Source organism: Pararhizobium sp., assembly GCF_035497515.1.
Lineage (GTDB): Bacteria > Pseudomonadota > Alphaproteobacteria > Rhizobiales > Rhizobiaceae > Pararhizobium.
In genome coordinates, this window is sequence record NZ_DATJDJ010000063.1 from 1 (window position 1) to 43176 (window position 43176).

At 61.6% G+C, this 43176-nt stretch carries 41 protein-coding genes and 3 pseudogenes; 23 read left to right on the plus strand and 21 right to left on the minus strand.

Going from position 1 to position 43176, the window contains the following annotated elements; genetic code table 11:
* The 4 genes from VL202_RS07055 to doeB all read left to right on the plus strand — a co-directional run.
* On the plus strand, nt 1-482 hold a 482-nt coding region (locus VL202_RS07055; protein ID WP_325463422.1), incomplete at its 5' end, for a pyridoxal-phosphate dependent enzyme.
* Nucleotides 479-1468 carry an ectoine utilization protein EutC gene (gene eutC, locus VL202_RS07060; protein ID WP_325463423.1) on the plus strand — a complete coding sequence of 330 codons (990 nt, stop codon included), beginning with the start codon at nt 479-481 and terminating at the stop codon, nt 1466-1468. The genes VL202_RS07055 and eutC, both read left to right, overlap by 4 nt.
* A gap of 32 nt (nt 1469-1500) precedes the next feature.
* Nucleotides 1501-2694: an ectoine hydrolase DoeA gene (doeA, locus tag VL202_RS07065; protein ID WP_325463424.1), complete on the plus strand. Its 1194-nt coding sequence runs from the start codon at nt 1501-1503 to the stop codon at nt 2692-2694.
* A gap of 7 nt (nt 2695-2701) precedes the next feature.
* Nucleotides 2702-3706, plus strand: coding sequence for a N(2)-acetyl-L-2,4-diaminobutanoate deacetylase DoeB (doeB, locus tag VL202_RS07070; protein WP_325463425.1), 1005 nt, complete (start codon nt 2702-2704; stop codon nt 3704-3706).
* Nucleotides 3707-3745: 39 nt separating this feature from the next.
* Here doeB and VL202_RS07075 read toward each other — a convergent pair whose 3' ends face one another.
* Complete coding sequence (locus tag VL202_RS07075; protein WP_325463426.1) at nt 3746-5032, minus strand: glycerate kinase; 1287 nt, start codon at nt 5030-5032, stop codon at nt 3746-3748.
* 14 nt (nt 5033-5046) lie between these two features.
* On the minus strand, nt 5047-6636 hold the full coding sequence (locus tag VL202_RS07080) for a GMC family oxidoreductase (RefSeq protein WP_325463427.1): 1590 nt from the start codon (nt 6634-6636) through the stop codon (nt 5047-5049).
* 227 nt (nt 6637-6863) lie between these two features.
* On the opposite strand from VL202_RS07080, the gene VL202_RS07085 reads away from it, so the two are divergent.
* From VL202_RS07085 to VL202_RS07100, 4 genes are all read left to right on the plus strand, one after another.
* Nucleotides 6864-7946, plus strand: coding sequence for a sugar ABC transporter substrate-binding protein (locus tag VL202_RS07085; protein ID WP_325463428.1), 1083 nt, complete (start codon nt 6864-6866; stop codon nt 7944-7946).
* Between the two features lie 100 nt (nt 7947-8046).
* Nucleotides 8047-9087, plus strand: coding sequence for an ABC transporter permease (locus tag VL202_RS07090; protein WP_325463429.1), 1041 nt, complete (start codon nt 8047-8049; stop codon nt 9085-9087).
* 6 nt (nt 9088-9093) lie between these two features.
* Nucleotides 9094-10596 (plus strand): sugar ABC transporter ATP-binding protein, encoded by a 1503-nt coding sequence (locus VL202_RS07095; RefSeq protein WP_325463430.1) that lies wholly within the window; start codon nt 9094-9096, stop codon nt 10594-10596.
* 10 nt (nt 10597-10606) lie between these two features.
* The gene (locus VL202_RS07100) at nt 10607-11566 is read left to right on the plus strand and encodes an ABC transporter permease (protein WP_325463431.1); all 960 of its coding nucleotides are present in this window, start codon (nt 10607-10609) and stop codon (nt 11564-11566) included.
* Nucleotides 11567-11646: 80 nt separating this feature from the next.
* On the opposite strand, the gene gloA is transcribed toward VL202_RS07100, so the two are convergent.
* Nucleotides 11647-12060, minus strand: a complete 414-nt coding sequence (gene gloA, locus VL202_RS07105) for a lactoylglutathione lyase (RefSeq protein WP_325463432.1) — start codon at nt 12058-12060, stop codon at nt 11647-11649.
* Nucleotides 12061-12221: 161 nt separating this feature from the next.
* Here gloA and VL202_RS07110 point away from each other — a divergent pair, with 161 nt between their 5' ends.
* From VL202_RS07110 to VL202_RS07125, 4 genes are read left to right on the plus strand one after another with little or no spacing between them, the layout of a single operon-like run.
* Nucleotides 12222-13676 carry an FAD-binding oxidoreductase gene (locus VL202_RS07110; protein WP_325463433.1) on the plus strand — a complete coding sequence of 485 codons (1455 nt, stop codon included), beginning with the start codon at nt 12222-12224 and terminating at the stop codon, nt 13674-13676.
* On the plus strand, nt 13673-14455 hold the full coding sequence (locus VL202_RS07115; RefSeq protein WP_325463434.1) for a FadR/GntR family transcriptional regulator: 783 nt from the start codon (nt 13673-13675) through the stop codon (nt 14453-14455). Before VL202_RS07110 ends, VL202_RS07115 begins: the two co-directional genes overlap by 4 nt.
* Entirely contained in the window at nt 14452-15195 is a 744-nt protein-coding gene (locus VL202_RS07120) for an SDR family oxidoreductase (RefSeq protein WP_325463435.1), read from the plus strand. The genes VL202_RS07115 and VL202_RS07120 overlap by 4 nt, the downstream gene beginning before the upstream one ends.
* Before the next feature lie 30 nt (nt 15196-15225).
* Entirely contained in the window at nt 15226-16074 is an 849-nt protein-coding gene (locus tag VL202_RS07125) for a fumarylacetoacetate hydrolase family protein (protein WP_325463436.1), read from the plus strand.
* Nucleotides 16075-16238: 164 nt separating this feature from the next.
* On the opposite strand, the gene larB is transcribed toward VL202_RS07125, so the two are convergent.
* Genes larB through VL202_RS07145 form a run of 4 tightly spaced genes read right to left on the minus strand, consistent with a single transcriptional unit; the run spans nt 16239 to nt 19989 of the window.
* Nucleotides 16239-16916, minus strand: coding sequence for a nickel pincer cofactor biosynthesis protein LarB (gene larB / locus VL202_RS07130; protein ID WP_325463437.1), 678 nt, complete (start codon nt 16914-16916; stop codon nt 16239-16241).
* The gene (locus VL202_RS07135) at nt 16913-17710 is read right to left on the minus strand and encodes an adenine nucleotide alpha hydrolase (protein WP_325463438.1); all 798 of its coding nucleotides are present in this window, start codon (nt 17708-17710) and stop codon (nt 16913-16915) included. The genes larB and VL202_RS07135 overlap by 4 nt, the downstream gene beginning before the upstream one ends.
* Nucleotides 17707-18978: a LarC family nickel insertion protein gene (locus VL202_RS07140; RefSeq protein ID WP_325463439.1), complete on the minus strand. Its 1272-nt coding sequence runs from the start codon at nt 18976-18978 to the stop codon at nt 17707-17709. The genes VL202_RS07135 and VL202_RS07140 overlap by 4 nt, the downstream gene beginning before the upstream one ends.
* Before the next feature lie 15 nt (nt 18979-18993).
* Nucleotides 18994-19989 carry an NAD(P)-dependent oxidoreductase gene (locus VL202_RS07145; protein WP_325463460.1) on the minus strand — a complete coding sequence of 332 codons (996 nt, stop codon included), beginning with the start codon at nt 19987-19989 and terminating at the stop codon, nt 18994-18996.
* Nucleotides 19990-20027: 38 nt separating this feature from the next.
* Here VL202_RS07145 and VL202_RS07150 point away from each other — a divergent pair, with 38 nt between their 5' ends.
* Nucleotides 20028-20780: a FadR/GntR family transcriptional regulator gene (locus VL202_RS07150; RefSeq protein ID WP_325463440.1), complete on the plus strand. Its 753-nt coding sequence runs from the start codon at nt 20028-20030 to the stop codon at nt 20778-20780.
* Between the two features lie 4 nt (nt 20781-20784).
* Here the strand turns inward: VL202_RS07150 and larA are convergent, their stop codons facing one another.
* The 6 genes from larA to VL202_RS07180 form a co-directional block, all read right to left on the minus strand.
* A complete protein-coding gene (gene larA / locus VL202_RS07155) occupies nt 20785-22077 on the minus strand; it encodes a nickel-dependent lactate racemase (protein ID WP_325463441.1) in 1293 nt (430 codons plus the stop codon).
* Nucleotides 22077-22805 (minus strand): ABC transporter ATP-binding protein, encoded by a 729-nt coding sequence (locus VL202_RS07160; RefSeq protein ID WP_325463442.1) that lies wholly within the window; start codon nt 22803-22805, stop codon nt 22077-22079. Before VL202_RS07160 ends, larA begins: the two co-directional genes overlap by 1 nt.
* Nucleotides 22802-23527, minus strand: coding sequence for an ABC transporter ATP-binding protein (locus VL202_RS07165; RefSeq protein WP_325463443.1), 726 nt, complete (start codon nt 23525-23527; stop codon nt 22802-22804). The genes VL202_RS07160 and VL202_RS07165 overlap by 4 nt, the downstream gene beginning before the upstream one ends.
* Nucleotides 23524-24525, minus strand: a complete 1002-nt coding sequence (locus VL202_RS07170) for a branched-chain amino acid ABC transporter permease (protein ID WP_325463444.1) — start codon at nt 24523-24525, stop codon at nt 23524-23526. The genes VL202_RS07165 and VL202_RS07170 overlap by 4 nt, the downstream gene beginning before the upstream one ends.
* A gap of 33 nt (nt 24526-24558) precedes the next feature.
* The gene (locus VL202_RS07175; protein ID WP_325463445.1) at nt 24559-25428 is read right to left on the minus strand and encodes a branched-chain amino acid ABC transporter permease; all 870 of its coding nucleotides are present in this window, start codon (nt 25426-25428) and stop codon (nt 24559-24561) included.
* Between the two features lie 138 nt (nt 25429-25566).
* Nucleotides 25567-26784, minus strand: coding sequence for an ABC transporter substrate-binding protein (locus VL202_RS07180; RefSeq protein WP_414692816.1), 1218 nt, complete (start codon nt 26782-26784; stop codon nt 25567-25569).
* 148 nt (nt 26785-26932) lie between these two features.
* Between VL202_RS07180 and VL202_RS07185 the strand changes: the two genes are divergently transcribed.
* Genes VL202_RS07185 through VL202_RS07195 form a run of 3 tightly spaced genes read left to right on the plus strand, consistent with a single transcriptional unit; the run spans nt 26933 to nt 29816 of the window.
* Nucleotides 26933-27919: an aldo/keto reductase gene (locus VL202_RS07185; RefSeq protein WP_325463447.1), complete on the plus strand. Its 987-nt coding sequence runs from the start codon at nt 26933-26935 to the stop codon at nt 27917-27919.
* 40 nt (nt 27920-27959) lie between these two features.
* Nucleotides 27960-28832, plus strand: coding sequence for an amidohydrolase family protein (locus VL202_RS07190; RefSeq protein ID WP_325463448.1), 873 nt, complete (start codon nt 27960-27962; stop codon nt 28830-28832).
* Nucleotides 28833-28838: 6 nt separating this feature from the next.
* The gene (locus tag VL202_RS07195; protein WP_325463449.1) at nt 28839-29816 is read left to right on the plus strand and encodes an aldo/keto reductase; all 978 of its coding nucleotides are present in this window, start codon (nt 28839-28841) and stop codon (nt 29814-29816) included.
* 58 nt (nt 29817-29874) lie between these two features.
* Here the strand turns inward: VL202_RS07195 and VL202_RS07200 are convergent, their stop codons facing one another.
* Nucleotides 29875-30915 (minus strand): aldo/keto reductase, encoded by a 1041-nt coding sequence (locus tag VL202_RS07200; protein WP_325463450.1) that lies wholly within the window; start codon nt 30913-30915, stop codon nt 29875-29877.
* Between the two features lie 230 nt (nt 30916-31145).
* Here VL202_RS07200 and kduI point away from each other — a divergent pair, with 230 nt between their 5' ends.
* From kduI to denD, 3 genes are all read left to right on the plus strand, one after another.
* Nucleotides 31146-31982: a 5-dehydro-4-deoxy-D-glucuronate isomerase gene (gene kduI / locus VL202_RS07205; RefSeq protein WP_325463451.1), complete on the plus strand. Its 837-nt coding sequence runs from the start codon at nt 31146-31148 to the stop codon at nt 31980-31982.
* Between the two features lie 5 nt (nt 31983-31987).
* On the plus strand, nt 31988-32743 hold the full coding sequence (gene kduD / locus VL202_RS07210; RefSeq protein ID WP_325463452.1) for a 2-dehydro-3-deoxy-D-gluconate 5-dehydrogenase KduD: 756 nt from the start codon (nt 31988-31990) through the stop codon (nt 32741-32743).
* 81 nt (nt 32744-32824) lie between these two features.
* Entirely contained in the window at nt 32825-33805 is a 981-nt protein-coding gene (gene denD, locus VL202_RS07215) for a D-erythronate dehydrogenase (RefSeq protein ID WP_325463453.1), read from the plus strand.
* Nucleotides 33806-33946: 141 nt separating this feature from the next.
* On the opposite strand, the gene VL202_RS07220 is transcribed toward denD, so the two are convergent.
* The 5 genes and pseudogenes from VL202_RS07220 to VL202_RS07240 form a co-directional block, all read right to left on the minus strand.
* A complete protein-coding gene (locus VL202_RS07220) occupies nt 33947-34699 on the minus strand; it encodes an ABC transporter permease (protein ID WP_325463454.1) in 753 nt (250 codons plus the stop codon).
* Entirely contained in the window at nt 34696-35634 is a 939-nt protein-coding gene (locus VL202_RS07225) for an ABC transporter ATP-binding protein (protein ID WP_325463455.1), read from the minus strand. Before VL202_RS07225 ends, VL202_RS07220 begins: the two co-directional genes overlap by 4 nt.
* Entirely contained in the window at nt 35631-36797 is a 1167-nt protein-coding gene (locus VL202_RS07230) for an ABC transporter permease (protein WP_325463456.1), read from the minus strand. Before VL202_RS07230 ends, VL202_RS07225 begins: the two co-directional genes overlap by 4 nt.
* 31 nt (nt 36798-36828) lie before the next feature.
* Nucleotides 36829-37695 carry a glycine betaine ABC transporter substrate-binding protein OsmF gene (gene osmF, locus VL202_RS07235; RefSeq protein WP_325463461.1) on the minus strand — a complete coding sequence of 289 codons (867 nt, stop codon included), beginning with the start codon at nt 37693-37695 and terminating at the stop codon, nt 36829-36831.
* A 269-nt stretch (nt 37696-37964) separates the two neighbouring features.
* A pseudogene (locus tag VL202_RS07240) lies at nt 37965-38396 on the minus strand (pyruvate/2-oxoglutarate dehydrogenase complex dihydrolipoamide dehydrogenase); the annotation flags it as partial.
* A gap of 25 nt (nt 38397-38421) precedes the next feature.
* Here VL202_RS07240 and VL202_RS07245 point away from each other — a divergent pair.
* Complete coding sequence (locus VL202_RS07245) at nt 38422-38604, plus strand: SDR family oxidoreductase (protein WP_325463457.1); 183 nt, start codon at nt 38422-38424, stop codon at nt 38602-38604.
* 189 nt (nt 38605-38793) lie between these two features.
* A pseudogene (locus VL202_RS07250) lies at nt 38794-38889 on the plus strand (IS6 family transposase); the annotation flags it as partial.
* A 161-nt stretch (nt 38890-39050) separates the two neighbouring features.
* Here VL202_RS07250 and VL202_RS07255 read toward each other — a convergent pair.
* Together VL202_RS07255 and VL202_RS07260 are read right to left on the minus strand one after the other, a co-directional pair.
* Entirely contained in the window at nt 39051-39803 is a 753-nt protein-coding gene (locus VL202_RS07255; RefSeq protein ID WP_325463458.1) for an alpha/beta hydrolase, read from the minus strand.
* Between the two features lie 47 nt (nt 39804-39850).
* Nucleotides 39851-41626, minus strand: coding sequence for a cytochrome c biogenesis protein DipZ (locus VL202_RS07260; protein WP_325463459.1), 1776 nt, complete (start codon nt 41624-41626; stop codon nt 39851-39853).
* 322 nt (nt 41627-41948) lie between these two features.
* Here VL202_RS07260 and VL202_RS07265 point away from each other — a divergent pair, with 322 nt between their 5' ends.
* Nucleotides 41949-42986, plus strand: a complete 1038-nt coding sequence (locus VL202_RS07265) for an alpha/beta hydrolase (protein ID WP_325463462.1) — start codon at nt 41949-41951, stop codon at nt 42984-42986.
* 89 nt (nt 42987-43075) lie between these two features.
* A pseudogene (locus VL202_RS07270) lies at nt 43076-43176 on the plus strand (DNA-binding response regulator); the annotation flags it as partial.

Genomic DNA, 43176 nt, shown 5'->3' on the forward strand with positions numbered 1-43176 from the left:
CCGCAACCGTGCTCGTGCCCCTGTCGGGCGGCGGCCTGGCAGCCGGCGTGGCTGCCGCCGTCAAGGGGATGAACCCCGGCACGAAAGTGATCGGCCTGACGATGGAGCGGGGGGCGGCCATGAAGGCGAGCCTCGATGCCGGCCGTCCGGTGCAGGTCGAGGAATTGCCGAGCCTTGCCGATTCGCTCGGAGGCGGCATCGGGCTCGATAACCGGCTGACCTTCGCCATGTGCCGCGACCTGCTCGACGAGGTCGTCCTGCTCTCCGAAGAAGAGATCGCCGCCGGCATGCGCCATGCCTATGCGGTGGAGCGCGAGATCGTCGAAGGTGCCGGTGCCGTGGGCATGGCCGCCCTGCTTTTCGACCGCATCCGACTGCCAGGACCGGTCGTCGTCATCCTGTCCGGCTGCAATGTCGATATGGAATTGCACCGCCGGATCATCAACGGCGCCGTGTCCCTCGCCACGGAGGAGGCCGCATGAGCCGGATGATCATTCTCACAGAAGCCGAGTTGAGAGCCATCGTAACGCTGGACCGCGAGATCGTCGGCTGTATCGAGGACGCGTTTCATGCCTTGGCGACCAAAGCCGTCGCCATGCCGCCGATCCTGCGGCTGGATATTCCAGAACATCGCGGTGAAGTCGATGTAAAGACGGCCTATGTGCCGGGGCTCGACGGTTTTGCCATCAAGATCAGCCCCGGTTTCTTCGACAATCCGAAGATCGGCCTGCCGAGCACCAACGGTATGATGGTACTGCTTTCGGCAAAAACCGGCCTCGTCCAGGCGCTGCTGCTCGACAATGGCTACCTTACCGATATCCGCACCGCCGCCGCCGGCGCGGTCGCGGCCAAGCATCTGTCGCGGGAGGATTCAGGCGTGGCCGCGATCTTCGGTGGGGGTATGCAGGCGCGGCTGCAGCTGCAAGCGCTGATGCTGGTGCGGCCGATCCGTGAAGCGCGGATCTGGGCGCGGGATGGTGCAAAGGCGCGGCTGGTCGCGGCCGAGCTTGCGGCAGCGCTCGGTATTCCAGTCGTCGCCCATGCGGATGCGAAACAGGCCGTCACCGGTGCCGATATCATCGTCACCACCACGCCCTCGGACATCCCGATCCTGAAGGATGAGTGGCTGCAGCCCGGCCAGCACATTACGGCCATGGGGTCGGATGCCGAGCACAAGAACGAGATCGAGCCGGCCACCGTCGTCAACGGCTACTACGTGGCCGACAGCGTCGGGCAGACGCGTCGCCTCGGCGAATTGCACCACGCGATCGCCGCCGGCCTCGCAGAGGCCGAGGTGGATTTCCCCGAACTCGGGCAGATCGTCGCCGGGCAGAGGCCAGGGCGCACCGGCGCAGACCAGATCACCATCGCGGACCTGACCGGAACCGGTATCCAGGACACCGCCATCGCAACGCTTGCCTTTACGCGTGCCGGTTCGGCAGGCGCTGGCACCGCATTTGAAAGTTGAGACCGGCACCTGCCGGAGAATGAGGGAGTGACATGACCCAACCGAATCTCAAATTCTCCTTGGGGGAATATGAAGCGCGCCTGAAAAAGACGCGGCAAGCCATGGAGAAGAAAGGCGTCGATCTTTTGATCGTCAGCGATCCCTCCAACATGGCCTGGCTCACCGGCTATGACGGCTGGTCCTTCTATGTGCACCAGGCGGTCATCGTACCGCCGACCGGCGAGCCGATCTGGTATGGCCGCGGCCAGGATGCCAACGGCGCCAAGCTCACCGCCTATCTGAAGCACGAGAACATCATCGGCTATCCGGATCATTACGTTCAGTCGACCGAGCGGCATCCGATGGACTATCTCGCCGCAAAGCTTGCCGAGCGCGGTCTCGACAAGCTGACGATCGGCGTCGAGATGGACAATTACTGGTTCTCGGCCGCCGCCTTCGCCTCGCTGATGAAACATCTGCCGAATGCGCGCTTCGTCGACGTCACCGCGCTGGTCAACTGGCAGCGTGCGGTGAAAAGCGAGACCGAGATCAAATATATGCGCAATGCCGCCCGCATCGTGGAGGGCATGCACCAGCGCATCTTCGACACGATCGAAGTGGGCATGCGCAAATGCGACCTGGTCGCGGAAATCTACGACGCCGGCATTCGCGGCACGGACGGGCCGGATGGCAAGATCGGCGGTGATTATCCGGCGATCGTTCCGCTCCTGCCATCCGGCGTCGATGCCTCCGCACCGCATCTGACCTGGGACGACCGGCCGATGAAGAGCGGCGAAGGCACGTTCTTCGAGATCGCCGGCTGCTACAACCGCTATCACGTGCCTTTGTCGCGCACCGTCTTCCTCGGCAATCCGACGCAGGAATTCCTCGATGCCGAGAAGGCGACGCTGGAAGGCATGGACGCCGGTCTTGCCGCCGCCAAGCCCGGCAATACCTGCGAGGATATCGCAAACGGCTTCTTCGGCGTCCTGAAGAAATACGGCATCGTCAAGGACAACCGCACCGGCTACGGCATCGGTATCTCCTATCCGCCGGACTGGGGCGAGCGCACGATGAGCCTGCGTCCCGGCGACCGCACCGAGCTGAAGCCCGGCATGACCTTCCATTTCATGACCGGCCTCTGGCTCGAGACCATGGGCCTGGAGATCACCGAAAGCATCCTGATCACCGAGACCGGGGTCGAATGCCTGGCCAATGTGCCGCGCAAGCTGTTCGTCAAGGATTGAGCCTGCCATGAGCGACACCGGACTGCGCGCCTCACCCATCACGCCGACCGTCGATTTTTCGGCTGACGGCATCCAGCATGGTTTTCTCCGGCTGCCCTATAGCCGCGACGATTCCGCCTGGGGCTCTGTGATGATCCCGATCACCGTCGTCAGGAACGGGGAGGGGCCGACGGCCCTTCTCACCGGCGGCAATCACGGCGACGAATACGAGGGGCCGATCGCCCTGTTCGACCTCGCTCGAACCTTGAAGACGGAGGATGTTTCCGGCCGGGTCATCATTATCCCCGCCATGAACTATCCTGCTTTCGTCGCCGGTACCCGCACGTCACCGATCGACAAGGGCAACATGAACCGCAGCTTTCCGGGCAGGCCGGACGGTACGGTGACGCCGAAGATAGCGGACTATTTCCAGCGCGTGCTTCTGCCGCTTGCCGATATCGTTCTTGACTTCCACTCGGGCGGCAAGACGCTCGATTTTTTGCCCTTCTGCGCCGCCCACATCCTGCCGGGCAAGGCGCAGGAGGCGCACGCGTTCGACCTGGTTGAAGCCTTTTCCGCGCCCTATTCGATGAAGATGCTCGAGATCGACGCCGTCGGCATGTACGACACGGCGGCGGAAGAGATGGGCAAGGTGTTCATCACCACCGAGCTCGGCGGCGGCGGCACTTCGACAGCCAAGACGGCAGGGATCGCCAAGCGGGGCGTGATCAACGTGCTGCGCCAGGCGGGCATCGTCAAAGGCAAGGCCGCCGTGTCATCAACGCAATGGCTGGATATGCCGGACGGCGACTGCTTTGCCTTTGCGGAAGAGGGCGGGTTGATCGAGCCGCTCGTCGATTTGGGAGACACTGTCGTCAACGGCCAGGTGATTGCGCGCATCTATCCGATCGGGCGCACCGGTGTCGCGCCCTGCGAGGTTCATGCGAAAATGGACGGCATGCTCAGCGCCCGGCATTTCTCCGGGCTCGTCAAAGCCGGAGATTGCATCGCGGTCCTGGCGATAGCGGTCTGACGCTTCGCCGCTGTAGTTCGAATGACGATACGGAAGACGCTATCCGCGATCCGAACCGGGCTTTCGAACCAGAATCGCCCGAAAATCATTGACGTTGGTCCCGGTCGGGCCGGTGACGAGCAGGTCGCCGGTCGCGTGAAAGGCCGTCCAGGCGTTGTTCTGCATCAGCATCGACTTGGCATCGACGCCGGCTTTGCGCATGCGCTCGACGGTATGACCATCGGCAAAGGCGCCGGCATTGTCCTCGGAACCGTCGATGCCATCCGTATCGGCTGCAAGCGCATGAATGCCGTCGGTGCCGTTGATGCCGAGTGCGAAGGATAGGAGAAACTCGCTGTTGCGTCCGCCCTTGCCCTTCGCGCGCAGCGTCACGGTCGTTTCGCCGCCGGAAAGCAGCAGGACGGGTCTGGCGAAAGGCCTGTCACATGTTGCGATCTCGCGGGCGATTGCCGCATGCATGCTCGCCACGTCACGGGATTCTCCTTCAACCGAATCCGAGAGAATCCGAGCTTCGATGCCGTGCCTGCGCGCTTCTTCGGCAGCAGCTTCAAGCGAGACCGCGGCCGAGGCGACGACATGGACTTCGTTGCGCGTAAACCGCGAATCATCAGGCCCCAGCCCGTCTGCTGCCGAAGATTCAAGATGCGCCATGACGGCTTCGGGAAGGTTCATGCGGTAAGCATCGATCAAGGCGAGCGCATCCTGCCGGTTTCCGACATCTGGCACCGTCGGGCCGGAGGCAACCAGCGCGGGATTGTCGCCGGGAATATCGGAGACGACGAAGGAGACGACCCTGGCCGGATGGGCAGCGGCCGCAAGGCGTCCGCCCTTGATGGTGGAGATGTGCTTGCGGATTGTGTTCATGGCCGAGATTGGCGCGCCGGACGCCAGAAGGACTTGGTTGACGGCAATTTCGTCGGCAAGCGTCAGGCCCTGCGCGGGAGACGGTAGAAGGGCAGAACCACCACCGGAGATGAGCGCGATGACGAGATCGTCTTTGGTCAGTCCTTCCACGGCTCGAAGCAGGCGCCGCGATGCGGTGAGGCCCGCCTCGTCGGGAACGGGATGGGATGCTTCGATGATCTCGATATGCTTGCAGGGCACTGAAAAACCGTAACGGGTGACGACCACACCCTCCATCGGCCCGTCCCAGAGGGTCTCGAATGCGGCGGCCATTAGTGCCGACGCCTTTCCGGCACCGATGATAATGGTGCGGCCCTTCGGCTTTTCAGGCAGGTGCTGGCGAATGCCGTGGACCGGGTCGGCGGCCCTGACGGCCGCATCGAAGGTCGCGCGCAGGAAGCGGCGTGGGTCGAGGGACTGCATGGAAGGTCCTTGGTTCAGTGCCCGGCCCGGATGAGATCGGCTGCTTTTTCGGCAATCATGACCGTTGCCGCATTCGTATTGGAAGAGATCAGGCGTGGCATGATGGAACTGTCGCAGACGCGCAGCCCCTCGATGCCACGGACGCGCAATTGTGGATCGACCACCGCGTCGGCGTTGTCGGCCGCGCCCATGCGGCAGGTGCCGACGGGGTGGTAGGCCGAGCGCCCGTGCTCGCGGGCGAAGGCCATGGCCTGTTGCCGGTTGGTGACCTGCGTGCCGGGAAGATGCTCGCGCTTGATGTAAGGTTTGAAGGCCTCCTGGGCCAGGATGTCCCGGCTGATTAGAATGCCGTCGGCAGCGCGCTCCAAGTCGTAGGGCTCGGCATACGGGTTCGGGTCGATGATCGGAGCATCCGTCGCATTTGCGGTGCGTAGCGTCACGCTGCCGCGCGAGCGCGGGCGTACGGGATAGGAATTGAGCGTACAGCCGTTGCCGCCGGGGACGGATCCGACCCCCTCCTCGACGCCGGCGCCGGGGAGAAAGTGAAACTGGATGTCGGGCGTCTTTTCCGTCCTGTCGCCCCACCAGAAGGCGCCCGCTTCGACGATGTTGGAGGCGACCGGTCCCTTGCCGAACAACATATATTCAAGCCCGGCCATCGCTTGCCAATGCAGCTTCTTGTAGCGGTCGATGCCGTAGGAGCCCGACAGTTCGGCAAGAACATCGACATCCATATGGTCCTGAAGATTCTGGCCGACTCCGCTGAGGTCGTGAAGCGCGTCAATGCCGACAGACCGCAGATGTTCGGCCGGACCGATGCCCGATAGCATCAGCAGTTTCGGCGAGCCGATGGCGCCTGATGTGACGATGACCTCCCGGTCCGCCCGCAGAGTCACAGGCCGTCCGTTCTCGATGATTTCGACTCCGATGGCCCTGCCGTTCTCGATGACGATCCGGTTGACCATGACGTCGGTACGCAGCGTCAGGTTCGTGCGAGCAAGGGCCGGTTTCAGATAGCCGGTAGCGGTGCTGCTGCGCTTGCCGTTCTTCGTCGTAGCCTGATAGAAGCCGGTACCCTGCTGGCTGACGCTGTTGAAATCGCCATTGTAGGGGAGACCTGCTTCCTGTGCGGCGCGCACGAAGACGCGGGTGAGCGGATGGGGTGTCGTCGAGGTGACACCAAGCGGGCCTTCGGTGCCGTGATGCGGGCCGCCGAGCGAGTCGTTGCCTTCGGAGCGCCGGAAATAGGGCAGCACATCCGTGTAGGACCAGCCATCGCAACCTTCCTCATGCGCCCAGGCGTCGTAGTCCTCGGGGCAGCCACGGGTGAAGACCTGCGCATTGATGGAACTGCCGCCGCCAAGCACGCGGGCCTGCGGATAGACCATCCGACGTCCGCCGATTTCGCGACCGGGTGCAGTTTCATAACCCCAGATCAGCGGGCCTGCCGTCATCTTGAAGAAGCCCACCGGAAGATGGATGTAGAAGTTCGTGTCGCGCGGACCCGCCTCGAGCAGGGTAACCGTAACGGCAGAATCTTCGGTCAGTCGCGCCGCGAGAACGCATCCCGCAGAGCCGCCACCGATGATGATATAGTCGGGCATTCCATTCCTCCGCTTGAGATTTTCTGCCGGTTTTTCATCAGCTTTGCATCTCTTCGACGCGCACCATCTCAAGTCTCTTGTGCGGCGTCAAGAGAAAGGGTATGGTTATCGTGTTGAAGGGTTGTCGTACAAATATTGGAGGGCGCGACAAGCTTTCGGACCAGTTTAATGCATCCGCACAAAGTTGCTGAACCGCAGTTTGCAGAATTTCAACGGGAGGATTGAGAATGAAAGATGGAAAGATTTTGATGAATTTCGGCGAGATCAACCGCCGAACGCTGATAATTGGCGCGGCCACCGGTCTTGCTGTTTCGGCCATGCCGAAGCGCCTGTTCGCGCAGGGAGCGCCGACATTGGTGACCTCGATCCGGTCGCTGTCCAATCCGTATCATGCGGTGTGGAAAACCGGTGCTGAAGCCTTTGCCAAATTTGCCGGGCTGGAGCACGTGACGCTGGTATCCGAAGGCAACAGCGAAAAGGGCATTGCCGACATCAAGGCGATGCTGGCCAAGACCGGCGGCAACATGGTTCTCAATTCCGACCCGAACGATACCCCGGATGCGCGTCCGATCGTCGAGGCCTGCAAGGCGGCCGGCGCCTATGTCGTCACCCAGTGGAACAAGCCGGCCGATCTTCATCCGGTGGACTTCAATCCGAACTATGTTTCGCATATCGAATTCGACGGGATTTCCAGCGGCAAGGAGATCGCCGAAATCCTGTTCAAGGCGATCGGCGGCTCGGGTGGCATCATCGCGCTCGGTGGCCAGATCTCGAACACGGCGGCCATCGAACGCAAGAAAGGCCTCGATGCGGCCCTCGCTGCCAACCCGAATATCAAGCTGCTTGATTTCCAGGTCGCCAACTGGAAGTCCACCGAAGCCTTCGACCTTACCGGCAACCTGCTCACCCGGTTTGGCGACGAAATCAAGGGTATTTGGGCCGCCAACGACGACATGGGCACAGGCGCGCTCGAAGCGCTTCGTGCGGAAGGCCTCGCCGGCAAGGTTCCGGTCGTCGGCATCGATGGCATCAAGTCCGCCATCGACGCGGTTCGCACGGGCGAATTCGCTGCCACAATCACATCCGATCCGTTCTGGCAGGGCGGTATCGGCCTGGCGCTCGGCTACAATGCCCTGACGAAGAAGTTCGATCCGGCCGCCGAGCCGGCGGAGCACCGCGAGTTCTACGGCAAGGTGGTTTCGATCACCAAGGACAATGTCGAGGAATATTACAAGACCAACATCGAAGCTCAGCCGAGCCTCGACTGGACCGATCTGTGGGGCCGCGTCGTCGGCCAGATCAGAACGTAAGCATCTCAACAGATGCCCGGCGCGCCATTGGCCGTCGTGTATAGCCGGCAGCGGAACGTTTCCGTTGCCGGCGTTTCAGCCCGGATGCGGAGTATATCTTTTGACGATCAATTCTGAAACCATGAAGCCCGTCACCAACCTGGAGCGGACATCAGCCATGGATGCTGTTTTTGCGCGGTTCTTTCGCGGCCAAGGGGCGCGCCGCCTGCGCACATTCGCACCGCTAATCGTGCTTGTCGTGCTGTGCGTGCTGATCTCCATCGCAAACCCGAATTTCATCGAAATACGCAATCTCGTGCGGATCGCCAATTCGTCGGCGGTGCCACTCACGCTCGCCATGGGCATGACGTTCATCATCCTGATGGGCAGCATCGACCTGTCCGTGGAAGGCGCGCTTTCCGTCGCCGCCATGGTGCTGGTGTTGCTCGCAAGCAATGACGCCAACGACAATGATTACGGCTGGCTTGCCGTTATCGCGGCAATCGCAGCCAGCACGGCGATGGGCCTGCTGAATGGGATCATCCAGACAGTCTTGCGGATTCCGTCGTTCATGGCGACGCTCGGTATCTGGTTTATCGGCCTCGGCCTTTCGGTTTTCATGCTCGGCGGCTCGGCCATCCGGTTGATGGACAATTCCGTCCGCTCGCTGGCGCTGGAACGCTTTCTCGGCCTGCCGCTGGCGGTATGGGTCGCAACCGCGGCCTTTCTGCTGGCGATTGTCATTCAATACCACACGCGCCTCGGCCGGCATATCTTGGCGATCGGTGGCGGCGAGGACGTGGCCGAACTGTCCGGCGTCAATCTCAAGCGTGTCCGCATTACCGCTTTCGGCGTCGCCGGTTTCTTCTTCGGCATCGCCGGAGTTCTGGCCGCCGCACAACTCGGCCAGTCGAATGCCGTGATCGCCGACGGCCGCCTGTTTGCAGCCGTCACGGCCGTCGTCGTCGGTGGAACGGCGCTAACGGGCGGCGAAGGCGGCGTGGTCAATACGCTGGTCGGCGTGCTGATCGTCACAGTGCTTGCCAATGGCATGGTGCTTCTGGGCATCTCCCCATACGTGCAGCAGACGGTGCAAGGCCTGATGATCATCGCCGCCGTCGCGCTGTCGCTCGATCGTCTCCGTCTCAAGATCGTGAAGTGAACGGCTATGTTGTCAGTCAACGGAATCTCGAAATCCTTCATGGGCGTCAAGGCGCTGAAGAACGTCTCGCTGGAAATCCGGCCGAATGAAGTCATCGGCCTGATCGGTGAAAATGGCGCCGGTAAATCGACGCTCATGCGCACGCTCGCGGGCACGCTGCAGCCGGACTCCGGCACGATGACGCTGGATGGCGAGCGGCTGCGTTTGCGCAGTACACGTGACGCCGCCGTTCATGGCATCGGCATGGTGTTCCAGGAGCAATCGCTGCTTCTCAACATGTCGGTCGCAGAAAATATCTACCTCGGGCAGGAGCATCAGTTCACCCGCCTCGGCATTGTCAACTGGAAGGCGATGCGGGAAGCGGCGCGACGCCAGCTCGGCAAGATCGGCGTCGATATCGACGTGACGACACGCACCTCCGAACTCACCTTTGCCGCCCGCCAGATGGTCGAACTCGCCAAGGCACTGACGCTGGAGGAAAGCGTATCACGACCGCTGGTCATTCTTCTCGACGAGCCGACGTCGGTTCTGACATCGTCCGACATCGACGTGCTGTTCGAGCGCATCCGCTCCCTGAAGAAGCGGGCGAGTTTCGTATTCGTCTCGCACCGCCTCGACGAGGTCCTGCGTATTTCCGACCGGGTTTACACCATGAAGGACGGCGAAGTTGTTGCCGAGCATCAGGCAAGCCAGGTGACGGGGCCGGAACTGCACGAGATTATGGTTGGCCGCGGTCTGCAGACCGAATACTACAAGGAGCCGCGCCAGATGGCGCCTGGGCCTGACGTTATTCTCGAAGCCAACGGCTTGGGCGTCAAAGGTGCCTTCCACGGCGTCGATTTCAAGATCCATGCGGGCGAGATCGTCGGTATTGCCGGCGTCGTCGGCTCCGGACGCGAGGAGATCACCCGCACGCTCGGCGGCTTCCTGCCGCAGACTGAAGGGTCGCTGAAAATTCGAGGCGAGGCTGTGCGCTTCACCTCGCCGGAACAGGCGGTGCGCAAGAGTATCGGCTATGTGCCGCGCGAACGCCGGATCGAGGGGCTGGTGATGTTCCTGTCGATCGCCGAGAACATCACGCTTGCCGATCTGTCCAGCGTCATGAAGAACGGCAAGATCGATTATGGGGCAGAGCGGAAGCTCGCCACTGACTGGATCCGCAAGCTGCGCATCAAGGCACCGGGCCCGGAGATTGCCTGTCGCAAGCTTTCCGGTGGCAACCAGCAGAAGGTGGTGCTGGCCCGCTGGATGACGGCCGGGTCGCGTGTTTTGATCCTCGATCATCCCACCCGCGGCCTGGATGTCGGCGCCAAGGAAGAGGTCTATGAACTCGTCCGCGATCTCTCCGCACAGGGCATCGCCATCCTGCTCCTGTCGGACACGCTGGAAGAAACCATCGGGCTTTCCCACAGGGTTCTCGTCATGCGGGATGGCGAAGTCACGGCGCGTTTCGATGCTGCTGCCGGCAACAAGCCGGACCAGGTCGATCTCGTGCGGGAAATGGTGTGAGGAAACGGCCATGAAGAAACTATCCGATATCTTCGCGCAGGGCTGGGTCCAGGGCGCCATTCCTCCGGCGCTTCTGGTGCTGCTGATCGCCATCGTCGAGATCGGCTCGCCAGGCTTCCTGACCGGTGAAACTCTAGGGCTTCTGCTCGGCAATACCGCCGTTCTGTTCATTCTCGCGACCGGCGTCACCTTCGTTATCCTCATCGGCGGCATCGATCTGTCGATCCAAGCCGTGGCGTCGCTTGCAAGCGTCATTCTCGCGCAGTTGCTGCCTTCCATGGGTGCATTGGCTTTCCCGGTGGCGGTCGGATCCGGGCTCATCGTCGGCATTCTCAGTGGCTTCGTCCATGTGCGCCTGCGTGTTCCTTCCTTCGTCGCGACGCTTGCGACCGGCGGCGTCGTTGCCGGCATGGCGCTCTGGTTTGCGCAGGGGCGGGCGATCACCATCGAGGAAGGCGGCCGCCTCAGCACCACCTGGATCAATGGCGCCGTTGCCGGTATTCCGGTCGTGGCCATGCTCGCCGCCATCGTCGGCATCATCAGTTTCATGGTGCTGCGCTACACGCGCTTTGGCCGCTACAGCCTGGCGGTCGGGGCCGGTGAGCCGGCGGCGCTGGCCGCAGGCGTCAATGTCGATCGTACTAAGATCATCGCCTTTGCCATTTCCGGCACACTGGCGGCGATCGCCGGCGTCATTCTGGCTGCAAGGCTTTCCAGCGGTTCGCCGAGCCTTGCCAACCAGCTGCTGCTGCCCGCCATCGCCGCCGTTATCGTCGGCGGCACGGCCATTACCGGCGGTCTCGGCGGCGTGGCACGCACGGCAGTCGGGGCGCTGATCATCTCGATCGTACGCATCGGCATGACCTTCATCGGCGTCAACATCTTTGCGGAAAACGTGGTCTTCGGGGCTGTGCTGATCATCGCGGTGGCCATCACCATCGACCGCTCGAAAATCCCGGTCATCAAATGAGTACGCAATTTCCTCCCAGGAAAGCGTCCCACGGTCGGGAAAGGAACCGCGCCATCGGGCGCGGTTCCGAAAACGCCCGCTCAGGACATCGTATCGAGGTCGATCAATTCGATCTTGTAGCCGTCCGGATCTTCGATGAAGGCGATATGCGTCGTACCATGCAGCATCGGCCCCGGAGGGCGAGGAATGCGCGCGCCCTGCTTTTCCAGTTCTGCGCACACGGCGTAGATATCGCGAACGCCAAGAGCCAGATGTCCGAACGCCGTGCCGAGGTCATAACTGTCCTCGCGGCGCCAGTTAAAGGTGAGCTCGATGACCGTATCGGTCTCCTCCGGGCCATAGCCGACGAAAGCGTTGGTGAATTTTCCGCCCGGATAGTCGTCGCGACGCAGAAGCGTCATGCCGAGAAGCTCGGTGTAGAATTTGATCGAGGCATCAAGGTCGGAAACCCGGATCATTGTGTGCATGTTGCGAAAGCCGCTTGCAGCGCTCATCGTCCTCTTCCTTTAATAAGATATGGTTTTCATTCTGATTTTCGACATAAGAGCAGTGCGCGAAGGCACGGCGCTCTTGATGTTCATTATCAGTGTTGTATGATAACCATGCAACTGACGTCATTGTCCAGTTGTTTTCGACCTGACGTGGAGGCCGCTTGATGGACGCCGTTACGATACCCCGCGAAATGCTGCTTGCGACGCTCAAGACAGCCCTTCCCGCCGGTATTCTGCTAAGCGCCAAGGATGATATCGAGCGCTATACACGCGACTGGTCCGGCGATCATTTCGGCATGCCGCTTGCCGTCGCGCGCCCCCGCTCGGTTGATGAAGTCTCTCAGCTTATGCGCTGCTGCAGCGCCAACGCCATTCCGGTGGTGCCGCAGGGCGGGCTGACGGGCCTCGTTGGCGCCGCTGTTGCCGCCCCCGGCGGCGGCGAGGTGGTCATATCGCTGGAGCGGTTGAACAAGCTGCGTTCCATCAGCGCCATCGATTTCGCCATGGTGGTCGAGGCCGGCTGTATTCTGGAAGAGGCCAAGCGCCATGCGGAAGCCGAGGACTGCATCCTGCCGATCACCTTCGGCGCGCAGGGCAGCTGCCGCGTCGGCGGCAATGTCGCCACTAATGCCGGCGGCTTTAATGTGCTGCGTTATGGCATGACCCGCGATCTCGTGCTCGGGCTGGAGGTCGTGCTTGCCGACGGGCGGGTCTGGAACGGGCTGAAGCTTCTGCGCAAGGACAATCGCGGCTACGACCTGAAGCAACTCTTCATCGGCAGCGAAGGTACGCTTGGTATCGTCACAGCCGTATCGCTGAAGCTGTTTCCGAAGCCGACGCAGGTGGAGACGGCGCTGGTCGGCCTTCGCTCGGTCGAGGACGCGATGGCGCTCTATGCGCGCGGGCGGCGCGAATGCAGCGATCTTCTGACGGCCTTCGAGCTGATCCTGCGCGGCGGCATCGATATCGCGCTCGGCGCGCGCCCCGGTCTGCGGGATCCGCTGTCGGAAGTCTGCCCCGTCTATGTGCTGATCGAGGCCTCCGCCGGCGGCCGTGTCGATCTGCGCGCTATCCTGCAGGATTTCTTGATCAGCGTCGACGATCTCATCGTCGACGGCGTCGTTGCAGCCAGCCGGGCGCAGGGCGACCAGCTCTGGCTACTGCGGGAACTGATGGTGGAAGCCCAGGGACGCGGCGGCCGTTACCTGCGCACCGACGTCTCCGTACCGATCTCGATGCTCGCCGGTTTCGTCGAAGACACGTTGGCCGCGCTCGAAAAAAGCCATCCACATGCACTGGCGGTGACCTATGGTCACGTTGGCGACGGCAATATCCATCTCAACGTCGTGCCGCCGGTCGACATGGACGCGGATGCAATCGAAACGCTCTTCCATGAAACCGAGGAAGTGATTTTCGATGTCGTGGATCGCTATGGTGGATCGCTGAGTGCGGAACATGGCATCGGCAAGGTCAAGCAGGAGGCTTTCCTGAAGCGCATCGATGAAGTTTCGCTTGATCTTGCAGGCCGGATCAAGGATGCGCTGGATCCAACGGGTATCATGAGCCGGGGAAGAATTTTTCTGCCGCGTGCACATAGTAGGAAAGCAGGTGAGCGATGACGCTGAAACTCGACAAGGTCAATCGCGGCCCGCACCTCTCCACGCTCGTCGCCAGCTCCATTTCGCGCGAGATCGCCCAAGGGCGGCTGAGCCCGGGCGATCAGCTGCCGACCGAACAGGCCCTGGCGCAGACCTTCGGTGTCAGCCGCAACGTGGTGCGCGAAGCCATCGCGCGCCTGCGCTCCGAAGGGCGCATCTGGTCACAGCAGGGCCGCGGCGCCTTCGTTGCCGATGTGCCGAATTCCACCGTTCTCACCATCGATCACGATTCGCTGCAGCAGGCCGATGCCTTCGGGAATCTCTTCGAAATCCGCGGCATCCTGGAAGTCCAGGTCGCGGCACTGGCAGCCAAGCGCCGCACGGAAGCCGATCTTGCCGCCATGCGCGAGGCCTTGGCGACGATGGCCGCTGCCCCCTATGGCAGCGTAACCTGGCTGAAGACCGATCTGGAATTCCACAAGACGGTCGCCGCGGCAACGCAGAACACCTACATGGTGCCGTTCCTGATGTTCGCCTCCGAGCGGGTGCGCGACAGCATTCTAGCCTCCGGCAACCAGCAGCGCTCCGACGATCTGGCCAGCATCACGCTCGGCGAACACCAGCAGATCCTCGATGCCATCGAGGCCGGTGATCCGGAGGCTGCGCAGCGGGCCATGCATCTGCATCTGGCGGGTGCCGCACAGCGTGTCGGACTGTCTCTGGCAGATGATCCGGCAGATATCAAACCGGGCTCGCTGAGCGCGGCCATTCAGGAAACGTCCAAGGATACCCAGAAATGACAGGCAGACTTGAAGGAAAGACAGCGGTCGTCACGGCCGCTGGCCAAGGCATGGGCCGTGCGGCCGTTCTGGCCTTTTCACGCGAAGGCGCAACGACGATCGCCACCGATATCGACGCATCGAAATTGCAGTCACTCGAGGGACTGCGCGGCGTCACGACGCGGGCGCTCGATGTGCTGAACCCAAAGGCGATCACCGATTTCGCCGGTGATATCAAGGCGCCCGATATCCTCTTCAATTGTGCAGGCTATGTCCATAACGGCTCCATCCTGGAGTGCGACGAGGACGCGTTCGATTTCTCGGTGAACCTCAATGTGCGGGCGATGTACCGCATGATCCGCGCGTTCCTGCCCGGCATGATCGACAATGGCGGCGCCTCCATCGTCAACATGGCCTCGGTTGCCTCGACAGTGATCGCCGCCCCCAACCGCTTCATCTACGGCACCACCAAGGCAGCCGTCATCGGCATGACCAAGTCGGTGGCGCTCGATTACGTCGGCAAGGGAATCCGCGCCAATGCGATCTGCCCCGGTACGGTCGAAAGCCCGTCGCTGCAGGACCGCATGCGGGCTACCGGCGATTACGATGCCGCGCGTGCTGCTTTCATCGGCCGCCAGCCGATGGGCCGGCTTGGCACGGCGGAGGAAGTCGCCGAACTTGTCGTTTTCCTCGCCAGCAATGAATCGGCCTTCATGACCGGCAATGCCATTGTCGTTGACGGCGGTTGGTCGAACGCCTGATCATCATTTCATTTTTTATAGGACATCATCATGAAACTTCTTCGTTATGGCCAGCCGGGCGCCGAAAAGCCCGCACTTCTCGATGCTGACGGTAATGTCCGCGATCTCTCGGGACATGTCGGCGATATCACCGGCGCGGCTCTGACGAACGAAGGCATTGCCGCGATCGCCGCGATTGATCCTAAAAGCCTGCCGCTGGTCGAAAACCCCGGCCGGCTCGGCCCCTGCGTGTCGCGCGTCGGCAAGTTCATCTGCGTCGGCCTGAACTATGCCGACCATGCCGCCGAGACCGGCGCCAAGATCCCGGAAGAGCCGATCCTGTTCATGAAGGCGACCAGCGCGATCACCGGCCCGAACGACAATGTTATCATCCCGCGCAACTCGAAGAAAACCGATTGGGAAGTCGAGCTTGGCGTCGTCATCGGCGACGAGGCGCGCTACGTGACCGAAGCCGACGCGATGAACCATGTTGCCGGCTATTGCCTGATCAACGACGTATCCGAGCGCGCATTCCAGTCGGAGCGTGGTGGACAGTGGACGAAGGGCAAATCGGCCGACAGCTTCGGCCCGATCGGCCCCTGGGTTGTGACGCGTGACGAGATCGCCGATCCGCAGAACCTGAAGATGTGGCTGACGGTCGATGGCGTGTCGCGCCAGAACGGATCGAGCAAGACGATGATCTTCACCGTGCCATTTCTCGTGCACTACATCTCGCAATTCATGAGCCTGCAGCCGGGGGACATCATCTCCACGGGCACGCCTCCCGGCGTCGGGCTCGGCATCAAGCCGGACCCGATCTTCCTGCATGCCGGCCAGACCATTAAGCTCGGCATCGAGGGTCTCGGCGAGCAGCAGCAACTGACGGTCGATGCGGCCTGACCTTCTCGAAAGAGTCGCGGTTCGCCCCTCAACTCCGTCGTCATGGTCGGGCTTGACCCGACCATCTGCGGTTTTGGCAGGCGCTGAGGGGTCCTGGGCTCAGGGCCGAGGATGACGGAGTGCGGAAGAACGCTCGTGGTGCAAAAGCAGGCCGACGACGCCTGTCAACCGGGATCGCGCATCCTTGCGGCGCTTGCCAGAATACGCAGGGCGGCGCAGGCCGCTCCGTAGCCGTTGTCGATATTGCAGACGGTGATCCCCGGCGCACAACTGACCAGCATGGCGTTGAGCGCCGTTCGCCCACTCTCCGCAGCCCCGTAGCCGACCGATGTCGGCACGCAGATCATCGCCGACGAGACAAGGCCGCCGAGCACGCTGGCCAGCGCGGCATCCATGCCGGCGACGGCGATCACCACCGGATGCCGGCGGATGTCGTCCAGCCGCTCGGTCAGTCGCCAAAGGCCGGCCACTCCGACATCGACGATCAGTGAGGCTTCGATGCCGGCATGGCGCAGGGTACGCGTCGCCTCGCGAGCAACCGAAGCATCGGATGTCCCGGCCGCGACGATGGCGACGGTGCCGCTTGATGCGACAGGCCGCAGCGGGCCGAAAAAAGCGGTCTGCGAGACCGGGCAATAGTCGGCCCGTTCCCGATGCGCGGGTGAAAGTGCGGCCAGCTTGTCCATGTCGAGACGCGTGAGAAGCAGACCGGCATGTCTTTGCGCCGCGCCGTCCAGAATGGCATCGATCTGCGCGGGCGATTTCATCTGGCAGAAGACTGCCTCGTCGAGGCCGATCCGCTCGGCGCGACCGAAATCGAAGACAATGTCGTTGCCGCTCATGGTTTTGCACCGATGAATGCGCTGCCGTTGCGATAGGCGGCAAAGGCGATGGGCTTATTTGCCAAGGCATCTGGCAGGAGGCTGCCGATCAACGCGGCAAGGGCCGAACGCTTGGATGGGCTTGCAGTATCGAGGCTCAATGCATCGAGTTCAACGACGATCCCGGCTTGCCGGACGCGGCAGCGCACGGTTCGGGGAGAGAGCCTCTCCGCAACGAGCAGTTCCACCGCATGGATGGCTTGCAGCGTCTCCGGCTCGATCCGGATCAGTGTTTCGACCCGGCTCGATAGACAGGGCGAGGCGGGGAGTTCGGAGAGGTCACCGAGACCGAGACTGCGGGCAAGCGCCCGCACCCCGCTCTTGTCGATCCGGGCTTCGAGATAGGGATGACGAACGGAATATCGCCGGGCGGCATCCAATCCAGGCCGGTATTCGCCGAGATCGTCCGTGTTCGCGCCGGACAGAATCTGCCGGTCGGTCAGGTCGGCGATCGTGCCGTAGAGATTGCCCTTGCAGAAAAAGCAGCGGTTGAGCGGATTGCTGCGATATTTCTCGTCCGCCAGTTCGCCGGCGTCGATCACGCACAGATCCCATCCTTCGATCAAGGCCCAGTGCCTGACGCGCTGCGTCGCCTCGGGTGGAACGGCGGCGGACGCGGCATGCATCATCGTCACCTGATCGCGGCCAAGCATGCGGTTCGCGAGAACCGCGAGCGTCATAGAATCGACGCCGCCGCTGACGGCAACCGTTGTTGGACCGATGTCGCGGAGAATATCGCGCAGTGCGTCGATCATCCTGCGTCCTCCGTCTTGTCACCCATTTCTACCGTCCTGCGGATCGTGTCACGCGCGCTCTTGCCGGTAATATCGGCAAGGTCATCGGCTTCGATTTTCATGGTCGGGCCGCCGGGCCGTATCGCCGTCTTGGTGCGGAATGACTTGCCGTCTCTTTGAATTTCCCCTGCCTCGCGCGGCAGCATCAGGCGTTGGACCAGTGAATGCCGGATGCCGATCGTGCTGGTTTCCTCGAAAACCCGCCGCGCAACGGCCTGCAACGCATTCGCTCGCGTTAGAACACGCACATGCGCCATCATTCGCCCCTTCTTGCCGAACACCGGCGCCTGCACCACGTCGAGCACGCCGTCCTGCGCCCGCAGGTGGTCAATCCCATGGGCAAGATCCTCACCGGTCTGGTCGTCGGTCTCGAACTCGATCACGGCGATCGTTTCTGTCGTGACAACATCCTCCATCGTTTCGAAGCAGAGAATGCGCAGGCAGTTGCTGATACCCGGCAACGTGCGCGTCCCGAAACCGTGGCCGGACGTGACGAGGGTGCGGGGCGAGGGCGGAGCGGGTTCCCTGCACAGATAGCGAAGGATCGCCGCGCCCGTCGGGGTAACCCGCTCGCCGCCGATACCGTCGTCGATGGTCGCGAAATCCTGCATCAGCAGCGCTGTCGCGGGAGCAGGGACCGGCAACAGCCCATGTGCGGTCCGCACCCGACCGGAGCCGAGCGGCAGGGGACCCACCGTCCATGTTGCAGCATCCAGCTGTGCGATCAGACAGGCCGCGCCAACAATATCGGCAATCGAGTCCCAGGCGCCGACTTCGTGGAAGCTGATCTCGTCTGGCGCGGTTCCATGCACCTTCGCCTCCGCCTCAGCCAACAGCGCGAAAATGCCAATCGCGTGCCGGATGACGGCGGCATCGATCTGTGCGGTCTCCAGCGCCGATCGGATGTCCCGCCATGCGACGTGATCATGGGCGCGGTGGTGAGTTTCATCTTCGGCGTGATCGTGGCGGTGATGATCGTCATGATGCCCGTGGGGATGGCGATGCGGCGGAGTTTCTGGGCGATCATCGGCGCGGTCGACCAGAAACCGCCGCCCCGCTAATACACCGTCATTGTGTTCGACGACCGCGACGGAAACATCATCGATCAGCGGGCACCGTGACAACGTTTCACGCAGGCCGGCTTCGAGGTCCGGCCGTATGTCGAGGATTGCGGCAATGAACATGTCGCCGGCAATGCCGCCGACGGGGTCGAGGTGAAATGACTTCATTCGTCTTTGCCTGTCCTAGCGTATTGGAAGCGGATTTGTCAGCGACACGCCGTTCAGTCCGGCAATCACGTCCGAAAGTGCCGGAACGAAAGCCTCGCCATGACCGGTTGCAACGGCGGTGGCAAAGCTGTTGCGTACGGCTGCGCCGATCGGGTTGGCGACATCAGCGGATTGGGCGAAGGAGGCCAGATAGGACATGTCCTTCAAGGCGTTGACCATTGCGAAACGCTGGGCATTCTCGTTGCGGTTCAGCACGAAATCGAAGAAGGCCTGATAGAAGGAGCAGTCCATGCGGCTGCCGCGAATGACGCTGTCGAAGACCTGCGGCGTCAGCCCCGCCTTGACGCCGAGGGTCAGCGCCTCGGAATAGATCGCCGAATAGCCCATGGAGATGAAGTTGTTGAGAAGCTTCATCGTGTGGCCACTGCCGGTCGGACCGGTATGGATGACGCGTGCCGCAAAGGCATCGAGAACCGGTTTCGCCCGAGCGAAAACCTCCGACGCACCACCCGACATCACGTCAAGTTTGCCTTCCGCGGCCTCTTTTGGCGTGCGGGCGAGGGGGGCGTCGATCAGGATAATGCCTGTTGTGGCCAGATCGGCGGCGAGCGTAACGGTCGTCGAGGGATTGGATGTCGAGCAATCGATGATCAGCAGCGGCTTGCCGGCGGAGGCAAGGCCATCCGGTCCCTTGATCGCCTGCTCTACCTGTGGCGATCCGGTGACGCAGAGCACGACGATGTCGCTCGCCTCTGCCAGTTCCCTGCCAGTCCTTGCCTCGGCGGCGCCCTTGGCGACAAGATCGTCAACTGCTTCCCGGCGGCGATGGGCAAGCACTGTCAGCGGAAACCCTTTGGTCAGGAGGTTAGCCGCCATTCCGGAGCCCATGGCACCGATGCCGATAAATCCGATCCGTTCGTTCATGACGTCTTCTCCCGGTTGGTTCGGCCCTGCGTTTGCGAGCCTCTTTTGCTTTTTTTGCTGCCATCGGATAGCAGGAGTGAAATGGATTTCGCGGAAAGGGCTCGCGTGGAAGGGTCACTGAGACGATGACGGAAAAGGAAGGGGCGTTTTTCAACGCCATCCAGCATACGCCCAACCTGCGCAGCGGACTGGTCGATACGCTGATCGCGCAGATCGAGTCCGGCGATCTTGCGCCCGGTCAGCGCTTGCCGACCGAACAGGCGATCATGACGGCGACCGGCGTCAGCCGCACGGTCGTGCGCGAGGCGCTGGCATCGCTGCGCGCCAAGGGATTGATCACGACGCGTCAGGGGCTTGGCGCCTTTGTCTCCAACGATCCCAACCCACGGTCCTTCTCCATCGTTCCCAACGATCTCGAATCGATCGAGGAAGTCATCAGCGTACTGGAACTGCGTATCGGCATCGAGGTCGAGGCGGCCGGGTTCGCAGCGCTCAGGCGCACGGATGAAGATCTGGAACGCATGCAGGCGAGGCTCGATGCACTCGATGCGTCCATTCTTGCCGGTGGTTCGGGAGCTGCCGAGGATTTCGCCTTCCATCGAGCGATCCTGGTGGCGACGCAGAACTCCTACTATGCCCGGCTGTTCGATACGTTCGGCAACCTGATGATCCCGCGGCAATGGGCAAGGTTCGACACAATGGGGCCGGCCGAGCGTCAAAAGCACATGGCTCGCATGCGCCGCGAACACGGCGCCATCTTCGCGGCCATCCGCGACCGTGATGAGAACGCAGCTCGAAAGACGCTTCGCAGCCATCTGGCGCGAAGCGCCGCCCGGTTCGCGGAACTTCGTGATCATACCGGCCAGCCGACGGCCTGAACGGTCAAATTGAGAACTGCGGAATGACATACGGGCCCTCCGGGATGACGGCCACCTGACGGTCGCCGCTGCGCTCCATGCTCTTTGCTATCGCCTCGGTGAGGTCGCCGATCATGGTCACGCCGGTTAGCGTCCTATCCTCTCCTGCAAGACCCGTGGTGTAGAGTTCGATGCGGCCGACCCGCATCGGCTTCAGTTGCATCTCCGTCTGCCATTCGTCGATCTCGGCAAGTGATTTTGCGGTCAGCGTCGCCAGGAATCGTTCAGGCCCGAGTTCGACCAGGCGCGCCTGCGCCTCGCGAAATTCATGCGAACCGAACCCTTCCGAACACTCGGAAACCATGATCAGCGTGCCGCCGGGCTTGAGAATGTCGAGCGGCGTTACCATGCCCTTGATCGTCTGATAGTAGGTCTTGTCGAGCGGGTAGCCGGCGGACGAGGTGACGACGGTGCCGTATTTTCTGGGCAGGCCGATGCGCGTTGCGTCGCTGACGAAATCGACGGCCGCCGCGTGGCTGGCGATGATTTCGCCGAAGGTGACGCAGACGAGGTCGCGCTCCTCGTCGAGAACGGTGTTCAGCGCGTAGACCTCGCCCAGCAGCTTGACGATTTCTAGCTGCTCCTCATGCAGCGGATTGCCGATCAGGTTGCACTGGACGGCGAGGGGATCTTCCATGAAGCGGGCGGAGTGAAAGGTGCGGATTGTCTCGTGATGGGCGACGCCTGGCGCGATGACTTTGCGGCCACCAGACCAGCCGGCCATGAAATGCGGCTCGACCAGCCCGGTGGCAATGCGAAGATCGGCTTCGACGAACAGCTTGTCGAGCTTGACCGGCGTATGCCGTGTCGGCGTGAAGCCGAGGTCGATATGGTCCTCTTCGTTGCGGGCATAGTGGTTTTCGACGCGCACGGTTTCGAGAACCCACGGATCGCCGACCAGTTCCGCCAGTTCCTCGCCGAGATTGGGGCGATGCAGCCCGGTCGCCACCAGCACGGAGATGTTTTCTCGCGGGATGCCGCCAGAAAGCATGGTCTCGATCATCGGGCGCAAAAAGAGATGGTTCGGGACAGGGCGGGTGATATCGCAGATCAGGATGCAGGCGCTGTTGCGACCCGTGACAAGCTGCGACAGAGGCGCGGCAGCGATCGGGTTTTCGAGCGCCTCGATCACGACCGCCTTCGGATCGCCGATCTTTGGCAAAGGCTGCTTGCGGATGATCGTCGGTTCGGCACCTTCGGGCATGTGCACGCTCAGGTGACCACGTCCATAGGAAACCGCAATCGTGTCGTTTTGCATCAGGCCGTCTCCTTGATCCCGCCAAGATAGAGTTCGCGCATCAGCGACATATCCCTCAGCTCTTCGATTGGCCCGGAGATGGCGATCCGGCCATTTTGCATCAGATACCCACGCGCAGCGACGGAAAGGGCAAGCCCGGCATTTTGTTCGACCAGCAGCACCGACGCGCCGAAGCGTTCGCCGATGTTGAGGATGATCGCCTTGATCTCCTTGACGAGAAGCGGCGAGAGGCCGAGCGAAGGCTCGTCGAGCAGAAGCACCTTCGGCCTTGCCATCAGGCCGCGTGCGATTGCCAGCATCTGTTGCTGGCCGCCGCTCAGCGATCCACCCTTGTCGTTGCGTTTGGCGGCAAGGATCGGAAAGAAGGATTCCATCGTCTTCACATCGGCATTGATGCCGTCGGCGTCGCGGCGGGTATAGGCGCCGAGCCGCAGGTTTTCCTCGACCGTCATGTCCGCAAAGATGCGCCGCCCTTCCGGCACGAGCACGACGCCGCGTTTGGCCATCACGTCCGGCGGTTGGCCGGTGACGGTCTCACCGTCGAAGGTGATCAGGCCGGCGCGGGGTTTTACCAGCCCGGCGATGGTGCGCAGCAGTGTCGATTTGCCGGCGCCATTGGGACCTAGAATGGTGATGATCTCGTTCTTTTCGAGCGTCAGCGATGCATCGCGATTGACGATTGTCGGACCATAACCGGTGGTGACGTTGGACACGGAAAGCAGGGTCACAGTTCACCTCCAAGGTAGACTTCGAGTACCTTCGGGTCGTGCAGCACGTCGGCCGTAGGCCCATCGGCAATCTTTGAGCCGAAATCGAGTACGGCGAGCCGCTTGCAGAGCATCTGCATCAGCTTCATATCGTGATCGATGACGCAGACGCTGATGCCGTGCGCCGGAAATTGCTGGACGAGACCCACCAGTGCCGCTGTCTCGCGATCGTTGAGACCCGCCGCGGGTTCGTCGAGCAAAAGCAGCGATGGCCGGGTCGCAAGCGCAAGCGCAAGTCCAAGCAGGCGTAGGCTGCCGAAGGGCAGGATGCCGGCTTTCTCGCCGGCAAGGCCGGGTATGCCGACGAACTCCAGCAGCGATATCGGTGTTGGCCAGGCGAAGTTTGCGCGCGCGGACGCGGCGGAATGCTCGGTGGCGATCTGGACGTTTTCCAGCACGGTCAACCCCGGAAAGGCCATGGCCTGCTGGAAGGTATAGCCGATGCCGTTGCGCGAGATCTGGTTGGCGGGGATGCCGGTAATGTCCTTGCCCTTCCAGGTCACGGTGCCGGCGGTTGGCTTGTGGACGCCGGTGACGACGTTGAAGAGCGTCGTCTTGCCGGAGCCATTCGGACCGACCACCCCCAGGATTTCGCCTTCGTTGATCGTAAGATCGACGCCGGACAGCGCGGTGACGCCGCCAAACTGCTTGCGCAGCCCCCTGATATCGAGAATGGCATTCATCGGCCGACCTCCGAAACATTGCCCGCTGCCGGCGTGCGCTTCGACATCTTGACGAGCCAGGTCCAGCCATCGGCAATGCCGGCGATCAAGCCGTTGGGCAGGAAAAGAATGACCGCGATCAGGCAGACACCGTACAGAATTCGGGACTGGACCGGATCGAGGTTCAGGACTTCCGGCAGGAAGGAGACAAGGATGCCGCCGGCGAGTGGGCCGAGCAGCAGGCGGGCACCGCCGATCATGACCATCAGCGCCAGATAGATACTCGGGAAGGAGGCGAACTGGCCGGGCGAGATATGACGCAGGAAATAGGCGAGCAGCACGCCGGAAACGCCGGCAAAGACGCCGCTGACGATGAAGGCGCCGATCTTGTGGCGGCCGACATTGATGCCCAGTGCAGCCGCCAGTTTCTCGTTTTCGCGGACGGCGCGCAAGGTGCGGCCATAGGACGAATTGATGATCGCCCAGCTTGCGACCGCGCTGATCGTCACGAAGGCGACAACGAGCAGGTAGAAGTGCGGCAGGGTATCGAGGTCGGCGCCGAACATCGTCACTGGCTTGCCCATGTCGAGGCCGCTGGCAGCGCCGGTATAATCGCCGCCGTTGGTGAGGACGATCGTCAGCAATTGTCCGAAGGCGAAGGTCATGATGACGAAGTGGTGGCCGCTGACGCGCAGCGACGGAATGCCGATGATCGCCGCGACAATGGCGGCCATGACGCCGGCGACCGGAATGGACACCCAGAAGTCGATGTCGAAATCGCGCGCAAGAAGGGCCGCCGTATAGGCGCCGACGCCGACCAGCGCCGCATGGCCCATCGACAGGATGCCGGTCTGGCCGAACAGCACGGAAAGGCCATAGAGCGCGATGATGTTGATGCCGGCCGAGATGGCGAGTGACAGAAAGCGGTTGCTCGGGGAGAACAGCGGAACGAGCGCCAGCAGTAACAGCACGATGAGGACCGGTGCAAGCGAGCGCAGGGAAGAGACGGATTTGATCATTGTGTCTGACCGATCATGTTCATTAGCCCTCCATCAGGCCATTTTCGGGCCGCTGGTTCCCCCGAAGAGACCATGCGGACGGAACAGCAGGACGAGGATCATCAGGCCGAAGGAATAGGCGTCGGTCCATTCGGAAAAGCCGTAGCCGGCGCTCAAGCCTTCGACGATGCCGAGGATCAATCCGGCTGCGACAGCGCCCGACAGATTGCCGAGTCCCCCGATCAATGCGACGGCAAAACCCTTCATCACCATGGTGCCACCGGTGAACGGCGTGATCGGGAAAAGCGCAATCAGCAGGCCGCCGCCAAGGCCGGCCAGCGCGCTGCCAAGCACGAAGACGCCGGTAATGTAGCGGCGCACGGGAATGCCCATCAGCGCTGCCGTATCGCGATCCTCGACGCTGGCGCGCAGCGCCCGGCCATAGCGACTGCGGGTGATCATGACATAGGTCATGGCAACGACCGCGATCGTCATCAGGATGACCATCACCCGGACGGAAGCGATGCGCACGCCGCCGATTTCCCACACGGTCGTCACCGGACGTGGAATGCTCTTCTGGTTGGCATTCCAGAACAGGATGACGATGTGCTGGAGGACGACGATCAGGCCGAGCGAGACGATGAAACCGTTCGTCGGCCGTTCCAGCGTGAAGCGGAAGATGACGCGCTCCAGCACGAAGCCCATGAGAGCCACGGCAATCACACCAAGGACGAGGGCTGCCGGGAAGGGAAGACCGTTGCTGACGGCAAGCCAGGTGACGATGCTGCCGACCATCAGGAATTCGCCATGGGCAAAGTTGATGATGCCGGTCAGCCCGAAGATGAGGGTGACGCCGATTGCGATCAGCGTGATGACGCTGGCGATCGACAAGCCATTGAGGATCTGCTGAAGGAGAATATCCACGGTTGCTCTTCCGTCATGTTCCATGCTGCCCCTGAAAGCTGCGCAGCCTTTGTTTCAGGCGGTTGTCTGCCGGGCGCGGACGTCCGGCAGACGGAAGGTGACGCTCAAGGAGTGTCGTCGCCTTCTCTGGGAGAGACCTTATTGCGGAGCCTTTTCCGGAGGCTGCTGCATCGAGCAGGTGATATCGCCGCCCGGTGCCGCGGCGCAGACTTCGGTCGCATGGGTGACCTGGTGCGTCTCGTTGAAGGCGATGCTGTCTGACACCACGCCGGAATATTTCATCGACATCAGTGCATCGACAGTCTTGTCCGGATCGAAGGAGCCAGCCTTTTCCCAGGCCTTGGCGAGGAAGTGGACGTAATCATGATAGAGCAGCGAGACTGACGAGGTGACGCCATGCGGTGCGCCAGCCGCGAAATAGGCGTCGAAATACGGCTTCGAACCAGGGTTGGACGATGCGCCCCAGCAGATCGGCACGCAGCTCATCGCCACCGGAACGTCGGCGGTCAGGCCGCGTTCCTTCCAGATGCCGGGGTCCACGCCGAACATGAAGTAGCTCTTCGCCGCGCCAAGCTCGAGGGCCTGCGGCAGCGCCGTCAGCGTCGAGTCGCCGTTATACCAGAAGTGTATGATGTCAGGATCGTAGCTCTTGGCCTTGGTCAGGAAGGGCGAGAAATCCGTCGTTTCCGGCGGATAGAAGATGATGTCCGGAACCTCCTGGCCTTCCGCCTTCAGCGCCGTGATGTAGAAGGATGACAGGAATTGGCCGGTTGCATCATTGCCGGCAATGACGACCGACTTCTTCGGCTTGGCGCCGAGCAGGGGCTCAAGCAGGTTGAGAACACCGCGTGCCGTCGATCCCGAACGCTGGAATTCCTGCGGTTCCGACTGGAAGAGGTAATGGTTTGCGCCGCCGGCCTTGACGGCTTCCGGGGTCAGGACCTTGCCGAGCGTCGAATTTCCGGCGAAATGCATGACCTTGGCAGGTTGGGTGATTTTCGCCATGGCCAGTGTGAAATCGTGGGATTCCGATCCGAAGATCGCCGCAACCTTTTCGTCGCGCACCAGTTCCTGCGTTGCCGCGATCGCTGTCGCGATATCCGTTCGGTCGTCGCGCTTGACCATTTCGAGCTTGTAATTCTTACCGCCGACATTGATGCCGCCGGCATCGTTGATCTGCTTGACGGCCAGGCCGACGCCGGCCGGAAGTGTGTGGCCGGCGGAAACGAAGGCGCCGGATTCAGCGGCGACGACGCCGATCTTGATTGTATCTCCTGTGTCCTGGGCAAGCGCTGGAAGTCCGGACGCGCCAAGGCACAGCGCCAGTGCGGCGCTCCTCACTAGATTGCTTTTCACGGTTTTCATCCTCCCGATGAATTTTGCAGTCTTGCAGGGTTGTCGTACAACCCTGTTTTCTGATAATACTGGAAACAGAGGATGTCAAGCGACTGCGGCTTGCGCCCCACCCGGCAGAAAGCCGGCTAAAGCAGCGAGGGAGAACACCATGCGATCCAGACCATTTGGCCGGACAGGCCGCAACGTCAGCGAAATCGGCTTCGGCGCCTGGGCGATCGGTGCCGCCTGGGGCGAGATCAACGACGATGACGCCATCAAGGCGCTGCATGCCGCGCTGGACAGCGGCGTCACCTTCATCGACACGGCCGATGTCTATGGCGACGGTCATTCCGAGCGGCTGATCGCCAAGGCCATGAAGGAGCGCGGCGGCGAGCGGCCGTTCATCGCCACCAAGGCCGGGCGTCGCTTGTCGGAGCAGACCGTTGCCGGCTACAGCGCCGACAACCTTACGTCCTATGTCGAGCGCAGCCTGAAGAATCTTGAAACCGATACACTCGACCTGGTGCAATTGCATTGCCCGCTCACCGACCTCTATTACCATCCCGAAGTGTTCGAGCGGCTCGACCGGCTCGTCGAGCAGGGCAAGATCCGCAATTACGGTGTCAGCGTCGAACGCGTCGAGGAGGCGCTGAAGGCGATCGAATATCCCGGCGTCGTCAGCGTGCAGATCATCTTCAACGCCTTCCGCCAGCGTCCCGCCGAGCGGTTTTTCGCACTGGCGCAGGAAAAGAACGTCGCGATCATCGCCCGCGTGCCACTGGCCAGCGGCCTGCTCTCCGGCAAGTTCAAGCGCGACACCAAGTTCGAAACGACGGACCACCGCCTGTTCAACCGTAATGGAGAAGCCTTCGACGTCGGCGAGACCTTCTCCGGCGTGCCCTATGAAGTCGGCCTCGATGCAGTGGAGCGTATCCGTCCGCTGGTCTCCGGCGATACGACGATGGCCAAGTTCGCCCTGCGCTGGATCCTGATGTTCGATGCCGTCACCGTCGCCATTCCCGGTGCCCGCAATCCGGCCCAGGCCCAGTCCAACGCCGAAGCGGCTGCCCTGCCGGCGCTGTCGAAGGATGTGATGGAGAAGATCGTCCAGATCTATGACGAAGAAATCCGCAAACACGTCCACCAGAAGTGGTGAGACAGGCCCGGCTATCAACACGAGATCAACGGACATCATCATGCCCATCATCGATTCACATCATCACTTCTGGGACCCTAAGAGCGGCGGAGATTATGGCTGGCTTAGTGGTCTCTTCGAGCCGATCGACCGCGTTTTCGAGCCGGCCGATCTTCGCCCGTCGCTTGAGGCCAACGCGGTTTCCGGCACGGTCCTCGTGCAGACTTGGAACGACCTGGGTGAGACATGGGATTTCATTGGCACGGCGGCAGAGACGGATTTCGTCGCCGGTGTCGTCGGCTGGGTCGATCTGACCGACCCGGATGTCGGTCAGACGCTGGCCCAACTGAAGGCAAGCCCGAACGGCAAGTGGCTTGTGGGCGTCCGCCATCTCATCCAGACGGAAAGCGATCCCAACTGGCTTTTGCGCAACGACGCGCTGCACGGGTTGCGCGCCGTCGAAAATGCCGGGCTGGTTTATGATCTCGTCCCCAACCTGCCGCAGCTTGCCTCCTGCGTGCGCACCGTCGAAGCGTTTCCGAACATGCGCTTCGTGCTCGACCACATTTCCAAACCGAATATCCGAGAGCGGGATTTCGATGGCTGGTCACGGCTCATGCGTGGTTTTCGCGCCGAACGGGATCATGTCTGGTGCAAACTCTCCGGCATGGTCACGGAAGCGGATTGGCAGAACTGGACGCCGGAAGACCTCAAACCCTATGTCATGGAAGTGCTGGATATTTTCGGCGCCGATCGCTGCATGTTCGGAACCGATTGGCCGGTCTGCCTCGTCGCCGGAAGCTACGACCGCGTGGTTGACGCCCTGCGGGAATGCCTGGAGGATCTCGGCGAAAGCGATCTCGACAAGATCTTCGGGGCAAATGCCATCGAGGCCTATCGGCTGCCGGGTTTCTCATTCCGGCAGGACGGGTGATCGATCATGGCAAACGATGATCATCGCCGCATCGGCTTTGCGTCCCGGCTCGGTTTCGGCGCCAGCGGCATCGGCACGCTCTATCGGGACGTCCCGGAGGAGGCTGCGCGGCAGGTTCTGGCGACGGCCTATGACGCGGGCCTGCGCTATTTCGATACTGCACCGCTCTATGGCCACGGCCTGAGCGAACTCCGGCTCGGTCAATATCTGCGCACCGTGCCGCGCGACAGCATCACCGTCTCGACGAAGGTCGGCCGGTACATGCTGCCGCCGCGCGGGGAGGCGGTGGATTACGGGCTCTGGACCTCTCCGTTGCGGCTGAAACCTGTGTTCGACTACAGCTATGACGGGACGATGCGTTCGCTGGAGCAGTCTGCCAACCGCCTCGGCTTTCCGGATTTCGATCTCGTCTATATCCACGACGTCGACCGGTTCACCCATGGCGAGGCCTACGATCGGCGTTTCGGCGAGGCCATGGAGGGCGCCCACCGGGCGCTCGACGAGCTGCGCAAGGCCGGCCATGTCAAGGCGATCGGCGTCGGCGTCAACGAAAGCGACGTTGCGACGCGGTTTGTCGAGGCGGGGCAGTTCGATGCGGTGATGATCGCCGGGCGCTATACCTTGCTGGATCATAGTGCTGCCGATGATCTTTTTCCTGCCGCCGAAAAGGCCGGCACGGAAATCGTCGTGGCCGGCGTGTTCAACTCCGGCATCCTGGCAACGGGGTCGGACAAGAGAACTGCAACCTACGACTACGGCGCGCCGCCGGCGGAGATCACGGCACGGGCGCAACGGATCGAGCGTATCTGCGGAAAGCACGACGTGCCTCTGCAGGCCGCCGCCATCCAGTTTCCATTCCGCAACAGGCTGGTATCGGCAGCGGTTCTCGGGATGAGCAGGCCGGAGCGGATCGCGCAGAACCTGGAATGGTCGAAATACGCGATACCGGATGCATTCTGGACCGACATCGACGGTCTTCGCTAAATCCAGCCTGCCTTTAATGACACGCTGCCGGATTTCCGTCCGGCGGGGTGTCGTCGTTTCAGGCCGCGGCACCCAACGGCAGCGGCGAGCCGGATTCGACAAGGCCTTCGGCCATCAGGTCGCCCCAAAGGGCAGCCGGAATGTTGACCCGCATGTAATCCAGATTCTGGGTCAGTTCGGCGACCGATCGCGCACCCGGGATGACGCTGACGACGGCCGGATGGCCGAGCGGAAACTGCAGCGCCGCTGCGGGCAGGGGAACACCGTGGCGGTCGCACACGGCCTCGATCCGCCGGACACGGTCGAGCACATAGGCAGGCGCCGCGCGCGTGTTGAAGGTGGCGCCGTCTCTGGCGCCGGTGGCAAGAATTCCGGAATTATAGGGGCCGCCGATGACGATCTTGGTGCCGCGCTCTTCGCAGACCGGGAAGAGAACCGATAGCGGCTCCTGTTCCAACAGGGTGTAGCGCCCGGCCAGCAGGAAATAGTCGAAATGGCCGGCAACGACGAAATCCGACAGCATCTGCCACTGGTTGATGCCGACGCCGACCGCCTTGATCACTCCCTGCGACCGAAGCTCGTCTAGCACGACATAGGCACCGTCCATCGCCTCGCGAAAACGGCTGCGGGCATAGGGGTCTTCGCCCGGCGCGAAATGAATGGCCTCGTCGGGGTCGTGGATCGCCAGCATGTCGATATAGTCGGTACCGAGCCGTTTCAGCGTGCTTTCGATCGAGCGCAGGACGCCGTCGCGGGAATAGTCGAAATCCGCCCGGAACGGTGGCGCTTCGTCCCATAATTGCGGCGTCATCTCGGACGGCGGAATGGGAACGAGATCGTATCCGACCTTGGATGAGATGACGATCTCGTTGCGCGGCAGCGACTTGATCGCCTCGCCCAGGCGGCTTTCCGCCAGGCCGAAACCATAGACCGGGGCCGTGTCGAAATAGCGGATACCGTTCTCATAAGCCGCATGCACGGTCGCATAGGCATCCTGCGGGTCGGTGGAACGATACATGTTGCCGAGCCCGGTTCCTCCCAGCCCCATCGTGGTGACGCTCAAGCCGTCCGTCACGGCCCTCGACAGAATTTTCTTCATTTCAACTCCCTGTACCCTCGTCTCCGCGGGCAGCCATGTTCGATCAATGTCCTTATGCGGCCCGACGCCAAGGCCGTATAAAGACATTGACATAAAACTTGTCGTACAACAAGGTAAGAGGATGATAGAGTGAAGCGACGATGCGCGTGTGGCGCCTCCGGCACCGCACCTATCGAACGGGGCGACCGGAATCTCCGAGCGGATCGCCTTGATAAAAAGGGATGGAAACGATGAAAATTGACGTACGGCACGCCTCGCACCCGGAGGCGGTCCGGGCCTTCGATACCGAAATGCTCAGGGAACAGTTTCTCGTCGAAACGATCTTCGAGCCGGGTGAAATCGTCCTCACCTATTCCCACTATGATCGCATGGTGCTGGGCGGTGCGACACCGCTTGCCACACCTCTCGCCCTGTCCGCGCCAAAATCCCTCGGCCAGGAGACCTTCCTTGCCGAACGTGAACTCGGCGCGCTCAATATCGGCGGCCCGGGCCGCATTCGTCTCGATGGAACGATCTACGATCTCGCCCGGCTCGATTGCCTCTACATCGGCAAGGGCATCACCGAAGTCCTGTTCGAAAGTGCCGATCCGAAAAATCCGGCAAAATTCTACCTCGTCTCGGCGCCCGCCCATGCGATCCACCCGACCGTGCATCTGACGCCCGAGAAGGCTCGCCGGATGAAGGTCGGGGCGCTGGAGACGGCCAACAGGCGTTCGATCTTCCAGTTCATCCACCCGGAGGTCTGCCAGTCCTGCCAGCTGACCATGGGCTTCACGATGCTAGAGCCGGGCAGCGTCTGGAACACCATGCCTTCCCATACGCATGACCGTCGCATGGAAGCCTATCTCTACTTCGATGTTCCCGCGGACCAGCGGATTTTCCACTACATGGGCGAACCGACGCAGACACGGCATCTGCTGGTGGGCAACGAGCAGGCAGTCATTTCGCCGCCCTGGTCGATCCATTCCGGTGCCGGGACCAGCAATTACAGCTTCATCTGGGCCATGGCCGGCGACAACAAGAATTTCACCGACATGGACCATGTCGCAATCGGCGAGTTGAGGTAACCAGCATGGCAAATCCTTTCGATCTCTCCGGCCGCACCGCCGTCGTGACCGGGGCCAATACCGGCATCGGCCAGGGTATCGCGGTGGCACTGGCACAGGCGGGCGCCACCATCGTCGCCGTCGGCCGCTCTTCGATGGACGAAACCGGAGCGCTGGTGCGCCAGGCCGGCGCCGAATTCCACGCGATAGCTGCCGATCTCGGTTCCATCGATCCGGTCAAGCCGATCGTCGCCGAAACCCTCAAGACATTTGGAAGCATCGATATCCTGGTCAACAATGCCGGTATCGTCCGTCGCGCCGACGCGATCGATTTTACCGAGGAAGACTGGGACGCTGTGATGAGCATCAACCTGAAGACTGCGTTCTTCCTGACCCAGGCCGCCGCGCACAACATGCTTGAAAAGGGCAGGGGCAAGGTTATCAACATCGCCTCGATGCTGTCCTTCCAGGGCGGCATCCGGATTCCGTCCTACACGGCCTCGAAGAGCGGCATTGCCGGGCTGACCAAGCTTCTGGCCTGCGAATGGGCGGTTAAGGGTGTCAACGTCAATGCCATCGCCCCCGGCTATTTCGTCACCAACAACACGATGGCGTTGCGGGAAGATCCGGAGCGCAACAGCAGCATCCTCGCCCGTATCCCGGCAGGCCGCTGGGGAAGTCCGGCGGATATCGGTGGTGCCGCTGTTTTCCTGGCATCTTCCGCATCGGATTACGTGCATGGTACCGTGCTGCCGGTAGATGGCGGCTGGCTGGCGCGATGAGCAAGGCCTTCCGGTGGCACGGGCCAGCATTCTGCTACGGACCCGGCATCGGTCGTGCTTTCGAAACGAAAGGTGAATAGGATGCATGTGCTGATCATTGGAGCGGCCGGGATGATCGGCCGCAAGCTTGCCGCCCGTATTGCTGCGGATGGTAAGCTGTCGGACCAACCGGTCGACAAGCTGACCTTGGCCGATATCTTTCCACCGGGTATTCCCGCCGGATTTTTGGGCGAGGTCACGACCGAGATCGTTGACCTTTCCGAGGCCGGACGCGCCAAAACTTTGATCGCTCAGCGGCCGGATGTCATTTTCCATCTTGCGGCCATCGTTTCAGGCGAAGCGGAGATCGATTTCGCCAAGGGTTACAGGATCAATCTCGACGGAAGCCGGCTGCTGTTTGAAGCGATCCGGGCAGAGAGCGAAGCGAACGGCTATTTTCCGCGGCTGGTCTTCTGTTCGTCGCTTGCCGTTTTCGGCCCGCCCTTCGCCTCACCGATCACCGACGAATTCCTGACGGCGCCGACAACAAGCTATGGAACGCAGAAAGCCATCACCGAGATGCTGCTGGCCGACTACAGTCGTCGCGGCATCTTCGACGGCGTCGGCATCCGCCTGCCGACGATCTGCATCCGGCCCGGAAAGCCCAATGCGGCGGCATCCGGGTTCTTCTCCAACATCCTGCGCGAGCCGCTGGTCGGTCAGGAGGCGATACTGCCGGTCGCGGATACGGTTCGCCACTGGTTCGCCAGCCCGCGCTCCGCCGTCGGCTTCCTTCTGCACGGCGCATCCATCGATCTGTCCGGCCTTGGCGTGCGGCGAAACCTGATCATGCCGGGTCTTTCCGCGACGGTCGCGGACCAGATCGAAGCGCTTCGCGACGTGGCGGGCGAAAATGCCATCACGCTCATTCGCCGTGTGCCGGACGAACGCATCAAGATGATCGTTGACGGCTGGGCTTTCGACTATGCACCGGCGCTGGCGCTATCGATGGGCTTTCGAGCGGAAAGCACCATGGCTGAGATCATTCGCATTTATGTGGAGGATGAACTTGGTGTTCCATGAAAATTCGGGACAGCGGTCGCCCTTATCAATTCGGGCAAGGTCGATAGGAAGGCATTGCTCACGGACATATACCGCATCGGTGAGGCCGTCGCGGACTTCGAAGTGGCCGTCGATCGGAGCAAATCAATGAAAATCCACCGCTTATTTTCGCGCCGATTGTCCCGCGCGGCGCGCCAATAACCGTTCGATCGCTGAAAGGCTGTCATAAATCAGTACGGCCAGTGCGCCGACGATGAGGCCGCCCTGCAACACAAAGGCGATATTGTTGGATTGCAGCCCCGCGATGATAACCTCGCCGAGCGTTTTTGCCGCAACCGTCGAGCCGATCGTCGCGGTGGCAAGGCTGATCACCACCGAGAGCCGGATGCCGGCGAGGATAACCGGCATCGCCAGCGGCAGCTCGACCTTGAACAGGCGTTGCCTGTCCGTCATGCCGGAGCCGCGCGCCGCCTCCATCACAGAGGCCGACACGGTGGTCAGCCCCGTCAGCGTGTTCTCGAAGATCGGTAGCAGGCCGTAGAGAAACAGCGCCATCAGCGTGGGCTTTTCACCAAAACCTAAGATCGGGACGGCAAGCGCCAGCACGGCCACGGGCGGAAAAGTCTGGCCGATACTCACCAGGCTGCGCGACAGCGGCAGGAACTCCACACCGAACGGCCGCGTCACCAGAATAGCGAGTGTAACGGCGACAATGATGGCGCCGACGGTCGCGATCGCCACCGTGCGCAAATGCAGGAGGGTCAGTGTCAGCAAACTGCCCTGATTGTAGATCGCCGGGGCATTGTCCTGCACCAGCGGCTTCAGCAACGGATCGAACCAGTCGGGCGAGACGAGGAAGGCGATGAGTGCCGCCAGCAACAGGCCACGCAGGATATGCGGTATCCAGGCCGTCATTGCGGTTTGGCCGCGCGCCGGGCCAGCGCTTCCAGTGTCACCCGTCCAAGGATCGTGCCATCGGCATCAGCCACCGGCAGGGCGTTTCGGCCGGTCCAGAGCATTTCCGACAGCGCGTCTCGCTGGCTCATTGCCGCCGCGACCGGTTCCCCGCTGGCCATGCCCAGCTCCACCGCCTCTCCAGCCGTTTCGATCGACAGAAGCCGGAATGGCCGTTCGCTGGCGCCGATCAAGGTCTGGACGAATTCGGTCGCCGGGTTTTTGACCAGTTCGGCGGGTCTGCCGTATTGAACGAGTTTGCCCTTGTCCATCACCACAATCTTGTCGGCGAGGTGAAAGGCTTCATCCATATCGTGGGTCACCAGAACGATCGTGGTTTTCAGCACCTTCTGGATATCGAGAAGATCGGCCTGCGCCTTTGCCCGGATGATCGGATCGAGCGCCCCGTACGGTTCGTCCATCAAAAGGATGTTCGGTTCCGCCGCCAGTGCCCGCGCCACGCCGACGCGCTGCTGCTGACCACCGGAAAGCTCGTGTGGAAACCGCCCGGCAAAGATGGCGGGATCGAGCTGGAACAGCGCCAGAAGCTCGGCCACCTTGGCATCGATCCGCGCCTTGTCCCAGCCGAGCAGCACCGGCACCGTGGCGATATTCTGGCTGACGGTGCGATGCGGAAAAAGGCCGTGTCCCTGGATGGCATAACCGATGCGCCGGCGCAGTTCGTGGCCCGGCATGGCCCGGTTGTCCTCGCCGTCCATCCGGATCGTGCCCTCCGTCGGCTCGACCAGCCGGTTGATCATCCGCAGAAGCGTCGTCTTGCCCGAGCCGGAAGTGCCGACGATGACCGTTACCGTGCGCGGCTCGATCGTCATCGTCACATGATCGACGACGGTATTGCCATCATAGCGCTTGGTGACCCCGTTGATTTCGATCATGCGGTCCTGCCTCTGTTTTGCAACGGAGCATTCATTTCGATGAGGGCATCGAGAACGATGGCGGCGGCAAAAGCCAGCACCACCGTCGGCACTGCCCCCAGCAGCACCAGATCCGTCGCCGTCTGCCCAATACCCTGGAAGACGAAGACGCCAAAACCGCCACCGCCGATCAGCGCCGCGATTGTCGCAAGCCCGATATTCTGGACGAGAACGATACGGATGCCGGTGAGGATGACCGGCAGGGCGAGCGGCAGTTCGACGCGAAACAGCCTTTGGCGATCCGTCATGCCGATCCCCCGCGCCGCCTCGTTGGCCTCGCGCGGCACACCGGCAAGCCCCACCACCGTGTTGGCAACGACCGGCAACAACGAATAAAGAAACAGAGCGACGAAGGCGGGCGCTGCCCCGACACCGCGAATGCCGATCGCCGCCGCGCCCGGCACGTTGGCGGCGATCCAGCCGAGCGGCGCGATGAGGATGCCGAACAGCGCGATGGACGGGATCGTCTGGATGAGGTTCAGCGTATTCAGAACACCGGCCCGCAGCGGCGCAACCCGGTGGCAGAAGATGCCGAGCGGCAGGCCGGCAACGACCGAGCCAAGCAGCGAACCGAGCGCCAGCGCCACGTGCCTGCTCGCCTCCGTCCAGAACACGTCGGCACGGCCGGCATATTCCTTGAGGATCGACAGGCCATCCCAAAGCCCCGACATCAGGACGACAGCTGCTCCACCCAGCGTGATCGCAAGCAACAGAACGCGCACGATCGGCCTTGGCTTGAGCCGGGTGATCGAATCGGCGGCCAGAAGCGCATAGGCAAACAGCAATATCCAGAAACCGGACGCTGGCGAGACACGCGCATAGGTGTTTTCCGCCGGCGTCAGGTACGTTACCGTCATGCCGATGAAAAGAACGACGGCGACTACGCCGAACGATGAAGCCAGGAGTCGCAGCAGCGCCGGTGTCTTCAGGAGAATGAGGGCGGCTGCAGCGAGCATCAGACTCAAGAATATGATGCCCATGCCGCTCGGCAAGGCCTCGAGGATCGGCTTTGCGTCGCCTGGGACGATACGATTGGCGCGAAAGGTCGCAAACGGCGCGACCAGCGCGCCGTAGGCAATCAGCAGCGCGATGATCACGCCGAGCTTATCCAATCGAAGGTTCACAAAGGTATCCCAGACAAAGAGGAAAAGCAGTTTATTTCAGAAAACCGTTCTTCTTCAGGAAATCTTCGGCGACCGCCTTGGCAGGCTCCCCGCCGACTTGAACTCGGCCGTTCAAATCCTGCAGCGTTACCAGGTCAAGCTTTTCGAAAACGGGCTTCAGCAGCGTCTCGATCTCCGGATGCTCCTTCAGGACCGCCTCGCGGATGATCGGGGCCGGCTGGTAGACCGGCTGCACCGCCTTGTCGTCCTCCAGAACGACAAGGCCGGACGGCGCGATACCGCCATCTGTGCCGTAGACCATGGCGGCATTGGCGCCGTTGGTCTGGTTGGCCGCAGCGCCGATCGTCGCCGCCGTATCGCCGCCCGAAAGCGTGATCAACTGGTCCGATTTCAGCGCGAAACCATAGGTCGTCTGGAACGCCGGCAAGGCAGCCGCGGAGTTGACGAATTCGGAAGAAGCCGCCAACACGACAGTGCCGCCGCCGGCGACGTATTTTCCGAAATCGCTGAACGTCTTCAGGCCGTTGGCATCGGCGAGATCCTTGCGCACGGCCACTGCCCAGGTGTTGTTGGCTGGCGACGGCGTCAGCCAGACGATCTTGTTGGCGTCGTAATCGAGCTTTTGCGCTGCTTCGTAACCCTTGGCCGCATCCTTCCAGACCGGATCGTCGGCTTTTTCGAAGAAGAAGGCGGCATTGCCAGTATATTCGGGATAAATGTCGATCTCGCCGGCGGCAATTGCCTTGCGCACTACCGGTGTCGCACCGAGTTGCACGCGATCGGTCGTCTCGATCTTGTTGGCATTCAGCACCGCCAGGATGATATTGCCGAGCACGCCGCCCTCTGTGTCGATCTTCGACGAGACGACGACCTGGGCATTTGCTGCCGCCGCCGACATGAACACGGCAAAGGCGCCGGCGATGAATATTGTGTTGGTACGCACGGTTGGGTCCTCCCTTGAAACTATTTACAATTTCTCCCACGCCAGCCGGCATTCGTCGGGGCATAAACTGCCATATGTGGCAAAATTCGGAGAAAAATAGAGTGGCGTTCGGACAGAATTGCGTAGCTGATAGTTCAGATAAGGTCAGCCCCCTCCAACCGCCGTCGAGGTCCACACTGGTTCAAACCAAGAGGCTGGTGCAGATGTCTGATTATAGGCAGACGCTAGGACGCAGGCTTGAGATCTCCGATCAGCGTCGGAATGAGTTCCGATACGGTCGGATGGATCGGGACAGACCACTGAAGGGCCGGATAGGGGGTTTTGGCGTTCATGGCGTCGATGATGCCGTGGATTGCTTCGTCGCCCTCGATACCAAGGATGGCTGCTCCGAGAATCTGCCGGGTTTCTGCATCGGCAACGATCTTCATGAAACCCTGTGTTTCGCCCCGTTCAACAGCGCGTCCAACGCGTGTCATCGGCCGCGTCGAGACCAGCACCGGGCGGCCGGTTTCCCTTGCCTGCCGTTCCGTCAACCCGACCCGCCCGAGCGGTGGATCGATGTAAAGGGCATAGGCAGGGATTCGGTCGCTGACCTTTCGGTCTGCGCCATCGAGCAAGTTCGCCGCAACGATCTCGTAGTCGTTGTAAGACGTGTGCAGTCCCGGAGTGATCAATACGCCGATGACAAGCCTCTTGCCGCCGGAATCGGTCACGGCGGTCGGCGCGCATGCCGCACTCGGGCGGATCGGCGAGCCCGACGATATTGCCGGGGCGGTGACGTGGCTTCCAAGCGCCGAAGCCGCGTTTGTCACTGGGCAGAGCATTCTCGTCGATGGCGGGTACAATATTGGCGGGATGCGGTAGGAGCGGGTCTGGCCTGAGTCCACACGTCCAAGGTTTTGTAGGAAGGGAAGATTGGCGCTAACTCTGGCGTCGAGAAATCCACTCACGAGCAGGTGGCGTCGCCTTAACAGATTGTGACGCCCGAAATGAGACGACGAGGCTCGGCGAGCCGCAACCCGTTACCGACGCCATCGTTTTCCAGCTGAGGCCATCGCCCACGCTGTGTGGGTAAATTATCGGTATCCGCTGAGCCTGCCTGATGTCGAGGACGTGCTTGCCGAGCGCGGCATCGATGTCTCGTTCAGACCGTCGCCTGACGCCCGGTCGGCGGCGCACGACCTACACAGCTATTCCCATAAATTCATGTATTTAGCAGCTCTTCCAGACCTGTCGGCAGTCCAATCCGCTCAAGGCGAAACCAGTTGCAGTGGCGATCCATGTTGCCGGATCGCCACCTTATGTCAGCGTTAGAGTGCTTTCACCGCTGCTTCAATGACGTCAGCAACCTTTTCGGGCTGAGAGGCGAAGACAGCGTGGCTGGATTTGATCTCAGTCACCGTGCTGCCGGCACGCCTTGCCATCTCTCGTTCCAGTTCAGGATTGATGGATCGGTCTTCAGTCGCGACAATGGACCAGCTCTTTTTCGTCTTCCAGGCGGGATCCCCGACCTTGGCGGAGAACGCTTCTTTCGAGGCGAAGGCCTGCGACCTTGCCAGAAACGCTGCGTCGTCTTTCGGCAGGTCTGCGGCGAAGTCGTTCGCAAAGGCAGCGGGGTCGAGATAGAGATACTTTCCGTCCTTCGTCTCGCGGATATTCATGCCGCCGGCTGGCTTTGAACTCGCGAGGCTGAGCAGGCTTTCACCCTTGTCCGGCTGGAAAGCTGCGACGTATACGAGGCCTGCGACGACTGAGTTATTGCCTGCTTCAGTGATCACCATGCCGCCATAGCTATGCCCGACGAGAAGCGTCGGGCCGTCCTGCAAATCGAGCACCCTGTTGGTGGCGGCGATATCGTCGGCGAGCGACGTAATCGGCTGCTGCACGATCGTGACATTGAAACCTCGCTGGACAAGGATATCGGATGCCTTGCGCCAGCCCGAACCATCGGCAAGTGCGCCATGGACGATGACGATGTTTTTGACCTCGGCGGCCTGCGCCGAATAAGCGATGACGCTGGTGGCGAAGGCGAGTGCGAGGATCGAGATAGAATGTCGGTTCATGCGTTTTACTCCTGTTGTCGTGGAAGGTTGATGCGAAGGATGGGGTGTCAGCCGAAGGTGAAGGCGTAGGCTTCGACACCTGGATCGAGGAAACGGATCTCAAATGTCCGTTCCTCCACCTCGCCGGACTGGCGAACGAGTTGGTAAAGCTTGGTGGAGGATATGGTACCGTGGCCGGCAGCATCGGTGTCTGCACCATGGCTGGAACCGGGCGCCTTGCCGTCGATCGTCACCTGGAAGCGAACAGGTTTGCCGGTGGCACCCGGTCCCAGTACCAGATGAAGGTCTCGCGCGCTGAAGCGGTAGACGATGCTGCCATCCGGCCGGTCCAGCACCGCCCGTTCAGCGCCGATTATCCAGGTACCGGAGAGGGCCCATTCATTCAGGCGTGGTTGCGAGACAGAATATACGCTGGCAGCGTCGGCACGCAGCCTTTCCGGAGAGACGAACCCGACGGCGCGCTTGTAGCCGAGATAGCTCTCGCCGGAGCGGATGTTCTTGAGGTCAGGGCTTGCCTCGGCTCCTTTGGCATCGGGAGTCACGGGCGTAGTCGTCAACATCTCGCTGCCGGCTTCACGCAGCAGGTCCTGGATCGCCTGCTCTGTCTGGCGGTAATTGCCTTCGCCGAAGTGATGGTAGCGTATCTGGCCTTTGGCATCGATCAGGTAGTGTGCTGGCCAGTAGCTGTTCTCGAACGCACGCCAGATCTTGTAGTCGTTGTCGATCGCTACCGGATAACCGATTTTGAAATCCTTGATCGCCTTTCTGACATTGTCGATCTTCTTCTCGAACGCAAATTCCGGGGCATGCACGCCAATGACGACCAGACCTTGGTCCTTGTATTTTTCAGCCCAGGCGCGGACGTAGGGAACGGTTCGGATGCAATTGATGCAGGAATATGTCCAGAAATCGATGAGCACGACCTTGCCGCGCAGTTCTTCTGTCGTCAGCGGCGGCGAGTTCAGCCATTCGACAGCACCATTCAACGAGGGAGCCGCGCCCTCGACTGGCAGATTGCTGCGGAACGGCTGTGTTCGATCCACTGCAGCCGGCATCGCTCCGTTGCTAGCGACCTCGGACAGAGGGGCGTTTGCATCGTTGTCGCGCAGTTGGTCAAGGACGACCTGCTCGAGTTTGGACGTACTGGTATAGGAGAGCCGCGCCAGGAGACCGGTGTCCAGACCGAGCGCAATAACGGCGACGCCGGCGAGAACCGCAGCACCCAGCACCTGGCGAATACGCTCGCTGACGCCGAGCGACTGCTTCATGCCGGCGAAGACCCTGCCGCCTACGAGAAGGGCAATGGCAAGCGATGTCGCGGCACCTGCGGCATAGGCCGCGAGCAGAAATGTCGTCTGGAGATTAGCGCCATTCAGAGCCGCACCCGTCAGCAGAAGGCCGAGGATCGGGCCGGCGCAGGGCGCCCAGAGCAGGCCGGTGGCGACGCCTAGAATGAAGGAACTCGCTGCAGTCGGCACGGATCCAGGTCTGCCAGACGCATTCAGCAACCTGTTGCCCAAATCGACGACCGGTTGCGTGATGATGCTCGCAGTGCGTGGCGACAACAGACCGACCCCGAAAATAGCGAGCAGCGTTATCGCAGCGAGACGACCGTATTCATTGGCGTGGATCGCCCAGCTCCCGCCGATCGAGGCAAGCGTCGCGACAATTGCGAACGTGGCACTCATGCCAATCAGCATGGGAAGGGTGCTCTTGATGAAGGGCTGTCCGGCCCGGGCAAACACGAAAGGGAGGATGGGAAGGATGCACGGGCTGAGGATCGTCAGCGCTCCTCCGAGATAGGCAATGATGAGAAGTGTCATCGTCGTTTCCTTGAAACCAGTTTGTCGGGTTCTGGACGGCGATGGGGCACGACCAGCAACGACACCAATCTGGTCGAAGCGACGTATCCCGGATGTGTCGGGCTTTCAGCGGGAATGTACCGCAGTGTAGGACGCTGCCCATCCACGACAGAGTGATACAAATCGTTGGCAAGCCCGCTCAGCAGATGGTGTGAATTGTATCAGACTGTATCGGAGGGGGCCGGATGCTACATCCGCATTCAAATTCGGGCTTGACGGGACACATGCGGGATACGTGCAGTCGGCTTTCTTCTCATCACGATCAATCGAGATGGAGAGAACGATGTCCCCGCAATTCGACCACCAGCGCCGCCGCTTCTTCGGTATCGCCGCCATGACCATTGCTGCCGCCGAATTCGGCGTGACCACAATCGCCAATGCCGCGTCACCCATGGCATCGGCGGCAATCAAGGCTGGAGAGCATACTTCGTTCGCAGCGCTCAAGCAGATCAAGGCAGGGGTGCTTGATGTCGGATATGCAGAAGCCGGTCCGGCCGATGGTCCCGTTGTTCTGCTTGTTCACGGTTGGCCGTATGACATTTATAGCTATGTCGATGTTGCGCCGATCCTGGCCGATGCAGGCTACCGCGTGCTCATTCCCTATCTGCGTGGCTACGGGACGACACGTTTCCTTTCAAGCGAGACTCCGCGCAACGGCCAACAGGCTGCTCTGGCAGTTGATCTGATCGCCTTCATGGATGCACTGGGCGTCGAAAAGGCGATCCTGGGCGGATATGACTGGGGTGCGCGCACCGTCAACATCATGGCGGCTCTCTGGCCGGATCGCTGCCAGGCGATGGTTTCCGTCAGCGGCTATTTGATCGGCAGCCAGGCGGCCAACAGCAAGCCACTCCCGCCGGCCGCGGAACTCTCCTGGTGGTACCAGTTCTATTTTGCGACCGAGCGGGGGCGGCTAGGCTATACTGCCAACACGCACGATTTTGCGAAGCTGGTCTGGCGGACGGCGTCGCCCACCTGGGCGTTCGACGATGCGACGTTCAATCGTTCGGCCGCCGCCCTCGACAACCCTGATCATGTGGATATAACGATCCACAATTATCGCTGGCGGCTCGGACTTGCCGAAGGCGAGGAGAAATACGATGCCTTCGAGAGGCAGCTCGCAACGGGTCCGGTCATAACCACTCCAACGATCACCATGGAAGGCGATGCCAATGGTGCGCCCCATCCGCAACCTTCAGTCTATGCGAAGAAGTTCTCCGGAAAATACGAGCATCGAGATATAGCAGCTATCGGGCATAATTTGCCTCAGGAAGCGCCAGAGGCATTCGCTCAGGCCATCATTGATGTCGCAAAACTCTGACGGCAGGGCTGCCGCGAGAAACCGCTTTACTCGCGGCAGCCGACACGGAAACTATTGTCGCCTGAGTGCGGAAGTTTGAAAGGCCACAGATGGACCATGTCGATCACATTTTGATTGTCGATGACGACCGCGAAATTCGCGAACTGGTGTCGAGCTATCTGAAAAAGAACGGCCTTCGCACGACGGTTGC

Coding starts and splice junctions, on each gene's coding strand:
- eutC (WP_325463423.1), top strand. CDS start 479: ATGAGCCGGATGATCATTCTCACAGAAGCCGAGTTGAGAGCCATCGTA.
- VL202_RS07245 (WP_325463457.1), top strand. CDS start 38,422: ATGACAAGCCTCTTGCCGCCGGAATCGGTCACGGCGGTCGGCGCGCAT.
- VL202_RS07120 (WP_325463435.1), top strand. CDS start 14,452: ATGACAGGCAGACTTGAAGGAAAGACAGCGGTCGTCACGGCCGCTGGC.
- VL202_RS07085 (WP_325463428.1), top strand. CDS start 6,864: ATGAAAGATGGAAAGATTTTGATGAATTTCGGCGAGATCAACCGCCGA.
- VL202_RS07125 (WP_325463436.1), top strand. CDS start 15,226: ATGAAACTTCTTCGTTATGGCCAGCCGGGCGCCGAAAAGCCCGCACTT.
- VL202_RS07190 (WP_325463448.1), top strand. CDS start 27,960: ATGCCCATCATCGATTCACATCATCACTTCTGGGACCCTAAGAGCGGC.
- denD (WP_325463453.1), top strand. CDS start 32,825: ATGCATGTGCTGATCATTGGAGCGGCCGGGATGATCGGCCGCAAGCTT.
- VL202_RS07265 (WP_325463462.1), top strand. CDS start 41,949: ATGTCCCCGCAATTCGACCACCAGCGCCGCCGCTTCTTCGGTATCGCC.
- VL202_RS07200 (WP_325463450.1), bottom strand. CDS start 30,915: ATGAAGAAAATTCTGTCGAGGGCCGTGACGGACGGCTTGAGCGTCACC.
- VL202_RS07135 (WP_325463438.1), bottom strand. CDS start 17,710: ATGATCGACGCACTGCGCGATATTCTCCGCGACATCGGTCCAACAACG.
- gloA (WP_325463432.1), bottom strand. CDS start 12,060: ATGAGCGCTGCAAGCGGCTTTCGCAACATGCACACAATGATCCGGGTT.
- kduD (WP_325463452.1), top strand. CDS start 31,988: ATGGCAAATCCTTTCGATCTCTCCGGCCGCACCGCCGTCGTGACCGGG.
- VL202_RS07140 (WP_325463439.1), bottom strand. CDS start 18,978: ATGAAGTCATTTCACCTCGACCCCGTCGGCGGCATTGCCGGCGACATG.
- VL202_RS07255 (WP_325463458.1), bottom strand. CDS start 39,803: ATGAACCGACATTCTATCTCGATCCTCGCACTCGCCTTCGCCACCAGC.
- VL202_RS07150 (WP_325463440.1), top strand. CDS start 20,028: ATGACGGAAAAGGAAGGGGCGTTTTTCAACGCCATCCAGCATACGCCC.
- VL202_RS07080 (WP_325463427.1), bottom strand. CDS start 6,636: ATGCCCGACTATATCATCATCGGTGGCGGCTCTGCGGGATGCGTTCTC.
- VL202_RS07225 (WP_325463455.1), bottom strand. CDS start 35,634: ATGATCGAAATCAACGGGGTCACCAAGCGCTATGATGGCAATACCGTC.
- VL202_RS07100 (WP_325463431.1), top strand. CDS start 10,607: ATGAAGAAACTATCCGATATCTTCGCGCAGGGCTGGGTCCAGGGCGCC.
- VL202_RS07220 (WP_325463454.1), bottom strand. CDS start 34,699: ATGACGGCCTGGATACCGCATATCCTGCGTGGCCTGTTGCTGGCGGCA.
- VL202_RS07165 (WP_325463443.1), bottom strand. CDS start 23,527: ATGAATGCCATTCTCGATATCAGGGGGCTGCGCAAGCAGTTTGGCGGC.
- VL202_RS07185 (WP_325463447.1), top strand. CDS start 26,933: ATGCGATCCAGACCATTTGGCCGGACAGGCCGCAACGTCAGCGAAATC.
- doeA (WP_325463424.1), top strand. CDS start 1,501: ATGACCCAACCGAATCTCAAATTCTCCTTGGGGGAATATGAAGCGCGC.
- VL202_RS07260 (WP_325463459.1), bottom strand. CDS start 41,626: ATGACACTTCTCATCATTGCCTATCTCGGAGGAGCGCTGACGATCCTC.
- VL202_RS07170 (WP_325463444.1), bottom strand. CDS start 24,525: ATGATCAAATCCGTCTCTTCCCTGCGCTCGCTTGCACCGGTCCTCATC.
- VL202_RS07195 (WP_325463449.1), top strand. CDS start 28,839: ATGGCAAACGATGATCATCGCCGCATCGGCTTTGCGTCCCGGCTCGGT.
- doeB (WP_325463425.1), top strand. CDS start 2,702: ATGAGCGACACCGGACTGCGCGCCTCACCCATCACGCCGACCGTCGAT.
- osmF (WP_325463461.1), bottom strand. CDS start 37,695: ATGTCGGCGGCGGCAGCAAATGCCCAGGTCGTCGTCTCGTCGAAGATC.
- VL202_RS07110 (WP_325463433.1), top strand. CDS start 12,222: ATGGACGCCGTTACGATACCCCGCGAAATGCTGCTTGCGACGCTCAAG.
- kduI (WP_325463451.1), top strand. CDS start 31,146: ATGAAAATTGACGTACGGCACGCCTCGCACCCGGAGGCGGTCCGGGCC.
- VL202_RS07095 (WP_325463430.1), top strand. CDS start 9,094: ATGTTGTCAGTCAACGGAATCTCGAAATCCTTCATGGGCGTCAAGGCG.
- VL202_RS07115 (WP_325463434.1), top strand. CDS start 13,673: ATGACGCTGAAACTCGACAAGGTCAATCGCGGCCCGCACCTCTCCACG.
- VL202_RS07075 (WP_325463426.1), bottom strand. CDS start 5,032: ATGCAGTCCCTCGACCCACGCCGCTTCCTGCGCGCGACCTTCGATGCG.
- larB (WP_325463437.1), bottom strand. CDS start 16,916: ATGAGCGGCAACGACATTGTCTTCGATTTCGGTCGCGCCGAGCGGATC.
- larA (WP_325463441.1), bottom strand. CDS start 22,077: ATGCAAAACGACACGATTGCGGTTTCCTATGGACGTGGTCACCTGAGC.